51 protein-coding genes, 1 pseudogene and 1 riboswitch (1 of these 53 only partly in view) are annotated in these 57,671 nt (G+C 37.9%); of the genes and pseudogenes, 1 reads left to right on the plus strand and 51 read right to left on the minus strand.

All coding sequences use genetic code 11. The features are described 5' to 3' along the window. From HMPREF0877_RS10315 to HMPREF0877_RS06745, 50 genes and pseudogenes are all read right to left on the minus strand, one after another. Positions 1–271, minus strand: a pseudogene (locus tag HMPREF0877_RS10315) (signal recognition particle-docking protein FtsY); the annotation flags it as partial. 16 nt (positions 272–287) lie between these two features. After that, positions 288–3,842 carry a chromosome segregation protein SMC gene (gene smc, locus HMPREF0877_RS06505; protein WP_002828505.1) on the minus strand — a complete coding sequence of 1,185 codons (3,555 nt, stop codon included), beginning with the start codon at positions 3,840–3,842 and terminating at the stop codon, positions 288–290. Positions 3,843–3,851: 9 nt separating this feature from the next. Continuing rightward, positions 3,852–4,550 carry a ribonuclease III gene (rnc, locus tag HMPREF0877_RS06510; protein WP_002828506.1) on the minus strand — a complete coding sequence of 233 codons (699 nt, stop codon included), beginning with the start codon at positions 4,548–4,550 and terminating at the stop codon, positions 3,852–3,854. Between the two features lie 142 nt (positions 4,551–4,692). Further along, the gene (gene acpP / locus HMPREF0877_RS06515) at positions 4,693–4,935 is read right to left on the minus strand and encodes an acyl carrier protein (protein ID WP_002828508.1); all 243 of its coding nucleotides are present in this window, start codon (positions 4,933–4,935) and stop codon (positions 4,693–4,695) included. A 66-nt stretch (positions 4,936–5,001) separates the two neighbouring features. Further along, the gene (gene plsX, locus HMPREF0877_RS06520) at positions 5,002–6,036 is read right to left on the minus strand and encodes a phosphate acyltransferase PlsX (protein ID WP_040760849.1); all 1,035 of its coding nucleotides are present in this window, start codon (positions 6,034–6,036) and stop codon (positions 5,002–5,004) included. Positions 6,037–6,132: 96 nt separating this feature from the next. Beyond that, complete coding sequence (gene recG, locus HMPREF0877_RS06525; RefSeq protein WP_002828510.1) at positions 6,133–8,169, minus strand: ATP-dependent DNA helicase RecG; 2,037 nt, start codon at positions 8,167–8,169, stop codon at positions 6,133–6,135. A gap of 111 nt (positions 8,170–8,280) precedes the next feature. Further along, positions 8,281–9,966 (minus strand): DAK2 domain-containing protein, encoded by a 1,686-nt coding sequence (locus tag HMPREF0877_RS06530; RefSeq protein WP_002828511.1) that lies wholly within the window; start codon positions 9,964–9,966, stop codon positions 8,281–8,283. Between the two features lie 24 nt (positions 9,967–9,990). Further along, a complete protein-coding gene (locus HMPREF0877_RS06535; RefSeq protein ID WP_040760851.1) occupies positions 9,991–10,353 on the minus strand; it encodes an Asp23/Gls24 family envelope stress response protein in 363 nt (120 codons plus the stop codon). 127 nt (positions 10,354–10,480) lie between these two features. Continuing rightward, positions 10,481–10,681: a 50S ribosomal protein L28 gene (gene rpmB / locus HMPREF0877_RS06540; RefSeq protein ID WP_002828513.1), complete on the minus strand. Its 201-nt coding sequence runs from the start codon at positions 10,679–10,681 to the stop codon at positions 10,481–10,483. A gap of 122 nt (positions 10,682–10,803) precedes the next feature. Continuing rightward, positions 10,804–11,472, minus strand: coding sequence for a thiamine diphosphokinase (locus HMPREF0877_RS06545; RefSeq protein WP_002828514.1), 669 nt, complete (start codon positions 11,470–11,472; stop codon positions 10,804–10,806). Beyond that, the gene (gene rpe / locus HMPREF0877_RS06550; RefSeq protein WP_002828515.1) at positions 11,472–12,131 is read right to left on the minus strand and encodes a ribulose-phosphate 3-epimerase; all 660 of its coding nucleotides are present in this window, start codon (positions 12,129–12,131) and stop codon (positions 11,472–11,474) included. Before rpe ends, HMPREF0877_RS06545 begins: the two co-directional genes overlap by 1 nt. A 26-nt stretch (positions 12,132–12,157) precedes the next feature. Beyond that, entirely contained in the window at positions 12,158–13,072 is a 915-nt protein-coding gene (rsgA, locus tag HMPREF0877_RS06555) for a ribosome small subunit-dependent GTPase A (RefSeq protein WP_002828516.1), read from the minus strand. A gap of 21 nt (positions 13,073–13,093) precedes the next feature. Next, positions 13,094–15,007, minus strand: coding sequence for a Stk1 family PASTA domain-containing Ser/Thr kinase (gene pknB, locus HMPREF0877_RS06560; RefSeq protein ID WP_002828517.1), 1,914 nt, complete (start codon positions 15,005–15,007; stop codon positions 13,094–13,096). Then, entirely contained in the window at positions 15,008–15,748 is a 741-nt protein-coding gene (locus HMPREF0877_RS06565; protein ID WP_002828518.1) for a Stp1/IreP family PP2C-type Ser/Thr phosphatase, read from the minus strand. A 29-nt stretch (positions 15,749–15,777) separates the two neighbouring features. Beyond that, positions 15,778–17,148, minus strand: a complete 1,371-nt coding sequence (gene rsmB, locus HMPREF0877_RS06570; protein ID WP_002828519.1) for a 16S rRNA (cytosine(967)-C(5))-methyltransferase RsmB — start codon at positions 17,146–17,148, stop codon at positions 15,778–15,780. Continuing rightward, entirely contained in the window at positions 17,141–18,091 is a 951-nt protein-coding gene (gene fmt, locus HMPREF0877_RS06575; RefSeq protein ID WP_040760854.1) for a methionyl-tRNA formyltransferase, read from the minus strand. Before fmt ends, rsmB begins: the two co-directional genes overlap by 8 nt. A 65-nt stretch (positions 18,092–18,156) precedes the next feature. Then, positions 18,157–20,577 (minus strand): primosomal protein N', encoded by a 2,421-nt coding sequence (gene priA, locus HMPREF0877_RS06580; protein ID WP_002828522.1) that lies wholly within the window; start codon positions 20,575–20,577, stop codon positions 18,157–18,159. A gap of 153 nt (positions 20,578–20,730) precedes the next feature. Beyond that, complete coding sequence (locus HMPREF0877_RS06585; protein WP_002828523.1) at positions 20,731–21,924, minus strand: acetate/propionate family kinase; 1,194 nt, start codon at positions 21,922–21,924, stop codon at positions 20,731–20,733. 108 nt (positions 21,925–22,032) lie between these two features. Next, the gene (locus HMPREF0877_RS06590; RefSeq protein WP_002828524.1) at positions 22,033–23,037 is read right to left on the minus strand and encodes a class I SAM-dependent methyltransferase; all 1,005 of its coding nucleotides are present in this window, start codon (positions 23,035–23,037) and stop codon (positions 22,033–22,035) included. A 74-nt stretch (positions 23,038–23,111) separates the two neighbouring features. Next, a complete protein-coding gene (locus HMPREF0877_RS06595; protein ID WP_002828525.1) occupies positions 23,112–23,405 on the minus strand; it encodes a hypothetical protein in 294 nt (97 codons plus the stop codon). Continuing rightward, positions 23,389–23,826: a hypothetical protein gene (locus HMPREF0877_RS06600; protein WP_002828526.1), complete on the minus strand. Its 438-nt coding sequence runs from the start codon at positions 23,824–23,826 to the stop codon at positions 23,389–23,391. Before HMPREF0877_RS06600 ends, HMPREF0877_RS06595 begins: the two co-directional genes overlap by 17 nt. After that, positions 23,799–23,960: a hypothetical protein gene (locus tag HMPREF0877_RS10140; RefSeq protein ID WP_155809308.1), complete on the minus strand. Its 162-nt coding sequence runs from the start codon at positions 23,958–23,960 to the stop codon at positions 23,799–23,801. Before HMPREF0877_RS10140 ends, HMPREF0877_RS06600 begins: the two co-directional genes overlap by 28 nt. Positions 23,961–23,982: 22 nt before the next feature. Continuing rightward, on the minus strand, positions 23,983–24,375 hold the full coding sequence (locus HMPREF0877_RS06605; RefSeq protein ID WP_002828528.1) for a type II secretion system protein: 393 nt from the start codon (positions 24,373–24,375) through the stop codon (positions 23,983–23,985). A gap of 1 nt (position 24,376) precedes the next feature. Next, the gene (locus tag HMPREF0877_RS06610; RefSeq protein ID WP_002828529.1) at positions 24,377–24,703 is read right to left on the minus strand and encodes a competence type IV pilus major pilin ComGC; all 327 of its coding nucleotides are present in this window, start codon (positions 24,701–24,703) and stop codon (positions 24,377–24,379) included. Then, complete coding sequence (gene comGA / locus HMPREF0877_RS10000) at positions 24,700–26,592, minus strand: competence type IV pilus ATPase ComGA (RefSeq protein ID WP_002828530.1); 1,893 nt, start codon at positions 26,590–26,592, stop codon at positions 24,700–24,702. Before comGA ends, HMPREF0877_RS06610 begins: the two co-directional genes overlap by 4 nt. A gap of 119 nt (positions 26,593–26,711) precedes the next feature. Next, the gene (locus HMPREF0877_RS06625; RefSeq protein WP_002828531.1) at positions 26,712–28,163 is read right to left on the minus strand and encodes an NCS2 family permease; all 1,452 of its coding nucleotides are present in this window, start codon (positions 28,161–28,163) and stop codon (positions 26,712–26,714) included. Positions 28,164–28,423: 260 nt separating this feature from the next. Continuing rightward, positions 28,424–29,146, minus strand: coding sequence for a YebC/PmpR family DNA-binding transcriptional regulator (locus tag HMPREF0877_RS06630; RefSeq protein WP_002828532.1), 723 nt, complete (start codon positions 29,144–29,146; stop codon positions 28,424–28,426). A 78-nt stretch (positions 29,147–29,224) separates the two neighbouring features. Next, on the minus strand, positions 29,225–31,729 hold the full coding sequence (gene recD2, locus HMPREF0877_RS06635) for an SF1B family DNA helicase RecD2 (RefSeq protein WP_002828533.1): 2,505 nt from the start codon (positions 31,727–31,729) through the stop codon (positions 29,225–29,227). Beyond that, positions 31,710–32,378: a tetratricopeptide repeat protein gene (locus HMPREF0877_RS06640; protein WP_002828534.1), complete on the minus strand. Its 669-nt coding sequence runs from the start codon at positions 32,376–32,378 to the stop codon at positions 31,710–31,712. Before HMPREF0877_RS06640 ends, recD2 begins: the two co-directional genes overlap by 20 nt. A 21-nt stretch (positions 32,379–32,399) precedes the next feature. Beyond that, positions 32,400–33,062 carry a histidine phosphatase family protein gene (locus HMPREF0877_RS06645; RefSeq protein ID WP_002828535.1) on the minus strand — a complete coding sequence of 221 codons (663 nt, stop codon included), beginning with the start codon at positions 33,060–33,062 and terminating at the stop codon, positions 32,400–32,402. A gap of 94 nt (positions 33,063–33,156) precedes the next feature. Continuing rightward, a complete protein-coding gene (gene ileS / locus HMPREF0877_RS06650) occupies positions 33,157–35,949 on the minus strand; it encodes an isoleucine--tRNA ligase (protein ID WP_040760859.1) in 2,793 nt (930 codons plus the stop codon). A gap of 278 nt (positions 35,950–36,227) precedes the next feature. Beyond that, on the minus strand, positions 36,228–36,866 hold the full coding sequence (locus HMPREF0877_RS06655; protein ID WP_002828537.1) for a DivIVA domain-containing protein: 639 nt from the start codon (positions 36,864–36,866) through the stop codon (positions 36,228–36,230). 14 nt (positions 36,867–36,880) lie between these two features. Further along, entirely contained in the window at positions 36,881–37,666 is a 786-nt protein-coding gene (locus tag HMPREF0877_RS06660) for a YlmH family RNA-binding protein (protein WP_002828538.1), read from the minus strand. An 8-nt stretch (positions 37,667–37,674) separates the two neighbouring features. Next, positions 37,675–37,938 carry a YggT family protein gene (locus HMPREF0877_RS06665; RefSeq protein ID WP_002828539.1) on the minus strand — a complete coding sequence of 88 codons (264 nt, stop codon included), beginning with the start codon at positions 37,936–37,938 and terminating at the stop codon, positions 37,675–37,677. 11 nt (positions 37,939–37,949) lie between these two features. Beyond that, the gene (locus HMPREF0877_RS06670; protein WP_002828540.1) at positions 37,950–38,402 is read right to left on the minus strand and encodes a cell division protein SepF; all 453 of its coding nucleotides are present in this window, start codon (positions 38,400–38,402) and stop codon (positions 37,950–37,952) included. An 11-nt stretch (positions 38,403–38,413) separates the two neighbouring features. Further along, positions 38,414–39,667 carry a cell division protein FtsZ gene (gene ftsZ / locus HMPREF0877_RS06675; RefSeq protein ID WP_002828543.1) on the minus strand — a complete coding sequence of 418 codons (1,254 nt, stop codon included), beginning with the start codon at positions 39,665–39,667 and terminating at the stop codon, positions 38,414–38,416. 29 nt (positions 39,668–39,696) lie between these two features. Further along, positions 39,697–41,058, minus strand: a complete 1,362-nt coding sequence (ftsA, locus tag HMPREF0877_RS06680) for a cell division protein FtsA (protein WP_040760862.1) — start codon at positions 41,056–41,058, stop codon at positions 39,697–39,699. Between the two features lie 107 nt (positions 41,059–41,165). Further along, the gene (locus HMPREF0877_RS06685) at positions 41,166–42,131 is read right to left on the minus strand and encodes a cell division protein FtsQ/DivIB (protein WP_002828545.1); all 966 of its coding nucleotides are present in this window, start codon (positions 42,129–42,131) and stop codon (positions 41,166–41,168) included. Positions 42,132–42,169: 38 nt separating this feature from the next. Next, positions 42,170–43,267 carry an undecaprenyldiphospho-muramoylpentapeptide beta-N-acetylglucosaminyltransferase gene (gene murG / locus HMPREF0877_RS06690; RefSeq protein WP_002828546.1) on the minus strand — a complete coding sequence of 366 codons (1,098 nt, stop codon included), beginning with the start codon at positions 43,265–43,267 and terminating at the stop codon, positions 42,170–42,172. Between the two features lie 25 nt (positions 43,268–43,292). Beyond that, the gene (gene murD, locus HMPREF0877_RS06695; protein ID WP_002828547.1) at positions 43,293–44,627 is read right to left on the minus strand and encodes a UDP-N-acetylmuramoyl-L-alanine--D-glutamate ligase; all 1,335 of its coding nucleotides are present in this window, start codon (positions 44,625–44,627) and stop codon (positions 43,293–43,295) included. 58 nt (positions 44,628–44,685) lie between these two features. Next, positions 44,686–45,681 carry a phospho-N-acetylmuramoyl-pentapeptide-transferase gene (mraY, locus tag HMPREF0877_RS06700; protein WP_002828548.1) on the minus strand — a complete coding sequence of 332 codons (996 nt, stop codon included), beginning with the start codon at positions 45,679–45,681 and terminating at the stop codon, positions 44,686–44,688. Positions 45,682–45,710: 29 nt separating this feature from the next. After that, complete coding sequence (locus HMPREF0877_RS06705) at positions 45,711–47,900, minus strand: penicillin-binding protein (RefSeq protein WP_002828549.1); 2,190 nt, start codon at positions 47,898–47,900, stop codon at positions 45,711–45,713. A gap of 1 nt (position 47,901) precedes the next feature. Continuing rightward, positions 47,902–48,279, minus strand: a complete 378-nt coding sequence (gene ftsL, locus HMPREF0877_RS06710) for a cell division protein FtsL (RefSeq protein ID WP_002828550.1) — start codon at positions 48,277–48,279, stop codon at positions 47,902–47,904. Between the two features lie 21 nt (positions 48,280–48,300). Further along, positions 48,301–49,245 carry a 16S rRNA (cytosine(1402)-N(4))-methyltransferase RsmH gene (gene rsmH, locus HMPREF0877_RS06715; protein WP_002828551.1) on the minus strand — a complete coding sequence of 315 codons (945 nt, stop codon included), beginning with the start codon at positions 49,243–49,245 and terminating at the stop codon, positions 48,301–48,303. A 36-nt stretch (positions 49,246–49,281) separates the two neighbouring features. After that, a complete protein-coding gene (gene mraZ, locus HMPREF0877_RS06720; RefSeq protein WP_002828552.1) occupies positions 49,282–49,716 on the minus strand; it encodes a division/cell wall cluster transcriptional repressor MraZ in 435 nt (144 codons plus the stop codon). A gap of 411 nt (positions 49,717–50,127) precedes the next feature. Beyond that, positions 50,128–50,508, minus strand: coding sequence for a hypothetical protein (locus HMPREF0877_RS06725; protein ID WP_002828553.1), 381 nt, complete (start codon positions 50,506–50,508; stop codon positions 50,128–50,130). Between the two features lie 20 nt (positions 50,509–50,528). Then, on the minus strand, positions 50,529–51,269 hold the full coding sequence (locus HMPREF0877_RS06730; RefSeq protein WP_002828555.1) for an RsmE family RNA methyltransferase: 741 nt from the start codon (positions 51,267–51,269) through the stop codon (positions 50,529–50,531). Continuing rightward, positions 51,269–52,222 carry a 50S ribosomal protein L11 methyltransferase gene (gene prmA, locus HMPREF0877_RS06735; protein WP_002828556.1) on the minus strand — a complete coding sequence of 318 codons (954 nt, stop codon included), beginning with the start codon at positions 52,220–52,222 and terminating at the stop codon, positions 51,269–51,271. Before prmA ends, HMPREF0877_RS06730 begins: the two co-directional genes overlap by 1 nt. A 144-nt stretch (positions 52,223–52,366) precedes the next feature. Then, a complete protein-coding gene (gene pyk, locus HMPREF0877_RS06740) occupies positions 52,367–53,791 on the minus strand; it encodes a pyruvate kinase (protein WP_002828557.1) in 1,425 nt (474 codons plus the stop codon). A gap of 340 nt (positions 53,792–54,131) precedes the next feature. Further along, positions 54,132–55,607: an amino acid permease gene (locus tag HMPREF0877_RS06745; RefSeq protein ID WP_040760867.1), complete on the minus strand. Its 1,476-nt coding sequence runs from the start codon at positions 55,605–55,607 to the stop codon at positions 54,132–54,134. A gap of 95 nt (positions 55,608–55,702) precedes the next feature. Further along, positions 55,703–55,880, minus strand: a riboswitch (Lysine riboswitch). 174 nt (positions 55,881–56,054) lie between these two features. On the opposite strand from HMPREF0877_RS06745, the gene HMPREF0877_RS06750 reads away from it, so the two are divergent. Next, positions 56,055–56,702 carry a hypothetical protein gene (locus HMPREF0877_RS06750; RefSeq protein WP_002828560.1) on the plus strand — a complete coding sequence of 216 codons (648 nt, stop codon included), beginning with the start codon at positions 56,055–56,057 and terminating at the stop codon, positions 56,700–56,702. 165 nt (positions 56,703–56,867) lie between these two features. On the opposite strand, the gene HMPREF0877_RS06755 is transcribed toward HMPREF0877_RS06750, so the two are convergent. After that, positions 56,868–57,671, minus strand: the 3' end of a protein-coding gene (locus HMPREF0877_RS06755; protein WP_002828561.1) for a formate--tetrahydrofolate ligase. 864 nt of this gene lie beyond the right edge of the window; 804 of the gene's 1,668 nt are visible here — the last part of the coding sequence; the start codon falls outside the window, past its right edge; the stop codon is at positions 56,868–56,870.

Genomic DNA, 57,671 nt, shown 5'->3' on the forward strand with positions numbered 1-57,671 from the left:
CTGTTTCTGTTTCTGTTTCTGTTTCTGTTTCTGTTTCTGTTTCTGTTTCTGTTTCTGTTTCTGTTTCTGTTTCTGTTTCTGTTTCTGTTTCTGTTTCTAAAGTATCGACTTTAGGTAACGCAATGTCAACTGCTTTACCTGGTGTTGGTTGTAGTATTTCAATGGCCACAACTTTGACTGGTGGCATACCATTCTCCCAACTACTTGGGTATAGAATTTCAACCGCAATTGTTTTTGTCGGCTTCTTTTTAAAAAAATCAAATAATCCCATGATTATTCATATCCCCCTAATTTTTTACCATAGTGTCATCCAAATCAGTCAAACTAACTGAAACCATGGTTGAGACACCTGGCTCTTGCATTGTCACGCCATAAAGTACATCGGTTTCTGTCATTGTGCCTTTACGATGGGTGATAACAATAAATTGTGTGCGATGGTTTACTTCATGCAGATAATGCGCAAATCGATCCACATTGGCCTCGTCTAACGCAGCTTCAGTTTCATCAAGAATAGCAAAAGGTACTGGTCTAACTGCAAGAATTGCAAATAATAAACTAATTGCTGTTAAAGCTTTTTCACCACCTGATAATAAGCTCATTTGTTGGAACTTTTTTCCTGGTGGCTGTGCTTTGATATCTATACCTGTTGTTAATAGATGATCTGGATCTGTCAAAATCAATGAGGCTTGTCCACCACCAAACATCTTGACAAATATTTTAGCGAACTGCTCCGCAATTGCATCAAATGTCGCCCGGAATCTCGTAACGACTTCGGTATCCATTTCAGACATAGTCTCTTGTAAATTATCCTTAGCAGCAATCAAGTCTTGTTGCTGTTGCATTAAGAAGTCATAACGCTCTTTAACTGTTTGATATTCATCAATGGCGTTTAGGTTGACATGCCCAATTTCATCTAATCCCTGCTTTAATAACTTCAATTTTGTTCTAATTGTTGATATATCGAGATTTAACAATTCCGACTTAGCAAATTCAAATGAAGTATCATAAGTCGTTTCTAACGTTTGTTCGTTAGTATTAATCGATGATCGCAACTCACCTAGACGTCCATTATATTGCGAAATACTGGTCATCAGTTCACTAACCATATCTTGAATAAGACCAAGCTCACTATTTGTTGTATCATGCTGTTCTTGGACTTGTTCTAGTTCAAATTTTAAAGTTGCCAAACTTTGCTCAGCTGTTGCCTTTTGTCGTTGCACATCTTCTAGTTGTTGTGTCAAACGCTCTTGAACGTCGTTTTCATCCTGTGCCAAATCATTAATTTGCTGTTCAACCAACCTAATTTGACTTTGCTCAGCATTTTTCTGCTCAAGTAAATCATTTTTCCTAGTAACCAATGAGGATACGACGGCTTCAGCCTTAGCAAAAGCTGATTTAAAATCACTAATTTGCTGATCTGCTTGCACAATTTCTGTCTCAATAGTCGACTGTTGCTGTAGATAATCATCTAAAGCTTTTTGTAAGTTTTGCTGTCGTACAGACAAATCTGTGATAGCCTGTTCATTTTGATCAACTGATGTTTTTTTATCTTGCAAATCAGCAACTAACTGATAGTCATATTGTAACGCAGCTTGCTCTTTTTTTACCTGTTTAAGTGTTGATTCTGCTAATTGTAAGCTAGCCTGGTCAGTCTGAAATTGTTCATTGGCTTTTAAAACCTGTGCCTGTTGTTTATTAAATGCCTCTGTCACTTTTTGTAATTGCTGGTCAATCTGCTTAACCTGCTTTTCTAATGCTAACGTCGCTTGATGTAATTCAGCTTCTTGTAGCGTTAGTTGATCTATCTCTGTCTTTTGCGAAAGTAAACCGTTACCGTGTTGCCGTGTTGCACCACCAGTCATTGAACCACCAGCGTTCATAATCTGACCATCCAAAGTAACCAAGCGCACACGATATTGTAATTCCTTAGCAATTTGAATGGCTGCTGACATATCCGTCACAATCACTGTCGTTCCTAATAAATTTGCAATAATATTTTGGTAAGCAGACGCTGTTGTCACTAAATCCGATGCGATTCCGACAAACCCTGTTGATTGTCGCAAAATTGTCATTTGATAATCCGATAAACGACGGGCTTTAAGGGTAGTTTGTGGCAAAAAAGTAACCCGTCCTAAACGATGTTTGGCCAAATACTGAATGGCCGTCTTTCCAACCTGCTCGTTTTTTACAACAACATGTTGTAATGCCGATCCTAATGCCGTTTCAATCGCAATACGATGTTGATCATCAACAGAAATTAAATTTGCAACCACACCTTGAATACCTTCAAACTGTTGCTGTGCCTTCATTAAATTCTTAACACCTTGATAATAGCCATCATAATTTTCTGACAAATGTTGTAATGATTGCAGTCTCGTACTTAAACGTTGCTCCTGCTCCATCTTCGTAAACCAGGCTTGCCGCTCGGTATCACGTTGTTGCTCCAATGCCTGCCCTTTTTTCTTAAGTGTTTCAAATGAGGCTTGCGCCATATTTAATGTTTTCTCAGCCTGTTGTAAATCATTATTTTTTTTATCAACTAAATTATTGGCATCTGATAATCGTTGCTCAATTTTGGCTTTGCGTTGCTGTAAGCGTAATGATTCAGCATCACTACGCTTATTTTCTTGAACCAAGTAATTCTGTTTGTTTTTAGCGCTCGTTAAGTCCTGCATGGTTGCGACCAAATCATGACGAACCTGTTCAATTTCAGCACTAACTTTTGCTAGTTTAGTTCGGGGATGATTTTCGTTTGCTTGCTCAATTGCTTGTTGATAATGCGTGTATTCAGACTGCTGATCTGCTAATTTTTGTAAACATTGTTGATAATTTGATTCAAGTGATGCCAGACGCTCGGTTGATACTTTTAATCGACTACTTAAATCTGTTGTTGTCTCAGTACGATTCTTGCGCCGTTCGGACTGCAAATTTTGTTCACCAGTTAATTTTTCAACCTGTTTAATACTTTCGACCAAGACTTCTTGTAATTTTTGTTGTTGTTCAGTTAATGATAGTTGTTCTTGTCTAAACTTTTGTAACTCTTTTTTCTTGATATTCACAGCCTCTTGCTGCTTATCATACTCAGTTTGGGCTGTTGTCAGCTTCTTGGTCAGTTCGTCTTTTTCTTGATACCAATCTAATAGCTCAAGCACGATTCTTGATTGATCTAATTGATCATAAGAGGCTTTCGTTGTTAAGTAATCTTGTGCTTTCGCTGATTCTTGTGCGAGAGGTTCAACACGTCCCTGTAATTCATATAAAATATCGGCAATACGGGTTAAATTATCATGGACGTCACCCAGTTCTTTTTCTGCCTTATCTTTGTTTTGCTTATATTTATAAACACCCGCAACGTCTTCAATAATACTGCGTCGCTCAACAGGTTTTGCACTAAAAATACTCTCAACACGTCCCTGAGAAATAATCGAGAAACTTTCACGACCAAGTCCCGAATCCATAAATAATTCATGAATGTCTTTAAGTCGTACATGTACACCATTTATTTGATAATTTGAATCACCATTCCGGTATAACGTTCTAGTGATTGTAATTTCTGAATAATCTGAATTTAAATAATGATCAGTATTGTCAAAAGTAATAGCAACTTCAGCTCGGTTTAAAGGCGCTCTTTCTGAAGTTCCACCAAAAATGACATCTGCCATTTTGTCACCACGTAATCCCTTGGCAGACTGTTCTCCCATTACCCAGCGAATTGCTTCAATAATATTTGATTTTCCTGAGCCGTTGGGGCCGACAACCCCGGTAATACCTGGCATAAATTCAATTTTGGTTCGTTCAGCAAACGACTTAAAACCAGTTATTTCCAAAGTTTTTAATTTCATTTCATAATCCTAGTTGTTCATTAAAGATTGATAAGCTTTTCGTGCAGCCATTTTTTCGGCATCTTTGGTAGACTTACCTTCACCAGTTGCTAATGGTTTCCCATCAACAGATACTTGTATTGTAAAAACTTGTTCATTGTTAGAAATCGCTTGTTCATCAAGTTTCGTATAAGCAATTTTAACCGTACCATGTCGTTGTAAATATTCTTGTAGCTTAGATTTATAATCCACAAATTGATCATAAAAGCCTTCATCTATTTTAACAAACATCATTTCTTCCAAAAAGTTCATGACAACTTCTTGTCCTTGATCTAAAAATAAAGCACCAATGAATGCTTCCCATAGATCTTCCAATAATGAGTCTCGATTTCGTGCACCAGATAGTTCTTCTCCACGACCTAATTGCACATAACGATCTAGATGCAACTCACGTGACAAAGCTGCGAACGCCCTTGTTTGGACCATTGAAATTCTCAACTCTGTCAATCGACCTTCATCCCAGTTTGGAAAACGTTTAAATAAGTAGACCGCTGTCGATTGTTGCATAACAGCATCTCCTAAAAATTCGAGTCGTTGATAATCACCACCCTTATACCCTGGGTGTTCATTGATATAGTTCGCCTGTGTTAGCGCTTCTTCCAATAGCTTTAAATCATTAAAATGAATATGATGATCTGTTGCTAAATCTGCTTGTAATTGTTTAAACATAGTCCTACCTTCTTTTGTATATACACCTTTCTATTATACCAGACCATTAATTATCTATATTATTTTTTAGTAAAAAAGACAAAAAAGCTGAGACAGAATATTTTCTCTCTCAGCTCTACTTTTTGCATTACAAGATGTTCTTTTACTTTGCACGAGATGCAATGTAATCAACTGTATTATTAATTGTAATTAATTTCTCAGCATCTTCGTCTGAAATTTCAGCCCCAAATTCATCTTCCATTTCTAATACTAATTCAACAAAATCAATTGAATCTGCATCAATGTCTTTCATTAGATTAGTCTCACCTGTAAGACTAGCTGGGTCCAATTCAAAATGATCAGCAACTAATGTGATTACCTTATTTAAAATTTCTTGTCGTTCCATGATATTTACTTCCTATTCTAAAATCATCTGTCGTAAGCCTATCTCACTTTAAATATACTGTAACATTTACTTTGCTGATTTTGATAAATCAGTCTTATGTTCTGCCACAAATGCTTCAGTTTTGGCAACAAGGTCAGTTTCCAACATTGTATGTATCTGTACCATTGTATTTGCTACCGCACTTGGTCCAGCTGAACCATGTGTTTTAACAACTGGTGCTTTAACACCAATAACAACAGCACCACCATGTTGTGAATAGTCTAAGCGGGATTGAATGTCCTTCATTGCTGGTTTCAACATTAGCCCAGCTAATTTTGTTTTTACATTACCATCTAAAATTGCATGTTTAATCAAACGTAACATGGCCAGAGCTGTTCCCTCAGTTGCCTTTAGTGCTGCATTACCTGAAAAGCCATCCGCAACAACCACATCAGCTGGTCCCTGCAGAATATCACGAGACTCAACATTGCCCACAAAATTCAAATAAGACTGTACTGCACCATGCTTTAATAACTGGTGTGCCTCTTTATGAATTGGGTCACCTTTATCTTCTTCAGTACCATTATTAAGCAGTCCAACACGTGGGTTGTCAAAGCCAAGCACTTCTTTAGCATAAAATGAACCTAAAATACCATATTGATACAAATGCCTTGGCCGGTTTTCAGCATTTGCACCAACATCCATCATTGCAAATGCTTCATGAGGACCATCAAGAGCAGGCAAAACAGTCAACAGTGCTGGACGATCAATACCTCGAATTCGACCAACAGTGAAGATTCCCACTGCTAACAAGGCACCAGTATTTCCTGCTGAAAAAATAGCATCAGCTTCTCCGTCTTTAACAGCTTGAGCTGCCATGACCAGAGAACTTTGCTTTTTACGACGAATTGCCTTGACTGGTTCTTCACCCATTTCAACTACTTCATCAGATTGTATTAATGTTAGACGTTCTGCATTCTTTACTAAAGGCTTAACTTTATCTAACTGACCAAATAGTAAAAATTCTGTATCTGGCATTTTATCTCGTGCTTGTTCAATACCAGCTACTATCGCTTCAGGTGCATTGTCACCACCCATTGCATCAACAGCAATTTTATACATAATTGACTCCCTCATGGATTTTATTTCTTTTTTTATAATTGCAATACTATAAAATGTAACACATTTTAACGGTTTGGTAAAAACATAAATTACCTTTTAATCGAAATTACGATAACGATTCATTGTTTCTGATAACATTTCAGCTAATCCAACCATCTCTGGTGATTTATCCCAATCAGGTTGTGAAACAATTTCAATTGCTTCCTCCTGTGCCACATTCATCATTGCTAAATCTGCAATTGGATCACCAACTCTAAATTCTGGCACACCTGACTGACGATTACCCAAAACATCTCCCGCACCACGTAACTCCAAATCTTTTTGCGCTAACACAAAACCATCTGTTGTTTCTACCATTGCTTCCATACGATCAATACCATATTGTGTTTTAGGATCACTTACTAAAAACGTATATGCTTGTCGTTCACCACGTCCAACCCGGCCACGTAATTGGTGCAACTGTGACAGTCCAAAACGATCCGCATCTAGTATTAACATAACTGTTGCATTCGGCACATCGACCCCAACTTCTATCACGGTTGTTGCGACAAGTACCTGAAATTCATTTGCCTTAAACGCTGTCATAACAGTGTCTTTTTCGTCATTTGATAGCCGCCCATGTAAGAGGCCAACATTAAATTTTGGTGCAAAGTAAGTCGATAATTCTTCATAAACAGCTTGTGCATTTTGGACATCTAAAGTCTCGGATTCCTCAATTAAAGGGGTAACAACATAAGCCTGTGCTCCACTTGCTAATTGTTCTTTAACAAATTGAATCGCCTTTGCTATTTTATTATGTCTTAGCCAGTACGTTTTTATTTTTTTACGGCCAGCAGGTAATTGATCAATGATCGACACATCCATTTCACCATAAGCTGTAATAGCTAATGTTCGCGGAATGGGTGTGGCTGTCATCGCTAAAATATCTGGATTAACACCTACTTTTCTAAGCGTCGCCCGTTGTTGCACACCAAAACGATGTTGCTCATCAATGACTGCTAATCCAAGATTATGAAATGCGATATCTGGTTGGATTAGCGCGTGCGTACCAATCAAAATATCAATATCACCTTCTGCTAAATCTGCTAATATCTGGCGACGTGCTGCTGCTTTAGTGGTGCCCGTTAATATCTCAACACGCACTTCACTTGGATCAAAATAATTTCCTATTGTTCGTGCATGTTGCTGTGCTAAGATCTCAGTTGGTGCCATCAAGGTAGCTTGCATGCCTGCAGTGATCGCTGCATACATAGCCAATGCTGCGACCACTGTCTTTCCAGATCCGACATCACCTTGTAGCAACCGATTCATATGTACAGGCCTACGCATATCACGCACAATTTCGTTGACAACCTTTTTTTGTGCTGCTGTTAATTCAAATGGCAATACTTTGATAAAACTTTTTAATTGCTGATTATCAAAGTTTACTGATCGTCCTTGATTATGTCGATCCATTTGTTTAATAACCTGGAGACGCATTTGGAAGACAAAAAATTCCATAAATGAAGCTGTCCGTCGTGCTTCACCTGCCAAAAATTCATTCTCTGGTGCGTGCATGCCAAAAACTGTATCATGATAATTCATTAATCGATATCTTCGTCGTATATCTGACGGAATAATCTCTTGCGTTAGTAAATCACCATATTTACCCAATGCTTGAAAAATTAAATCTTTAATTGTACCAGCTTTAATCTCTTTTGACGAAGGATAGATTGCCTCTAATTCATTCTCATTATTTTTAGGCATCATTTTAATGGCTGATAAACTTTGGTGTGCTTTATTATAGGTCCCATAAATTGCAACTTCTTCGCCAACAACAATATTTTTACTCAACCATGGTTGATTGAAGAAAGAAATTTGAATTGTATCATGGGACACAGTTAGTCTGAAATTCAGTCGTGTCTTTTTGAAACCTAGTCGACTGACAACTGGTGGAGATGTAACCAAGCCCTTAAAAGTTACTTTCTCGCCATCAAGTGTCTCAGACGGTAATTTTTGTGCTAAATCATTATAACGTCTTGGATAATAAGTTAACAAATCATCAATCGTAAATACACCTAATTTATTCAGTGCTTGTTCACGTTTAGGACCAACACCTGATAATTCTGAAATACTATCAAGTAAGCTTGGCATATTTTCCTCCTTTCTGACTAACTACTAAAAGGTCCTCAGTAACATATGCACCAAAGACCTTCTAAATAAATTCTAACTTTTTGCGTGCATTTAAGCAGGATTCACCTTGGACTACTCAACAGATAATAGAATTGGATATAATGGTTGACCACCATCATGAATTTCAAACTCTAATTCATCATCTAGTGCTTCACCAGCAGTCTGTAGTGTCTCAGCAGCAGAAAGTGATGAATCTTCACCATAATAAATCGTCACTAATTCTGAATCTTCGTCAATCATTTTCGCTAACAATTCTGAAGCTGCCTGGTCAATATTTGCATCAGGAACGGCGACAACAATTTCACCATTTAGTAAGCCAATGGCATCTCCAGCTTGAATGGCCAATCCATTAATTGTTGTATCACGAACAGAAGTTGTCACAGATCCAGACTTAACTTCAGCAATCATCGCAGACATCGCAGCCTCGTTCTCATCAAGTGACTTCAGTTGATCATATCCTAGAACAAGTGCTGTTAACCCCTGTTGAATTGTTTTTGTCTTCACAACTTTAACAGGTACATCAGCAAGTGAAACAGCTTGTTCAGCAGCCATGAAAATATTGCCATCATTCGGCAAAATAATTGCAGCAGCGGCATGACTATCCTTAATTGCTTGCAATAAATCTTGCGTTGATGGTGCCTGCTTACTATCGATGATTACCGTTGCGCCTGCTGAAGCAAAAATTTCCTGTATGCCTTTACCCGCAGCAGTTGTAATGACCGCCAAATCTGGACCAGCTTCATTTTCTTCATCAACCGCATGAGCCTTTTGTTCAGCTGCAACACTAGCAGCCTCAGCCTGTTGGTCACGCATATTATCTACTTTAACTTTACGCAGTGATCCAAAATGCGTACCCCAATTAATGACGTCACCTGGATCTTCTGTATGCACGTGCACTTTAACAACATCGTCATCGTTAATCACAAGTAATGAATCACCCAAACCAGCTAAGTGATTATAAAAAGTATCATAATCAAACTTTTGATCATAGGTTGTTCCCTTAGCAATATCGACCATGATTTCAGTACAGTAACCATACTCGATATCTTCGGGGTTTAATTCACCCTGGACACCTGCATTGTGCAATGAAAGCACCATTGCATCAAGATTAGCATTATCCAATTCGGTTTTCACTTCTTGGCCAGACAAAACTGCATAGAATGCACTTAAAACGATTACTAATCCTTGACCACCAGAATCAACAACACCTACTTCTTTTAATACCGGCAACAAATCTGGTGTTGATGCAAGTGCCTTTTCAGCTGCATCGAGTGCATCAGCCATCACTTGGGTTGCATCATCAGTTTTCTTTGCTGTACGATTTGCAGCTGCAGCAGACTCACGGATAACCGTCAAAATAGTTCCTTCTGTTGGCTTCATAACTGCCTTATATGCTGTCTCAGCTCCACCCATCAAGGCATCTGCTAAATCACGCGCTGATAATGTTTCTTTGTCGGCAATTTTTGCAGCAAAGCCACGGAATATTTGTGACAAAATAACTCCTGAATTACCGCGAGCTCCCATTAATAAGCCTTTTGCGGTTGCTTGAGCTAACTTACCAAGATGTGTATCATCTTCATTCCGTTCATACTCTGCCCCACTTGCCATTGACAAGGTCATATTTGTTCCAGTATCTCCATCCGGAACAGGAAAGACATTTAATTTATTTATTTTTTCTGCATTGTTTTTTAACGCATCCGCTGCTGCGTTAATCATTTTACCAAACTCAACATTGGTAATTGTCGTTACAACTTCCACAGTATTCAACTCCTTATAACCAGGCTAATCCCCTAGCATACGTACGCCTTGAACCGTTACATTTACCTCGCTAGCAACAATGCCTAACATAACGTTCAAATCATTTTTAACACGTGCTTGTACACTCTTAGAAATTTCGGAAATTTTCATGCCATACCCAACAATAATATGAACATCTACCGTGACACCACCATCTTGTTGGCGAACAACAACACCCTTTGAGAAGTTATCACCGTTCAATATCTGATTCACACCATCACGCAACGGATTTTGGCTTGCCATACCGACAACACCATAGTTATCAGTAGTTGCACCACCTACAATCGTTGCGATGACGTCGTTTTCAATTTCAATTGCACCTTGTGCTGTTTGGATCTTTACTGCCATTAGAATGACCTCCATATAAAGCTAATACTATTTTACCACAAGCAAGGCATTAGTATTGGCTGGTAATTACTGCAATCATTTTTATGTCATATAAAAGAAAAAAGCTACCAAACGGCAGCTTTATATCTTATACACGCTCAATTGAGCCGTTCTTCAAACCAGCCTTCAAAGTACGAGCTGATAGGTACACCTTCTTAGGTGCTGAACCGTTAATCTTAACCGTCACTTTTTGCAAGTTTGGCTTCCAGCTACGACTACTTGAGTTAAGGGCGTGTGAACGTTGTTTACCAAAACGAGTACGCTTTCCATTGACTGCATCAACTGCCATATGTTTACCCTCCAATCTTAAGCTCTTTTAAATTCAGTGCTTTTATTTACTTGAATAATAATACCAAACCCTTACGCAATAAGCAAGGGTTTTCTGTAAAGTATTTTTACTTTACACATTTTTTACTGATCAGCAGTTTGCCCGATTAAATCACGACTTTGGATAACTGCGACAATGCCACTCTTAAATGAGAAATGATTAACTTCACCCAAAAATTCATTTGAAGAAAATGAGAACGGATTTCCAGACCAATCATCTAAACGATATTTTTCATCCAATAACGAAAGGCCGCTTACTGGAATCAGTGGCATGAATCCCAAATACTTCATTGTGGGTTCTTTTATAATGGTATGCTCACCCGGCAAGAAGAAATCAATACGGTTATTGCGATCAATAATCGCTACTTTCTCAACAATTGATGTAAAACGCGGTTGAGTAAAAATCCAAATATTAGATAACAATTGATCAATTCGGCCACCTGTGGCGCCATAGATTTCAATTTTATCCGGATGGTAATTTTTCTCAACTAAACTTAATAACAATTCAGTATCTGTATCATCTTTTTCTGGTTTTACACTAACAATTTTGGGTAATTGACCAACGATTTCTTGTCGTTCTTCAAATGTGACTGAATCAAAATCACCAACTGTCAAAACCGGAACTTGACCTAAATGTAACAAGCGCAGTGAACCTCGGTCTGCGGCTGCCCACGGTCCATCAAGTAACCCATTTTTTAAATCATCTGGCCATTCTGACATTGGCCCACCAACTAACAAACGCATTCGATTCATTAGTCAGCCGTGACTTCCTTCAACTTCGCAATTTTTGCTGCAGGGTCTACCTTATCGAAAACATAAGAACCTGCTACAGCAACAGTTGCACCAGCATCATAGGCCATTTTAGTTGTTTGATCATTCGCACCGCCATCAATTTCTATATCGAAAGTATAGCCTTTTTCCCGCTTCAATTTATCCAAAATGGCAATTTTTTCAATCATTTCAGGTAGGAATTGTTGACCACCAAATCCTGGATTAACCGTCATAACTAGTACTTGGTCAACCATATATAGAACTGGTTCAATAACAGAAACCGCTGTACCAGGATTAATGACCACTTCCGCTTTAATACCGTGTGCCTTAATTTGTTGTAATGCACGATGAATATGATTTGTTGCCTCATAATGTACACCAATAATGTCCGCACCTGCAGCTGCAAATTCATCAATGTAGCGTTCAGGATCCACAGCCATCAAATGAACATCAAGTGTCATCTTACTTACTTTACGCAGTGCCTTTACCCAGTTTGGTCCGTAAGCAATTGCCGGAACAAACGAACCGTCCATCACATCAATGTGTAATAGCTCCGCACCCGCATTCTCAACAACTGACACATCACGTGCCAAATTCAAATAATCTGCAGCTAAAATAGATGGTGCAACCTTAATTGTCATAATTTTTACCCTCTTTAAAAATACTCTTAATGTTTTTTATCATGTTTATTATAAACTGGGCGTCGACCAGCAATCAAATCATAAAATAATTTATAGTTTTCATACCTAGACGTCATAATATTTCCCTCAGCCACGGCCTCTTTAACGGCACAGCCAGGTTCGTTTAAATGAACACATCCCCTAAAACGACACCCATCTGAAAATTGATTAAAATCTCGAAAGTACTGACCTAATTCTCGTGCAGACATATCAAAGACTTCAAACGCTGAAAAACCTGGTGTATCAGCAACGAATCCGCCATATAAATTAATTAAGGCAACTTGCCGAGTTGTATGGCGTCCTCGACTCAATGCTTGAGATACTTCACCTGTTGCTAACTGTAGGTCAGGAGAAATATGGTTCAACAATGTACTTTTACCTGCTCCTGTTTGACCCATTAAGACGGTCAATTTATTTGCTAATAGCAGCTTAACTTGGGTCAGGCTTTCTTCATCAAATGCCTTCTCTGGTAGTACGACTTGATAACCAATCCGGCGATATCCCTCAGCAATTGTTTGAAAATCATGTTTTTCTTCAGCAGTCAATAAATCCGTTTTAGTAAAATAAATAACTGGTTCAATATGCTTTTCTTCCAGTGCAACTAGTTGTCGATCCAGTAAATTACTCGACCAATCCGGCATCTTAACTGCTGTAACAATAATCACTTGATCAACATTCGCAACAGGTGGACGAACAATACTGTTTGTCCGTTCATCAATAGCAAGTATATAGCCTTCTTTAGATGTTTCAGCACTAAAGGTCACCCAGTCACCCACAAGTGGTTTTAGATCTTTTTTGCGAAAATTACCTCGAGCACGTGTGCGAAAAACTTCTCCGTCTGCTGTTAGGACATCATAAAACCCTGCTAATGCTAACTGAATTTGTCCATGATATTCTGTCATCTAAACTCCTATCCAATTTAACTAATCTGACTGTGATGATGAACTAGATGATTGTGTACTTTCTGATGCTGGTTGACTTGTTGAATCCGATTCAGTGTCATCTGATGCACTACTTGATGAACTACTTTGTGAAGAGCTACTTTCACGACTTTCACTAGTACTGCTACTGCTTGATGATCTTGATGTTTTACTTGATGAATGAGCTGCTTCATTTGGCCCATTAGATATAGTGACAAGCAAAACATCATTTTTAGTCAGTTTACTGCCGGGAGTCATTGATTGAGAAACAACATATCCTGCTGGCACGCTATCTGAGTAAACACTATTAAAATTAACAGCCACACCATTGGTTTGCGCCCACGCACTAACAGTACCTTGTGATTTACCTGTAAAATTAGGCACGTTATAGCTCTTCGGACCAGTTGATACCTTAAATTTCACCTTAGTCTTACTTGGAACGACGCTATCCTCTGCATCCACATTCTGCGATACAATATAACCTTTTGGTACCGTATCACTTGCCACATCTTTTTTAGTTACTTCAAAACCCTTATTCTCTAATTTATTACTTACCGTACTATATTTTTCATTAACATAATCACCAAAACGTACTTTGGCTGGCCCTTTAGATACAACTAAATCAATAACTGAATCCGCTGCGACAGTTTTATCAACTTTTGGATTTGTTTGAATAACTTTGCCACGTTCAATATCATTTGAATGTTTCGTTGTAATATTACCAAGCTTTAAGCCATCTTCTTGCAAAGTCTTTTCAGCATTTGCCTGGGTCATGCCACGCACATCGGAAACATGAACATTATCTGGTTGCATCGCACCATAGATACCAAATCCACCAATTATGAAAACTAGAACTAATAATGCTATCCATAGATAACGTCGACGTTTTTTCTTCTTTTTAGATTTAAGTGCTAATTTCTGTGAGTTCCCTGCAGAAGAGTCTGCATGTGTTTCTTTTAAAAGAGGTTCCGACTTCGTGGTCTCTGTTGGCCGTTGACTAGCAACCTCTTTAATCTGTGCCAATGGAATAACTTTCGTCTCAGTATTATCTCCATCAACATCATTTGGATCATGCCATTCCGGCTCATTGATTCGATTCGGTGATAATACTGTTGATAGATCATCTGACATCGCTTGTGCTGACGCATATCTACTCATCGGATTTTTGGCTGTCGCTTTAAAAATAACATTTTCTAAAGGCTGTGGTATACGTGGATCAACATCTCTGACAGATGGCATTGGATTTTGAGCGTGTTTAACCGCTATAGCAACAGCCGTTTCCCCATCAAATGGCACATGACCCGTTATCATTTCATACAACATGATTCCTAATGAATAGATATCACTGCGATTTGATGCAGCTTCACCACGAACTTGTTCAGGAGCCATGTAATGAACAGAACCAATCGCCGTATTTGTCTGCGTCATGCCAAAAGACGTTTGCGCCCTAGCAATACCAAAGTCGGAGATTTTTGCTTCCCCTTCATTACTAATTAAAATATTCTGTGGCTTTAAATCTCGATGAATTATTCCTGCTTGATGGGCCACCGCAATCCCTGCCAGAATGTCTTGCATAATATCAACAATTCGACTAACCGGAATTGGCCAATTTTCGGCAATATACCGTTTTAGATCCATACCGGCAACAAATTCCGTTACCAAATACTGTGAACCACCTTCTTCACCATAGTCATAAACTTGAATGATATTCGGGTGTAAAATTGCTGACGTTGCAGCAATTTCATTATTAAATCGCCGACGAACGTCCTCGTCATCTCGCATATCTAAACGCATTAGTTTTAATGATACGTCTCGATCTAAAATAATATCATGTGCACGATATACATTAGCCATACCACCTTCACCAAGCGGTTCTACAATGCGATATCGTTCACCAATCAATTGATTTATTCGCATTTAGTAGTCCTCGCTTTCCTGGTGACCAATTAGAACTGTCACATTGTCTGATCCGCCCGCATCATTTGTACTTGTAATTAACTGTGTCACAGCGTCCGCAATATCATTAGCTGCCAAAACGGTTTGTAAGATGGTCTTGTCACTAACATGTTTTGGCATACCATCCGTTGTCATCAAGACATAATCATCCGGATATAAATTAATTGCAAATAAATCTGGTTTTGAATCATCTGTAACCCCTAATTGTCGTGTAATTAAATGGCGACCAGGATGAGTTACGGCTTCATCCTCAGTAATGGCTCCTTCTTGTAGAAGTTCATTTGCTAAATTATGATCGGTTGTTAGTTGCCTAATTTGGCGTTGGCGAATAACATACGCCCGTGAATCACCAATATTAGCAATGACTAATTGATGAGCCAAAATGACTGCAATGACCAAAGTAGTTGCCATACCGTTCAGTGTTCGATATCGTTGCGCCGTCTTAACAATGGTGTCATTTTCGTTATTAATTTGATCAATCAACCATTTTTTAGCAGTATCAATTGTCGCAATTGCCGACTTTTCCCACTGATTTCCAATATGGGACACTGCCATTGTGGCTGCAACGTCACCACCATTTTGTCCACCAACCCCGTCAGCGACGATTGCTAGTTGTGCACCAGATTGATTAATAAAAACACTAACATAATCTTGATTTTCGGCACGCATACGACCAGTGTCAGATGCATATGCTATTTTCATATTTCATCATCCCTTCATCACTACAACCCTTACTGCTTAACTAATGTTGCTATAAAGAAACCATCTGACCCAAAATCGTCCGGATAGACATGTAACATGCCTTGCGTATCTAAAACATCTAGGTTATTGACTGTCTTAGTCGGAACTAATTTAAAATCATTGTGGGCTGCTAAAAACTCATTGATAACATCTTCATTTTCAGTTGACAAAATGGTACATGTTCCATATACCAGACGCCCACCCTTTTTCAATTTGTTAGCAACTGCATCTAAGATTGAAAGTTGAATTTTCTGCAATTGGTAACTATCTTTTAATGATTTTTCATATCGAATCTCTGGCTTACGTCGCAAAAGCCCAAATCCAGAACATGGTGCATCTACCAAAATACGATCAAATGTTTCATCCTTAAATTTCTCATCAACTTTTCGAGCATCTAAAACTTGCGTTTCGATACGATCAGCAACTTGTAAACGCGTAGCATTTTCTTTAATCAATTTTGCTTTGTGATCATGAATATCCAAAGCAACGACATGTCCACCCTGTGTCTTTTCAAGATAAGTTGCAATCTGTGTCGTTTTTCCACCTGGCGCAGCCGCTGCGTCTAATACCTTATCTCCTGGATGCACGTCTAAGCTTGGCACCATTAACATTGCTGACTCATCTTGAAGTGTTAATAACCCATCATGAAAAGCTTGCGAACCTGCGACATGACCGCCAGAAACCAATAATGCATCTGGTGTAACTTCAGAAGGCGTAACCTGATAACCATCATTCTCTAACAACTTAATGAGGTCTGTCGGTGAAATTAGTTCGCGGTTTACACGCACCGACTGACTTGGTGCTGCGTTAATCGTTGATGCAATCGAAACTGTTTTTGGCCAACCGAGTTGACCATTTAGCGTTTCAATTAGCCACAACGGTAATGAAGTTTTAATTGATAACCGCTTTGTTTCATCTTTAATATCTTCAAAATCAGGAAGGCCTTGTCTTTGAATTGCATGTAGTACACCCGTGACAAACTTTCGAGTACCATCATGACCACGACGTTTCGCAATATTAATTGCTTCATCAAAAATTGCATGATCTGGAATTTTATCTAAATATTGCATTTGAAATATTGAAATATAAAGTAACTCACGAACCCAAGATTCTAGCTTCTGTGGTTGCTTAATGAATGGTATCAACCAGTATTCTAAGGTTAATCGATGTTGAATCACACCATAGACCATCGTCGTCATCAAATGAACGTTCTTCTCTGATAAATCAGCTTGCTTAATCATACTGTCTAACTGCAAGTTAGAATATGCCCCATTTTGAACTTTTTCTAAAACACGAACAGACAAAGCACGAGGGTTAGTTAATTCCCAATTCGCAATTTTTTGATTATTTTTCTTAGTCATAGGTAATAACTTGATCTCCCTCTGCAAAATTTGCATGACCATTTAGATAGTCAGTAATTGTCATTTTAGGTTTACCAGCAGGTTGCAATTCATCAATGGCAATCACTTGGCCATCACCCGTAGCTAACCACAATTCATGTTTTCCTTTTTTAACAACGGTTCCTGGTAGCGCATCTGTCTTTTCATCAACAAGATGCGTTTTTTGTATTTTTGTTCGTGTACCCTTAATGGTTGTGTGTGCAATTGGAAATGGAAATAACCCTCTGACATGATTATGTACAACCTGTGCAGGTTGCGTAAAATCAAGTACTTCTTCGTTAGGTTGAATATTTGGTGAAAAACTTACTTGATCGATGTTCTGTGGAATTGGTGTAATATCACCAGAGATTAATTTGGGTAACGTTGATAATAATAGGTCACGACCCAATAGACTCAACTTGTCAAATAATGTCCCCGTATTGTCCTCAGATAAAATTGGTAATTCTTTCTGGGCAATTATATCCCCAGCATCCATTTCTTTAACCATGTACATAATTGTGACGCCTGTTTTTTCATCACCGTTTAAAACAGCATAATGAATGGGTGCCCCACCACGATATTTAGGTAATAATGATGCATGGACATTAATCGCACCCATTTTAGCTGCAGCTAATAATTTAGTTGGTAAAAATTGGCCATAAGCGGCTGTAATAATGAAATCTGGTGCCAATGAAATAATTTGCTTCATTTCATCAGATCCTGACAACTTATTTGGTTGTAATACTGGGATATTTGCCTTAACTGCAACTTCTTTAACCGGTGTTGGTTTAAGTGTATGCTTACGTCCAACCGGACGATCTGGCTGTGTCAAAACAGCCACAACATCGTAAGCTGGATTATCAATCAAACTTTGTAAAATTGGGGCTGAAAAATCTGGTGTACCCATGAAAACAATACTTGTCATTGCTTTTTTTACTCCTTTATCATATGTATGATAACATCGCTTCATTAGTGATGTTGTCTGTAAGACTACATGAAATTAATTGGTTCACGATCAATAATTATTGTAATTCCTTGTTTTTGTAATTGCTGACCTTTTTTTATTAAGCTGCCAAGCGCCTGTATTAATTTTTCGTCATGCCGATACTTAATAACTAACCGATAGTAATATTTATTTTTAATACGTGGAATAGTCCCTGTTGCTGGTCCTAACATGATGGTTTCATTATCAATGATATTCTTCAGCCAGTTAGCAATTTCATATGCGGCTTTTGCCGATTCATCAATTTTCTCATGTGCGAATTTAATCTGAATCGTAAAATAATACGGTGTATATTTCCAAGCGTGTCTCAATGCCATTTCTTGGTGATAAAATGCTTCATAATCTTGTTGTCTAGCTAGCTGAATTGCGTAATGATCAGGATTGAAAGTCTGCATAATGACCTTCCCAGGTTTATCACCTCGACCCGCGCGTCCAGAAACTTGCGTTAATAATTGAAAAGTTCGTTCAGATGCTCTGAAGTCTGGTAATGATAATGTTGTATCAGCATTTAATACACCAACCAAAGTAACATTTGCAAAATCCAATCCCTTGGCAATCATTTGTGTTCCTAACAAGATATCAGCTTCATGATTACCAAAAGCCGTTAATAATTGATCAGTTGATCCCTTTCTACGGGTGGTATCAACATCCATACGTATCACCCGTGCCTGGGGAATTTGTTCACTTAGTTGTTCTGCAACTTTTTGCGTACCAGAACCAAATTGTCTAATTCTGGTAGAACCACAATTTTTGCATTTTGTTGGTATAGTCTCGCTATAACCACAATAATGACAAACTAGGCGTGAAATATCTTTATGAACTGTTAGGGCAACATCACAATTAATACAGCGTGGTGTAAAACCACATTCACGACATACCAAAAAATTCGCATATCCACGACGGTTTAACATTAAAACAATTTGTTCTTGCTTAGTAAGACGATTTTGAATAGCTTCAATCAATTGAGGAGAAAAAATATCATCACCACCATGCTTGATGGCTTCTCTCATATCAACAACTTGCGTTTCTGGTAACATACCATTCGTTGCACGATGTTCTAATGTCAATAAATGATAGACATTCTTTTGTGCACGCGCTCGGCTTTCTAATGAAGGCGTTGCCGAACCCAATACAAGGGTAGCATGATGAAAATTGGCACGCCACTGTGCAACATCTCGTGCATGATATCGTGGATTCTCATCCTGTTTATATGAGGATTCATGTTCTTCATCAATTATGATTAGCCCGATGTTTTTCAATGGTGCAAATACAGCCGATCTGGCACCAACAACAACGTGCACCTCTGACCGTTGAATACGTCGCCATTCATCATATCGTTCACCATCTGACAATCCTGAATGCATAACAGCAACATCATCACCAAAACGACTCTTTACACGTCGAACCATTTGTGGTGTCAATGTAATTTCAGGAACTAACATTAAAGCCGTTTGTCCTTCAGAAAGTGCCTTTGCAATGGCTTGTAGGTATATTTCCGTTTTTCCAGATCCTGTTACACCTTCTAATAAAAATGTCTTTGTATCATTTTCTGAAATATTGTTTGCAATTGCTATATAAGCTTCTTGCTGCTCTGCATTCAAAGTTAACGGTTGGCTATTTTTCACAGGTGTACTGAGTTTGGGAATTCGATAAGACTCTAATGGTTTTTGAACAATCCAACCTTTACCCTCTGCTTGCTTTAATACTGCATAATCTAATTGATACGATTTAATAACCTCTTTCACCGGAACAAATGTTTGCGGTGATTGCATCAAATATGAAAGCAATCGCGCTTGCTTTACCGCAGATGGTCGCAGTTGTTGTCTTTGTTCTTGATAAAAATCAACTGATTTAATAGGCTTAAATGCATTAATTTTTTTGACTTTTGCCCGATTATTAACAACATATCCAATTTCAATTATGCGTTTTTTTTGTAATTTTAGAAGTGTGGGGACTAATGTCATATCAACATTATCAACATCAAAGGGCACTTCATCACGATCAGCAAATAGCGCTTGTATTTGTGGCAAATGATTGAGTTCATTTGGTTCAATAAGCCGTAAGACCTTACTGTACCTTGCACGCATGACGTTGGGTAACATTGTTTGAAAAACACTAATTCGAAAAGCAAAATTATAATCCGCTACCCATGTTGCTAGTTGTAAAAGTTCATCATTCAAAACTGGCTCTAATTCAACAATCTGCGAAATATCTTTCAGTTTGTCAGGTTGATCTGTTGTGTCACTAATATCTGTTACAAACCCCTGAACCAATCGGTTACCTTTACCGAAAGGAACCACAACGCGCATACCCCGAATAAGTGCTTCAGAAAAGAGACTAGGAATATGATAGGTATAGGGTTGATTCGTTTGCATTGTCGGTACATCAACGATTACTTGTGCATACATAAACTGTCTCCTTTCTTATTTTTAGTCAAAATAACTCGTTACTTAATTCATTTTACCAGAATTAATGCAATCAACCTAATTATGGTTTTATCATTCAACAAATAAAAAGCCAGAACCACAAAAGTTCTAGCTTTAGAATATTTATTATTGAAATTACTTATTTTGGGCTTGCAATGCTTGTATGTCACGAGCAATCATAAGTTCTTCGTTAGTAGCAACCTTCAAAACTGCTGCAGTTGAATCGTCTGTTGACAAAATAACTTCATCATCACGTAATTCATTCTTTTCTGCGTCAATTTTAATGCCCATGAATGCCAAACGGTTAATGATTTCTTCACGAACATTTGCAGCATTTTCACCAATACCGGCAGTAAATGTTAATGCATCTACTCCACCAAGCTCAACGTAATACTGACCAATGTAACGAACAACACGATCAATAAACATTTCCAATGCAAGTGCTGCATGATCATTAGTATCTGCAACAGACTCCAAGTCACGCATATCAGAAGAAATTGTTGATACTCCTAATAATCCAGACTTCTTATTCAAAACATCTAGCATCTCATCATTTGATAGACCTTCACGATTTTGAATATAGTATACAAGAGAAGGATCAACATCCCCAGTACGAGTAGCCATCATCACACCAGCCAATGGTGAGAATCCCATTGATGTATCGTATGATTTACCATCCTTAATAGCCGTAACCGATGCACCAGCACCTAAGTGTAACGTAATCAACTTCAAATCTTCTAGTTTCTTACCAAGTAAATCTGCTGTACGTTGTGCAACGTACATATGTGAAGTTCCGTGAGCACCATACTTACGTGCCCCATACTTTGTGTAGTATTCATATGGCAAGGCATACAAGTAATTCTTCTTAGGCATTGTTTGGTGGAATGCCGTATCAAATACAGCAACTGACAAGGCGTTTGGCAACAACTTTTGGAACACGCGAATTCCCAATGCTTCAGAAGTATTGTGCAATGGTGCATAGTCTGCTAAACGTTCAATTTTGTTAAGGGCTTCATCATCAACAATAACTGACTTATTGAACCACTCCCCACCAGCAACAATACGGTGACCAACACCAGTAATTTCTGTAAGATCTTTGATAACTTCGTGTGCTTTTAATTGCTCAAGCAACAAATTTATTGCAGCTTCATGATCTGCAATATCTTGCACAAGCTCAGTTTTCTCCCCATTAAATTTCAAAGTAAAAATTGCATCGCTCATACCGATACGTTCTACTTGTCCCTTTGCAATCACTGTTTCTGCTGGCATTTCAAATAATTGAAATTTTAGTGATGATGATCCAGCATTAATCGCCATTGTCTTAGCCATATATACTTATCTCCTCTTTCCATATGGAATTCATTATTAACTCAAAATAGTATATCACAAAAAAATGCAATTCGTGTACATAAAGCCATTAATGTCGTGCTACCATAACTAATTATACAAGTGGTTTGCTGTCATCCAAGCTGTCAATTCTGTCACAAACTTCTTGTTTTCAACTTCATTCGATAATTCAGGAGTTCTTGCCAACATCACTGGTTTTGCTTGTACGGCATCAGCACCAGAACGCTGTAATATAAGGATTACTTTTCTTAATTTAGAATCTTTAAATAAGTTACTAGGTAACTGAATCAATGACTGAAAATAGACCTCATCTGTTTGTAAATAACTTAACAATTTTTTGCTCTGGTCACTTTCAAATAAATTCGATGGAACAGTTAAAATTGCTAATCCACCTGGCTTTAATGCAGCAACACTTTGTTCAATTAGTAGATGATGTACAAAAGTTAACCCTTCTTCAATACGTGTCACGAAAGATTTTGGCACCTCTTTTGGATAATAGCCAATTGGCAAGTCACCAATAATAATATCAGCATCACCAGTCATTGGCGTTGTAACACCATCAGTCAAGGTTAACTGCCATGATTCATTCAATAATGCTGCAACACCACTCGCAACAGTCAACATCGTGTCATCATTCTCAAATCCTTGAATGTGGACTTTTTTCCCTGCAGATTGTAATGCTTGGCTTATTGTTGCTAATAAATTACCTGTTCCAACTGCAATTTCCTTAAGGTGAACGTCAGTTTTCCCCTCTGTAAATTTCTCAGCAATGAACGCAATCCACATGCCAATTGCATCTGGTGTAACTTGATAGTTTGCCTGCAAGCCATCTTGATGAATCGTACTGACTAATAAAAATTGTAAAACTTGACGGCGATCTACTAATTGTAAATCCGAAAATTTTGCTGCCTGGACATCTTTTTTTAAATCTTGTTGTTGTTTATGTGATAATGATTCCCAATCATTATCAGTTTGTCCTAACATAATTTCAAATAAAATTATTAAAGCTTCGATTGATGCAATATCAAGAAAGGCTACTAATTTCTGCTGTGCCGATTGTAGATTCTTAACACTGACTTCAATTTTTTCGTACATGTCATTACCTCATCTTTCATACTAGAGACTAGTGTAGCTAGTTTCTGAGTAGCTGACAAGATATATATCATTTATTATTTTTTTCGTGGTACCCTGACAGATTGCAGTTCGGTGACTTTAACAATATAGTAATCCTTCGTAATAACCACAACACGAGGTAGAACAAAGAGGCGTTTATCTGCTTTAATTTCTTTACAGCTACGTATATATTGCACAGCCTGATAGCGGCCAAGCCAATATTGATATTCTTGCTTTCGTAAATTTTGTTGTTCTACTTGCCTTTGTAACCACATGGTCAATCCTGCCAACAAGCAGAAACTTAAGGTTACTGTTTGAACTAAAATTATTGCTTTACGCTTTTTGACCATTAATATATATTTCTTCCTTAAAAATTGATCCATTGTCAAATTCTAATGTTATAACGTATAAATATGGTGTTAATTCTTTAAAAGCCACTCTCTTCACCCCTAGCATATAGGATAAGAATTTTCCATCATTTCGATACAAACAAAGACATTTCCCCCATAGTCCAAATTGATAAGTTTTGTTAGTTTTCACGTTTTTAATGGTCAGAACACGATCATTTGCGTCAATAATTTTATAATTTAAAGCATCATTCTCTAAACGATCAACTAAACGAGTGACCTGAAACTTTTGTATTTCATAATTGTGGTGCTGTTTAATAATATTTAGTCCCTGTGATGATATAGAAAAGATAAGAAACAGACCACTCAACATCGTAAAAGCGATAATACACTCAATTAATGTAAATCCGTTCCTGTTAACCATTTTCTTCGTTCCTGATAATATTTTTCTTTAATACTATTGATGGCACGGTCGTCAACCTGGTTTTGACGAGTGATTGTCTCGACTGATTGACAAACAATCGATATGGTTCCCAAAACAACTACAAAACTAATCATTGCCTCCAACAGAATAAATCCCCTACGTTGTGAAACGATACGTGCCTCCTCCTAGTTGAAAAATTAATAAAATATGTTTATTAGTATTGCGATTGACAAAAGAAATCGTATCAGCAGTTACCGTAGTTGATCGCCAATTAATGTGTACATAATTACCGGCAAACCACCCTCTTGGTAATTTAATTTTCTCACTACCAATGATAATCGTATTTTTGTAACCGTAAATATTAAAATCCAGTTCTTTCCCTAGTACCACTTTTTGTTGCTCTTTAATATATTTTTGCGCAAATTCTTGTTTCACATTTTGCCAGTCTTGGTTATTGTCATCCTTTGGTAAGATTACCGGTATTGAAAGTACCAGACAAACCGATAAGACAACCATTGTTTCGAACAACGTGACTCCTTTTCGGTTCATCTTACTTTCCTTGAATTACCTTATCACCCTTAATTTCAAAATGCGCCTTACCCATTTGCTGTACCTGAGAAGTGGTCAAATACCCTGCGTTCATTAGATTAGATATTGTAATCGTTTGTGTATCAGGAACGTCTTGTGCAATATGGAACATATTTACCTGACTTTGAAGAGTCTGCATTAACGCTGCACGTTGCCTGTCTTCAGCTGTTTTACGGATATGTGCAACATTAGGATAAATCAATGCAACTAATAATCCAATAATAAACAGGGTCGTTACAACTTCAATTAATGTAAATCCTTTACGACGTGATACCTGACGGTTTTTCATTGCACAATGCCTCCCATATTTTTGTACATTGGTACAAGCGTTAAATAGTATAAGCCAATTACGACAACTCCAATAATGGCAAAACATATTGGTTGAATTAAGGTTAAATATTTTTTTATTCGTTCATCTAGCAACTCAAATTTACGATTCGCCAAAATTTGAAAGTTTTCACCAATTTGTTGTTGCGTGTGACCCAGATTAAACAATAAGGCACACTCTTTAGGCAAAAAAGCTACCGATAAAATGAAATCACGAATATTTTCACCATTACTTAATGCGTGCCAAGCCTTGTCCCCAATGTATGAGATTAGTCCATTTGTTGTTTTTTTACGCACCTTTGCGACAATCGTAGCTAATTCAACACCGCTTGATAGTAACAATCCTAATTGCAAGCAAATATAGTACTCTACGCTAAGGGTTAATAATGTACCAATAATTGGACACTTCATGATGATTTTTATCCGTGTTTCCCAACATAGCTTTGCAAACCACCAGATACTAAGTGAAAGACCCAGCATAGGCACTAAAGTTCCTATAATTAGCCATGAAGGCTTCAAATTTGTTTTCAATATTGCTAAGTCTGCGCCTGATTGCCCAAGCTCTGGCAATAAAACAGTTAAATAGCCAATTATTAACACCACTAAAAGTATCATCAAAATTAACGGATATAACAATATTTGACGTAATTTTCTGAACTGTACTAATTTTCCTCGTTCTCTGGCACCTAATTCTTGTAACAATGGTGTTAATTGTCCATGTATAATTGCAAAATCAAGTTGTTGCACAATCTCGGTTCTGATAAATGGAGACATCACTTCAGCCAAGGTAAGTCCTGCGGTTAGGCCAAAAATGATATTTTCCACGTCCTTTAGAGGTAGTTTAAGTAAAATTTGTAATGTCATTAATGAACTTTCTAAATCAAAACCAACTTTAGATAAATGACATAAATTTTCAAAAAATTCAACTTGTAACTTACGTGGCCACTGTGTTTGTTTCTGCATTTTTAAATCCACCAATAATTTTTTCAAACTTATTCCACTATTTAAATTTAAATGCACATATGAATGATTTTCATGCTGCATCATTTCTTGATAACCCAAACCAACAATCACCTGATTTAATAAATCTACTGGAATGCCAAAAGCCCGTAACCGATACCAAATCCCCGTAATAGACATTGCATGAACTGTACTTAAAATTAAGTGACCACTCAACGCTGCTTGAACAACAACGTGCGCTGTTTCTGCATCACGAATTTCGCCAATAATCATAACATCAGGATGATGCCGTAATGCCAACTTAAGCAGTCGATCATAACTCATTTGAGCAGCATTATTTACCTGTAACTGTAAAAATTGTGGTACGACTAATTCAACAGGATCCTCAATAGTAAGTACCATTTGATCATTTAAATGATTTGCTGCGACATGATAGAGTGTGGTTGTTTTACCAGAACCCATCTGACCAGCAAGCAGAATCAAACCTTGCTTCAATTTTATTAGTTGCGCCAGTTCATTCAATTTATGAACAGGTCGCCAATCTAAATAGTTATCTTGCATATCATAGATAAGGCGGATTACTATTGATTCTCGATTTAAAAAATCTGCTACACTTGAAATTCGTAAATGAAGGGATTGTGAATCTAAAAAATATTGCCACCGTCCAAGCTGTGGGCGACGAGCCTCACTAATGTCCATATGTGCTGAAAATTTTATATGACGGATAAGTGCTTCCCCAATTTCAGCTTCAAAATGCCTTACTTTTTCCAAACCATTAGTCGAATAGTAAATCATTTGAAAGCCATCAGAACATGGCCAAATATACACGTCACTTGCATGCTGTTTTGATGCCAAATCAATGATATCGTAAAACATTTTCTGTATTTTCATGCTATTTCTCACCTCCTAACCTTTACAAAGACGTCACCCATCCTAAAAAGTCTATTTTTTAATCAAAAAAATCCAGTAACGTTTAACACGTTACTGGATGCCAAATATTCTATAAAACACTAACTAACTGCAATAACAATAAAATTCAAAACAAACAACAATGAAACTATCCACAAAATAACACTGATTTCGCTGAACTTACGCTTCACAGTTTTAATTAACACATAGAAGATAAAGCCGGCTGCAATTCCATATGAAATTGAATATGAGAAGGCCATGAACGCGGAAGTAAAGAATGCTGGTACTGCTACTTCCATGTCATCCCAATCAATTGCTTTAAATTCATTCATCATCATGATACCAACAACAACTAGGATAGGAGCTGTTGCAGCACTTGGAATAACATTAACTAGTGGTGCAGCAATAATCGACAACAAGAATCCAATTGCTACAACAACAGCCGTTAATCCGGTACGACCACCTGCTTTAATACCTGTTGAAGCTTCAATAAAAGTTGTCGTATTTGAAGTTCCAAAAATTCCAGCAAACATCGTTGCAAAAGTATCAGCAACCAAGCCACGATCCATTTTTGACTTAAAGCCCTTATTTTCATAGAATTCCTTTTGGTCTGCCTTTGAGAAAATACCACTAGAAATACCTGTTCCAATAAAGGTTCCAATGGCATCAAACAAACCTGAAAGTCCCATTGAGAACACTGTCAAAATGACAATCAAAATATTTTTGGGTGAGTTAAACATTGACCACAAGCCATTAGAACCTAAAGCTTGACCAAAAATAGAACCAAAATCATGGAATGTTGTCGAAAATGATGATAATCCATTAACATGAGTATTTGTCACACCCATTGGAATACCAATAATCGTTGTTACAAAAACAGAAATCAAAAATGCTCCGGGAACATTAGCGACAACCAATAATACCAAGAGTACTAACCCAATCAGCGCTAATAATACTGATGGATCTGTGAATGTTGTTATCTCAGGTGTCGTACCACCATTACCGGTTAACGTTTCAATAGCTTTCGCTCCACCACCATGAAATGGTGAATTATTTAAGGAAATAATATTTTCTGAATTAACTAAATAATTAATAAATCCAGCATTCTTTAAACCAATATAAGCAATAAACAACCCAATACCTGCTGCAATAGCGTGTTTTAGTTGTGCTGGAATTGATTTAACAATCAATGATCGAACTTTTGTTAATGTGATAATGACATCTACCAAACCAACTAAAAATACCATCCCCAGGGCTTGTTGCCAAGTATAACCTAAACCAAAAACAATCGTGTATGTAAACATGGCTTGCATACCAATCGAAGGGGCAAGTGCATATGGCAAATTAGCGAACAAACCTGTAATCAAGGTACCTGTAACAGCTGTTAAAATAGTTGCCAAAAAAACACCTTGACTAGGCATACCTGTCAACGAAAGCACTGCAGGATTTAAAAAGATAATATAAGCCATCGCCACAAAGGTCGTAATACCTGCAATGACCTCAGTCCGTACGGTTGTATGGTTTTCCGATAGCTTAAAGAAACGCTCCAACATAATAAGTTCTTCTCCCTAAAAAAATCATGTTAGCATACTCTGCCAACATGATTAAAGATCAACTAATATATTGCTAGCACCCTTATGGTACAACTAAATAACATAATTAATGTTTAAGTCTGTGGCAGAACACGTTAACGACTTCTATTTAAATAAATAATATTTTAACATTATTCCTAATTCAATTATTAGTCAATAATATTTTCAATAAAAAAAGAACTTGTTCAGTAAACAAGTTCTTTTAAAAAGCAAAATAGTAACTATTCAGCTGTTGTAAATACTGCTTGCACGTCGTCATTTTCTTCCAACTCAGCAACCAAATTATCCAATGATTCTTGCTTATCCTCTGGTACAGCCATTGGATTTTGCGCAACCATTGTCACTTCGTCAATACTAAATTGGTAACCCTTGGCTGCCAAAGCATCACGAACTTCAGGGAAAGACTTAGGATCAGTGTAAATTTCAAATTGATCATCAAAAGTCTTCATATCTTCTGCCCCAGCATCTAACATATCTTCAAATAATTGATCTTCATCAATTTCAGTATCTTCATCACGTTCGATTTCAAGGTAACCCTTACGGTCGAATTGGAATGAAACTGATCCTGAAGTTCCAAGCTCACCACCAAAGTGCTTGAATGATGAACGTACAGAAGAAGCTGTACGGTTTGTGTTGTCAGTCAAGGCTTCAACCAAAACTGCAATACCTGCTGGACCATAACCTTCATAAGTTAACTCTTGATAATTAGCCCCGTTTGCTCCGGAAGCCTTATCAAGTGCTCGTTGGATATTATCCTTAGGCATGTTAGCAGCCTTTGCCTTGTCGATAACGAGACGCAAACTTGAGTTTGAATCTGGATCAACACCACCAGCTTTTGCTGCCGTATACAAATCACGAGCTAACTTTTGGAAAATCTTACCACGCTTCGCATCTTGGGCGTTCTTACGTCCTTGGATGTTATGCCATTTACTATGTCCTGACATTTTCAGAAACCCCTTTTCTTTCGAAAATTTATCGTCTTATTTTACCATATAATTAGCGCTCTGACTAGTTTATGTCGCTTACACTGACATAAAATCTGCCGGTGTCAAACCATCTAGTCCAATATTTGGACTAATTTTATTACTATTTATCAAATCAACAGTCAAAATATAGTTATCTTTTGCAGCAGTTGCTGTTGGTAAATCTGTATCATCATGGGATAATGGTTGACTTGCCAATGAATCTGCTTCATTTTTTGATTCATCAACTAATTGCTGATTCTCTCGCGAACCTACCTGTTGATTAGCATACTGCATAATACGCGCTTGTAGTGTGGTTTGGCGATTGACACCGGTCGTTAGCACTGCTTGTTGGTATGCACTTTCCTGTCCAAGTAAGACCAACGATTCACTAGCTCTTGTTAAGCCTGTGTAAAGAAGATTTCTTTGTAGCATTCTTGAAAAGGCGTTGACCAAAGGCATAATAACTAATTTATATTCAGTTCCTTGCGATTTATGGATGGTGGTAGCATAGGCCAATGTCAACTGTTGCCAATTTTCACGGGTATAAATAACCTCACCTGTGTCAAATGAAACTGTTATAACATCTTTTTTGTCTGTATTCGCTTTATCCTTAGCTAATAGAATTGTGGAAATATACCCAATATCTCCATTAAAAACATTATTTTCTGGATCATTCGTTGTTTGCATTACTTTATCGCCAACACGAAATGTAAAAGTGAAATCACCATTTTTTACTAAAATCGTTTTCTTTTTATTCGTTATTGGATTAAATATGTTTTGAGCAATTTCGTTCAAATGATTAACGCCAGCCTGTGTTCGATACATTGGTGCTAATATTTGCATATCAGCAACCGAATTTCCTTTCTTTTGCCAACTCGTCGCAATTTTTTCGACTAAATTTGGCACCTGTCTTAATTCAGCTGAAAAAAATGAGCGATCAATTTTCTGATCAGTAAAATCATCAGGTAATCGTCCGTTTTTAACATCATTTGCTAAGGAAATGATTGTTGAGCCTTTACCCTGGCGATGAATTGTCTCAAGTTCTCGATAATTCAAAATACCACTTGCTAATAAATCATAAAATACACGTCCTGGTCCAACAGATGGCAATTGATCCTTATCACCAACCAAGATTACTTGCATATCTGCACGAACAGCGGATAATAAGGTCGCAAATAATTGCGTATCAACCATCGACATTTCATCAACAACTAATAGTTGCCCGGTTAATTCTTCAATATCAACATCATCTAGGTTTGCTTCACGCCCTGTTATACCTAATAAATGATGAATTGTACTGGCCGCCATGCCAGTTGACTCTTGTAATCGTTTTGCTGCACGTCCGGTTGGCGCTACTAAATGAACGCCTTGGTCAATCTCATCAGACTTTATGCCATCTTGTCTTAATAACTTTTTCAGAGTTGCAACAACACCACTAATAATAGTTGTTTTTCCAGTTCCTGGACCACCAGTCAAGATAAATAACTGGTTTGTTAAAGCTGCGATAATTGCTTCACGTTGCGTTGCATCATATTTAAAATCATTAGCAGATTCAACTTCATCCAAATACTTAACAACGTCTTTTCTTGAATAGGTTTGTTGTTTTCTCTCAGTTAAATCAATAAGTTCTTTAGCAATTTGATTTTCAGATTCAAAAATCTCTCTTATATATAAATAACTACCATCTGCAACTACAACACCCTCTTGAGTCAGTGTTAGTAGTGCCTGTTTAATTAAACTTTCATCAACTTCTATGCGTTGGGCATGCTCAAGAAGGTGCTTTGTCGTCGCTAATAAATCCGGTAACACCATATATGTATCCCCGGATTCAAATGTCTTCAAATTAATCGCAGCAATAACACCTGCGCTTACACGGCGATCATCCAAAGCATCAATACCTTGTTGTAATGCAAACTGGTCAATTCTTTTAAATGAAACACCATCGATATCAATTACTAATTGGTACGGGTTGTTTTTCAATATTGTTAATGTTTCTTGTTGATATTTTTGATAAATTGTTGTGGCTAAATTAGAGCCAAAGCCAAAATCATTCAATGCAATGATTGCTCGTTCCATACCGTCAGATTTTGCTAGTTGGTCAACAATGACTGTCTGAACTTTCTCTGAAAGACCGATATTAGATAAAACTTTACTATTATCTAAAATTAAATCAATCGCATCTGTTCCCAAAGTGTCCACAATTTTCGTTGCCGTTGCTTTCCCAACACCTGGAAATTTTTCACTTGAAAAATAAGCGACTAATCCTGATACCGAGCTGGTAGCCTGCCGATGATAATTCATGGCTACAAACTGAATGCCATAACGAGCATGTTTTTTCAGTTGTCCTTTAAATTCATAGCTGGCACCTATTTGAATGTCGCCAAAATTACCAGTGACCGTCATTTCGTCATCATCAAAATCAAAATTTTTTTCTAATATCGTAATCCGCAGAACTTTATAAAAAGAATTTTGCGCCGAGAAAACAATGGTCGCAATTTGACCGACAACTGTTGGTTCTGTGTCAGTTCCATCTTCAAAAATATCAGTCTGTGTTTCGCTCATTGTTTGTGCTCCCCAACATGACCTGAATTAAATCATCTAATCGACTAGCATCTGCTTGATATTGTTTTGGATCTATCTTTTTAGCAATTTGCAACCACTGATTGTCCTGTTCATTTAAAGCCATGGCAACAACCCCACGACCCAAATTTGCCGAATAATCATCACTATTTATGATTAGTGCGCTATCAAAAGCATCCCTTGCTGCTTTACTATCGCCCAAACTCAACCAAATATTTCCTAACAAAATCTGTGCATTTAAATCGGCATTATCTTGTTGTACAGCCGTTAACGCAAACGCTAACCCCTGCTTAAATTTATTTTGTGCATAAAAACTTTGCGCCTGCATCATTGTTGCATCATGCTTTAATTTTGCATCTGTAATCTTATTAAAAAAACTTGTTGCGCGCGAATAATCCGCTGCAGTGTAATAGACATTACCCGTTGCATAGAGTAACTCCTGCTGTGCTGCTTCATTATTCTTAAAAATAGATAGACTTTTTAACGCCAAGTCTTCTGCCTCAACCAAACTATTAATGACTGTTAAAACATTTACTAAGTCAACATACGCTTGCCAATGATCCGGATGTTCAGAAATATCTTTAACTAGTTGTTTTATATCTTTTTGAACATCTTCATCTAATTTAGCCATTTATTTTTCCTACCTAATTTTTTAAATTGTATTTGATGCATTAGCGGGTACATTCAAATAGCTTGTATCATTTCGAATTAATTCCTTAAATTTAATGCCATCATTTGTTTCAAGAATCGACGTACTTGTATTACCCAGACCACCACGATCTCTCAAATTAGCTAATGGAATATTTAACAAACCACCCATTCCTGCAGTAAGGGCTGCACCATGACTAAAGAAGATTAAGTTCACATCTTTTCCACCATAAGCATTTACAGCATCAAAGACTGCTCTTCTAAAGCGTTGTTGAACCGCTTCGAATGTTTCTGCACCTGGAACCTGGCTAGCATCAAACCTTTCTGGATGATGTCGTGAAGCATCGTACATCGTAAGCCAGTCTTGCTTGACCTCTTTAAACGTTAATCCTTCCCACACCCCAAATGAAAACTCTTTTAATCCATTCAAAACGGTTAATTCTGGTTGGTTATTTATATAAGCGAGCGTTTGCTCTGCCGTATCCATAGCACGCTTGATTGGACTTGTAAAAGCATGGGCAAATGTCACATCACTTAGGTAGTTACCCAAATCAGCAATCTGATCAATTGATTCAGGTAACAATGGTGAATCGCCGCCGGACCCTTGAAAACGCCCTTCAGCATTCCAAACAGTTTTTCCGTGGCGTATAAAATATAATTTCGTCATGCAGTGATTCTCCAATCCATTTTAAGTAGTTACTATTCATTATAATCAAAAAAACGACTAGAAACAAAGTTCTAGCCGTTCATCTGATTAATTATTATTCTAAACCGTCTGTCAATGCTTCTGGGAAGTTTTCACGGACAATTTCTGCTTCATGTGCTGACAACATTGGGAAATCCTTATCTGATCCCAAATCAGTATGGTACATTCTGTCTCGTGGTGAAACCTCACCAACCGCATGTGCGACTTCAATCTTGTAACCATCATAATTTTCAACATCTGCTGATGCATCTGTCACATCTGCTAAGTGTAACTGAGACACAAGCAATAACACGCGAATATCTTGTCCTAATGCATCAACCATTTGTGCTTGTTCCTTGGTTAAGTACAAAGTTAAGGCAGCTTCAGCTGGCTTACCAATTAGTTTAGCATTACGGGCTTCTTCTAGAGCCTTATTCGCTGCATCACGTAATTTCATAAATGAAGACCAATTTGCAAATAATTCAGTATTATCACCCAAATCTTCGACTTCTGGCATATTTGTTAAGTATGCAAAGTCTTCAGTCTCATAAGGCAAATATTCAAAAATTTCTTCTGCTGTATGTGGCAAAATTGGTAACATCAATTTATCTAATCCAACAACAATCTTATACAAAACCGTTTGTAGAGAGCGACGAAGATGACCATTAGGTGCTTCAACATACAAAATGTCCTTCGCAAAGTCCAAATAAAAGGCTGACAAATCAACATTAATGAAGTTAATGAGTAGTTTATGAACTGATTGGAAGTCATAAGCATCATATGCTGCTTTAAGCTCACTAATCAATTGATTAAATCGTGCATAAAAATACTTATCTACTTCTGTTAAATCTTCATACGCCACAGTATCTTCATTTGGATTAAAGTCTGCTGTATTTGCTAATAAGAAACGCATCGTGTTTCTAATCTTACGATAGATTTCTGAAGTTTGAGATAAGATATCCATCGAAACACGTACATCAGCTGATGTATCCACAGTTGATACCCACAAACGAATGATTTCAGCACCCATTTGCTTGATAACTTCATTCGGTTCAATGGTATTGCCAATTGATTTCGACATCTTCTCACCATTACCATCTAAAGTAAAGCCTTGTGAAACGACTTCCTTGTAAGGTGCCTTACCAGTAACCGCCACTGATGTAATCAATGAAGAATTGAACCAGCCTCGATATTGATCAGAACCTTCCAGAACCAATGTTTCAGGGAATTCTAATTCTGGTCTAGTTGCCATCACACCTTGATGAGAACTACCTGAATCAAACCAAACATCCATGATATCTGTTTCTTTGGTAAATTCGCCATTTGGTGAATGCTCGTTCGTATAGCCTTCCGGCAACAAATCTTTTGCTTCACGTTCAAACCACACAGTTGACCCATGTTCAGCAACCAAATCTGCCACATGGTCAATGATATCTGGATCTATAATCGCAGTACCATCTTCTGCGTAAAAAATTGGTAGTGGTACACCCCAGACACGTTGACGAGAAATAACCCAATCGCCACGATCCCGAATCATGTTGTATAGTCGTTTCTTACCCCATTCTGGCTTGAATGTCACATCATCCAACGCATCCAAAATTTCTTGACGGAAACTATTAATTGATGCAAACCATTGTGGTACAGCACGGAAAATAACTGGTTTCTTTGTACGCCAATCAAATGGGTAACTGTGCGTAATTGGTTCTGATTTAACAAGTGCATCAACGTCTCTTAACTTCTGTAATGACAATTCATTTGCATCTTCATAGAAGACACCATCAAAATCTTCACCAGCTTCAGCAGTTAAATACCCGCGATCATCAACATTCATAATCGGTGTGATACCATAACGCTTACCCGTCATAAAGTCATCTTCACCAAAACCAGGTGCTGTGTGAACAAGACCAGTTCCGGTATCATCAGTCACATAGTCTGCCAAAACAACTAAAATGTCACGATCCATATATGGATGTTCTGTCACCATATATTCAAGATCTTTACCTTCAAAAGTTGCCAAGATGGTTGGCTCTTCCCAACCAAATTTTTCTGACAAAGATGATAGTAATGACTCAGCAACTAGATACTTTTTAGTTGTGTTCTGAGGTTGAACTTGCACATATTTAAAATCAGGGTGAACTGCTAATGCTTGTGAAGCAGGTACAGTCCATGGTGTGGTCGTCCAAGCCACTAAATAAGTGTCTTGATCTAATACCCCTTTACCATCTTTGATTTTTTCAGAGATAAATGCTGACTCCGAAGTAACATCATGGTATTCAATTTCAGCCATTGCTAAAGCAGATTCTGACGACCATGACCAGAAGACTGGCTTCTTACCACGGAAAATCAAATCGCGCTTTGCCATACTACCAAAGACCCGAAGCTGTGCCGCCTCAAATGATGGTTGTAGGGTTAAGTATGGATGATCCCAGTCAGCTGAAACTCCTAAACGCTTAAAATCAGCCATCTGCTTTTTAACTTGCTTATGCGCAAATTCATCAGCCATCTTACGCCAAATAACAGGTCCAACCTTTTTACGATCTTTACCAGCTTTTGTTAACTGTTGTTCAATTGGTAGTCCATGCGTATCCCATCCTGGTACGTATGGTGCATAATAGCCATTCATAGACTTGTAACGAACAATAATATCCTTTGAAATTTTATTCATTGCATGACCAATATGAATATTTCCATTTGCATATGGAGGACCATCATGTAGCATAAACGATGGCTTACCAGCATTTAATTTTTGACGGCGCTCATAGACTTTATTTTCAAACCAAATATTTTCGCGTTGTAACTCTGTTTGTGGTAAGTTACCACGCATTGGAAACTTGGTTTTACCAAGATTTAATGTTTGCTTGATTTTCATAAGCATTTCCTTTCCTCAACCCTTGCTGATTACCAACAATGAGTTGGTAACAAAAAACCCGCATCAGTCATTTCTGACTAACGCGGGACGTTTTAACCGTGGTACCACCCGAATTCACAATTTACACTTGTAAATTGCCTCTTCAACATGTATGTGTACTGATTCTCTGCTGATAGATATAATTCGTCACTATCTTAGGCTTACACCATTTCCTAAGTCGCTGGTTAGAATAAATTATATTTTTTGGTCAGAAACTTTACGATATCTATAATAACTAATTACTTATCCTTATTCAAGAAATTTTCTGAATCTTCACTTGATTCTGGGAAAATAACAACTGTTTCAGCACTATCCTCTGAAACAGCTGCCTCTGAAGCTGGTTCAGAACCAGCTGTTGCTGATGGTTCTTGATATGCAGCTGGTTGTTGGAAAGCTGCCCACTCATCAGTTTGTATCATGTCCAACTGTGCACGAAGCAATCCCTCAATCTTTGATTTGAAGGCGCCCATCTCTTTATCCAAACCTTCTTTTTCGGCAACAAGTGCTTCATTTTTAGTTTGTGAATCAGTTAGTAGTGCATTTGCTTTTGCATTTGCTTCCATCACAATTTTTTGAGCTTCTGTTTGTGCTTGTTGCAAAGTTGCTTCTGCCTCGGCTTCTGTCTGCTTCTTCAAGCGATCTGCAGCCTCTTGTGCAATTAGAATAGATGAATTAACAGATTGTTTCATCTCTTCAACTTGCTTAGCATTTGCATCAGCTTCTGCTAATTGTGTCTTCAATGTTTGATTTTCTTGCATCAAAGCATCATAGTCAGTCACAATTTGATCCAAAAAGTCAGAAACTTCCGACTTATCATACCATTTGCTACGACTTGTTGTGAATTCTTTTGCATGAATTTCTTGTGGGGTCAATGCCATGAGATTTCTCCAATCTATTTTTTAATGACTGCCATTGTTATTCGCCATTTATCTTTTTTAGTTAAGCCATTAAGCTCGTCAATTTTTAGACGACCATACTTTCGTACAGAGACTAAATCATTAACTGCTAGAACATAATCGGGCTTATTAATATCAGTCCAATTAACACGCACTAAGTCATGCTCAATCATCTGCTTCGCATGGTTCCTAGAAATATTATACCCATTTGCGACGATACTATCTAGTCGTAAAGAACTAACTGTCGTATTAATAATTGTCCATTCATCATCAACTACAACGATTTGATTCGCCATCACTTCTTCAAAACGAACCTTTGCTTTACCAATATGATCTAGATGCCTTAAAATAAATGTCCCTATCGCCTTGGTAGCGACAAAATACCACGTTTCAGCCTCACCCTTAATAATATCACCAATACTTTGCCGTGCAATACCATTGTGCATGAAAGTACCCAAAATTGTACTATGATGTAACGTTGCAAATTTTTCAGGATACTTAATTTGAATAACCATTAAATCAAAATCATCTTGTATTGGCTCATAATAATTTGGTGCAATCAATAATCTTTGATTTTCCGCATTTTGATAGCCACCATATTGAAATACTTTTAAATCATCTTGCTGATTAACCAAAGTTTTTAGAATATAAATCTCTCTTGGGTTTAAAAAATTCGTCAAGACTGGACGATATTCATCCAATACCTGACGAACCAAGCCTTCCGCTAAATTAAGAAACGTGGCTTCATTAGGGCGGAAATGTTGTGCTACATTATCAACCATAATCTTCTCTATATCATTGTTCGAGCAATTGCTTGCAATCCCATTTCAGCTGCTTGCAATAGAATCAATCCAACCAATGGTGTTAAATCAATTATGCCAATAACTGGTATAAATCGTCGTAATGGATTCAAAATTAGCCCTGATATTCGACCTAGTAATTGACCCAATGATGATTGTTGTGCCCCAGGTAACCAAGACATCAAAACCCAAATAACGATTATAAATTCTAGTGCTCGAAGTAGCAAATTTAATAATCCAAGGATTGTTAACATATTACCACCTATTAATTAAATTGTTGTCCGAGATTTTGAGAAATTGTTCCCGAAATCTCGAAGTTATGCGGGGTTGCCAAAAAGATTCTTTCACCAACTCGCTCAATTGTACCATCAACTGCAAATGCTGTACCACCCAGGTAATCTAAAATACGCTTACCTGTATTTTCATCGATTGATCCCAAGTTGACAATAACGGCTTCACCACCAAGTAATTGCGTCGCAATTGTCTGGGCATCTGCATATGTACGTGGTTCATACAAGGCGATTTTAGCTGGATCATCTCTTGAACCATCCATTTTAATAACATTTGCACGTCGTTCATTGGTTGGTCGAGTCGCATTGTTATTTGACTCCGCAAAATTAGCTGCCTTTTGGTCTTCTTGACTACTTTCGGAATCTTCATCTTCATAATAATAATTATCATCGACGCCAAAAATATAATCTTTAAACTTAAATGCCATGACCAGTCTCCTTACTTGTCACCACGCTTCATCCAATTGAAGTAAGCTGGGCGCTCAATTTCTTCATCAGATGAGCTTGGTTGTGACGGTGCTGATTGTTGAGCTGGTGCAGCTGACTGTACAGGTGCACTTTGTTGTTGTGGTGCTTGAGATTGTTCAGAAGGTGTTCCCCAATCAGCAAACGGATCATTGTTGACCACTGGCTGTTGTGCTTGTGGTTGTGCTTGTTGCATTGGTTGTTCTGAAACAGCTTGGAATGGACTAGCTTGTTGGTTAGATCCTAAGTTTATTTCTGGTCGCGGTGTCTGTGGACGATCAATACCAGTTGCGATAACTGTGACAACCAAATCACCTTCCATTTCCATATCAATGGTTGTACCAAAGATAATATCAACGTCTGTTCCTGATGCTTGTGCAATTGTTTCAGAAGCTTCTTGAGCCTCGAACAATGACATATCAGCACCACCCTTAACGGAAAGCAACACATTTGTTGCCCCTTCAATTTTTGCTTCTAGCAAAGGTGAAGCAATTGCTTTACGAGTTGCCTCGGCAGCACGATTCTCCCCTGATGCAGAACCAATTCCCATCAAAGCAGTCCCTTGACCGGCCATTGCAGTCTTAACATCCGCAAAGTCAAGATTAATAATACCCGGCTTGGTAATCAAATCTGAAATTCCTGACACACCCTGTAGTAGGACGTCATCGACCATCTTGAAGGCTTCCATGATAGGTGCCTTTTTATCAACAATTTGTAACAAATTATTGTTGGCAATAACAATCAACGTATCGACGTTATCTTTTAGTTTAGCTAATCCCTCGGCTGCAGACTTTCCACGTCTTGGTCCTTCAAAAGAGAATGGACGTGTCACAACACCAATCGTTAGCGCGCCAGAATCCTTAGCAATCTTGGCAATGACAGGAGCAGCACCAGTTCCAGTACCACCACCCATTCCAGCGGTAACAAAGACCATGTCAGCACCTTGTAGTGCTTCAGTTAGTTCTTGTTCGCTTTCCTTAGCTGCTGCTTCACCAACTTCAGGACGTGCACCCGCACCTAATCCACGAGTGGCTTTTGATCCAATTTGGATCTTATTTTCTGCTGAAGAACGATCAAGAGCTTGTGCATCAGTGTTAGCAACGATAAACTCCACACCTTCTACACCATCAGTTACCATTTGGTTTACGGCATTTCCACCACCGCCACCAACTCCGATGACCTTAATCGTTGCACCGTATTCTTGGTTCATGTCCATTTGCAAATCCATATTGAGCTCCTTTTTAGTTAATTTATGAATTAGTCAAAGAACTCCGCAAAGAAATTCTTAATCCTATTTTTCTTCTTAGGTTGTTCTTCATCAGTTACTTCAGTCGACTCGGCCTTTTCAGGTTCATTTTGAGGGGCACGTTGTTGTTCGACCTTTTGCTTTTTCTTTTCATTGCGTCTATCACGAGGCAACTGTGCTCCCATACTAGGCTGTCCGAGAACAATAAGTGGTAGCCCATATAAAGCTTGTTTTACAATTAATTGAATTGGTGTTTGCTGTGCAGCATAGTGTACTAACGCCCATGCGCCAGCATAACCAGGATGGCGTAGTCCAATATCATCAGGTGTAAATAATTTTGTCTGAACGTTATAAGTTTCATGAATGGCTTGTGTCATGCCACGTAGAGCAGCACCACCACCCGTTACGATAACGCCACCTGGCATTTGAAATGCACCAACCAAGTCTAGCTTTTCACCAAGCTTTCCTAAGATTTGCATAACTCTTGCTTCAATAATTTGTGCTAATAACGTTTCTGAAATTTGTTCAGGTTCTTCAGCACTGACCTTCTTGATAACCAGCTGATTTTCCTCTTGAGCTAACTTTGACAAAGCAAATCCCGAATCAAGCTTTAACATATCTGCATCATGTAGTCCCAATTCAAGGACTGCACTAATATCTCGAGAAATGTTGTCGCTTCCTGCAGGGAATGATGACAAAAACTTTAATTGATGCTCATGAACAACAGTTGCTGAAGTTTGTCCAGCACCCATATCTAACAAAATTGTGCCAAATTCTTGTTGGCCATCATCCAGCAATGTCTTACTATATGCCAATGGTGCCAAAACAAAATCACGAAGCTGTAGTCCAGCCTTATTAATGGCAAGGCGCAAGTTCCCCATGACATTTCTTGGCGCCGTGTAGGCAATACCATGCATTGCCAAACGCATGCCCACCATATCATTTGGATCTTGGATGCCATCAAAATCATCGACTACAAACTCAGTCGGAATTAACTCAACTACTTCACGGTCTGAAGGCAATTGTATCTTAATTGCTTCCTGTACAGTATTAGCAACATCTTCATACGAAATATGTTGACTATCTTGTACTGTAACAGTACCTTTTACGTGTTGAATTTGAATGTTGCTTGCAGGTAAACTCGCAACAACTTCAGTTATCGGTTGCTCAGTCTGCTCGTTTATTTGTGCTACTGCTTGACGAATATCGGTCGCTGTTGCATCAATATCAACAACAACGCCCTTCTTTACACCGTGTGCAACAGATCGACCAACCGCTACAATATTAGCCTGTTGATCTCTAACATCTGCTGCTAGCACTTTAATGGTGTTAGTCCCAACATCAAGACCAACAATTAATCCATGGTTGGCCATCTTAATTCCTCCTTTGACTACCATACAAAATGTTTAAATAAATAAACAATTCTTTAAGAATAATACCATACTTTGGGGGCATTCTTCCAGACCTGCACCCAGTTTTATTAATCATATGGTTTAAAATATGCACCAACTTGTAAATCTGCTACCCCGGTTTGTTTTAATTGTGCCACCATACCTGGATAGTACTTCATCTTCTTTGATAATTCATCTGCGCTAATTAGCACTTCATTACCATCATTCATATAAATCAATAAACGTTGATTGTTTTGACTATTTGGTGACCAAACTATTTCCGATACTGCATGTCTTAATGGATCGGAAAGTTTACCAAATTCCGCTAACGTTTTGCGTAACTGTTTATCAGACGTGAAACCATCGTATAATGGCAACCCACCTACCTGTTGGTTACTTAGCCCTTGATTCAACATACTGCCATTCTCTAATATTGGATAATATTTATTACCAGCCTTAACATAGCCGACTTTTACAATTTCGTCGACCTTGACCTGTAAAGTATTATCTGATTTTATTGATAATTTCAGATGATTGATTTGTGGATTTTTACGTTTAGCCTCTTGACTAAAATAATCACTCTGATTTACTGTCGCTAGCAATGATTGGCCTGTTCTCAATCCTGCTGCGTTCAATACCGTTTTATCAGAAAGTTCATGAGTACCGACAACTTCATAACGTTGGACCTGTCCATTTGGTGAAATGAGGTAAATCAAACCTGCAGCCATAATCACTAAAATAACAATGGTTTTAATCGCTGCCCATTCATGAGCAAATAACAATGGTGTTCTTTTCAAGTGTGGGCGCTTTGAAGATTTAATCTTTTCTTCATCAACCGTTGTAATAGCACTTGGTTTATCTTGTTTTTCTTCAGATCTCTTAACGTTATTTACTTGCGTTGGTTCGGATTGAGAATGTGTTTCATCTGTTTTTTTTGACCGCTTTGGCTTTGATGACTCAACCTTCCCTGATAATAAAGCATCTAAATGTGCCTGAATATCAGAGGAATTCGCATTGTCGCTGTCGTTATGCGGATTTTCTTTTTTATCAGTCATCGTAACCTCCTACAATCTCCTCACAGAAATACTTTATTTTACTTAATAACGCTCTTAATTAGTGCGATAAATTGGTCCGCCGCATCAGGAACACCCATTTTCATGGCTGCTTCTGCCATTAATTGCCGCTGTTTTTCATCTGTCATTAGTTGATCAATTGTTCCAAACAATGTTGTACCAGATAACGATTCTTCTGTAATCATTTCTGCTGCACCAGCATTTGCCAAACTACGTGCATTTTTTGTTTGGTGATCATTTGTTACATATGGACTTGGAATAAGAATCATTGGTTTTCCTAAAGCTGTTTGTTCAGCCAAACTTGTGGCACCCGCTCTTCCAACCACTAGAGACACTCTTGGCATTAATTGTGGCATGTTACTAATGTATGGTACAACAGCCACGTTATCCGCTGGCACGATATTTTTAGTTCGCATTTCTTGTTGCACATCATCAAATCTTTTAGATCCAGTTACAAAGATAACTTGATATGGCTTATCAGCAAAGTTTGGCAATGCTTCAACCATTGAAGCATTGATTTTAATTGCTCCTTGTGAGCCACCAAAAACAAGTACTGATGGCTTATCAGGCACTAATCCTAGTTTTTCCCAATCAAAGCTACCCTGCCCATCAACGACTTCTTGTGCTCTTGGATTTCCTACAATTGTTGCCAAGTTGGCTTTAAAAGCTGGTAAAGCTGCCGGAAAGGCAACCCCAACTTTGGTCACCTTTCGTGCCAAAAACTTATTTGTTACACCAACCACAGAATTTTGTTCGTGAATAACAGTAGGGATACCCATTTGTTGGGCCGCATATAATACCGGACCTGAAACATAGCCCCCTGTACCAACAACAACATCTGGTTTAAAAGCGACTAGATATTTTTTGGCTTCACGTGTTGCCTTTAAAAATAGGTAGATCGTTTTAAAATTATCAAGCGAGAGTGATCGATGGAACCCTTGAACCTTCAATGATTTGAACTTGAAACCTGCTTTGGGTACAATGCTACCTTCTAACCCGCGTTCGCTACCAATATACAAAACCTCAGTATCAGGTTCTAATGCTTTTAAGCGCTGAACAGTGGCTAAAGCTGGATAAATGTGACCACCTGTGCCACCACCAGATACAATAATACGCATAGCTAATCCTCCCTAATTCTTATGTTTAAAACTTAAACTTTTTCACGGCGTCGACAAATAAATTCCCTCTGGTTTCAAAATTAGGAAATTGATCCCATGATGCAGCAGCAGGAGACAATAGAATAACTTCACCAGCTTCACTTAACTCAAAAGCTGGTTTTACGGCGCTAGGCGCATCTTTGGCATAAAGCACCGGAATACCTATTTTCTTACCAACCGCTGCCAACTTCTCAGCTGTTTCACCAAAAACAATCAAACCTTTAACATGTTGTTTCATTGCCGATAACAGTCTCATCTGATCATCCCCTCGATCCAATCCACCAGCCAATAATATTACTGGCACATTAAATCCAGATAAAGCCATCTCTGTCGCTTCAATATCAGTTGCTTTGGAATCATTATACACTGGCCGATCGTAGAAGTTGCCGATAAATTGTAGCCGATGTTCAACACCAGAAAAGCTCCTTAATGCACCAGCAATATTGGTAGTCTCAACCCTCATTAATTTACCGACTGCAATTGCAGCAAGTGCGTTTTCAATATTATGTGTACCAGGAACGCCTAATTCATCAGCCGCAATGATAAATTCTTCTTTATAGTACAAACTACCATTTTTCAAATAAGCACCAGCTTCACTGACACCTTTTCTTGAAAACGGAACAATCGTTGCGTTTGTCTGTTCAGCTAAATGACGCCATTCTTCATTATCATAGTTAACAACAAAAAAATCAGCTGCTGTTTGGTGCTTTGTAATATTCATTTTAGCAGCAACGTAATTTTCCCGTGTCCCATGAAAATTCAAATGTGAAGCAAAAATATTTGTCAACACAGCGATATGTGGTTTTGGTGCTGGCATACCTGTTAGTTGGAAAGAAGATAATTCCGTCACTAATACATCATCCTTTAGCATTTTAGGAGCTACTTCACTAACAGGAGTGCCAATATTTCCGGCAACCAATACATGGCCATCGCCTGTTTGCGTTCTTAGAACTGATGCAATCATTTCCGTCGTCGTTGTCTTACCATTTGAACCAGTGACCGCAATCCAATTTTCTTGAATATATTTTTGAGCAAGGGCTACTTCAACCACAATTGGAATATGTCGTTCTTCTGCAGCAGTTAGTATAGGAATTGTGTATGGAATTCCCGGATTTTTTACAATTAAGTCTATATCATTAAGTAATGCCACTGACTGATCAGTCGTAAATTGCACGCCCTTTTCCTTTAATGTCATTACTTTTTTATCCGTGCTATCCAGCTTAGGATCCGAAACAATCACTTGAGCGCCTTCATTTTGTAATAGATTGGCTGCAGCTGCTCCAGAACGAGCAAATCCAATTATTAATACATGTTTATCCATTATTAAGAGCCCCTTTTTTTCTTAAGATATGTATATGGGGAATCACACCCCATTATTTTTATAAGAACCAGATAAGCAGATAAATAACTGCCATAATTAGGCCAATTCCCCAAAAGAAGAAATTAACTTGCCATTCATTCCATGGTTTCTCTGTGTTACCCGTTAAACCACCTTTTTCAAAACTATGATGAATAGGTGTCATCAAAAAAATTCGTTTCTTAAAGAAATGAAAACTTGTTACTTGAATAATGACACTTAGGGTCTCAACCATAAATACAAACCCAATGATTAGTATCGACCATTCGTGATGAAGTACCAGTGAGTTCATTGCTAAACCGGCTCCTAATGCCAATGATCCTGTATCACCCATAAAAATCGTTGCTGGATAATGGTTAAAGAACATGAAGCCAAGCAAGGCACCAATCATTAATCCATCCAATAAGACCATTGTCATATCGCCTTGCACGATAGCAATCACTAAATAGGCGACATAAGCGATAATCGCTGTTCCTGATGCTAAGCCATCTAACCCGTCCGTTAAATTAGTTGCATTAGACCAACCGACAAGCCAGAAAATAGTAAATAATGTGTAAACAATCACACTATGCCATTCTCCTAAACCAAATGGTAGGCTGAGGAAAAAATCAAATTTACCTAAAGCCAACACAACAACCCCTAGAATTGCTGCAGCAATTTCTGCAAAAAGCTTAGGCAAAAAGCGTAATCCTTCATCACGATGATTGAAAACTTTGATGCTATCATCAAAAGCACCCACAATTGCAAAGACCACAATCGCAATCAAAGTTGCCCAGCCTGTTGAAGAAGTATTTTTAGTGATTAACGCTAAAATAATAAAACCAATCACAACAACTGGAATAAATCCCGCACCACCCATTGTTGGTGTCCCAGCCTTCGCAGCATGATCAGGTTCATGTTCACCAGTACGCATAACCATCTGGGCTACTTTAATTTTTTTAAACCAATCTCGTAGACGAGGTACCACAAGTACCGTAACAATTAGACTAAATAAAAGTCCTACTAAAAAAGTCGACATTCGACTACTCCTCTCACTCACCTATATGCTTAGTTTGATGTTTTAGGCTCTTTAAATTCTACCGTAATTTCATGATAACCATCAGACAATTTTGAATTTGCCTTCACTGATTGTGTCGAAACAAAACCAGTACCACTAATGTTCACCTTGATTTTCGCTAGTTCTGCCCATGCTAATACATCACTTTTTGCCCAACCACGCATGTCAGGAACAGCAATATTTTTACCTGTATTCAAAAAAATTTGTTGACCAACAATCGATTTTTTACCACCAGTTATTGATTGTCCTTTAACAGTCTGACCATCACCCATCACAATTGGTGTTAAACGATTAGACTTCATCTCTTTAGTGGATTCTTTTGTTGAGCCACCAACAACTGTTGGCACACTAACTTCTTGATTTGCACTAACAACTACCTTATTATCGCTTTCAGACATATCCAAAGCTTGGGTCATCACTGTCTTGAAAACATTTGCCATATCAGTGGAAATATTATCCGTGTTTTGTTGTGGCTGTTTTGTCACAATATACATCATATATCGTGGATTATTTGAAGGTGCCATCCCCATCCATGAATGAATTTCATTCGTATTATCACCAGGTGTAGAGTAACCCGTTGAAGTGGCAATTTGAGCAGTTCCAGACTTACCAGTTGTACGGACATTCGGAATAGCATACATTTTTCCCAATCCGTATTGTGAATAGATAACATCTTCCAACTGTTTACGAGTATCTTTTGCGCTCGCCTTGCTAATTGGCTTTGCCACAACTTTTGTTTTCGGTTGTGAAACCACTCTATTGGTATTCGGGTCAACAATTTTTTCGATAATTTGTGGTTGTAGTTCTTTACCATTATTTGCAATTGCTGAGTATGCTTGCATCATCTGTAATGGTGTGACAGAAATTGCCTGACCAAACGCCGTATTTGCTTGTTCAATAGGATATTGGAATTGCATACTACCTCGTGCTTCATCACTAAATCCTGTTTTCGTTGGTTTTAAAAACTTGAATCGATTCAAATACTTACGCCAAGTTTGTGCACCCATTTTTTGCTCAGTTAAGGCCATCGCCACATTAGATGACTCAGCAATTCCTCGTCCATACGTAATGCGTCCCCAGCCTTCTCCGTTGTTCCAATCAGTAACTTTCTTATCACCAATCTTTAAAGTACCTGATTCATAGGTGTCGTTCTCATTCCAATTACCAGAATCAATTGCTGAAGCTAGGGTTATTCCCTTCAAAACGGATCCTGGTTCAAAAGCAGTGCCATATAATTGGTTTGTCCAAAGATCTCCAATACCTTCACCTGTCGTCGCATTATAAGATGGCCGTTGTGTTGTTGCCACAATCTTACCAGTTTTTGTATCCATAACCACGGCAACTGCTGCTTTTGGCTTCATATCATCTGCAAGTGTTTGCATACTTTTTTCTAACGTTGACTGTAATTTCGTATTGATTGTTGTGTAAACATCATAACCATTCTTTACAGCCAGATTTTTCTTTGAAACCGATCGATCGGTCGTATCAGAAGAAGTTGTTTTTACACCGTTGTGACCAGTTAACTGTTTATTCCAAGACTGTTCGATACCAGTTATTCCTGAAATCACTTTGCCATCACTACTATTTTCATTTTTTGTTAAACCAATTAAATCTGATGCAAATGTCCCATTTGGATACAAACGTGACTCACTAGACACAAAAGATAACCCCGGAATATTAAGAGCTTTTAACTGTTTATATTTTTTTACATTTAAATTTGAACCCAGTTGTCCAAATTGTACTTGTTGTAATTTGTCCTTACGACCACTTTTAAGTGATTGCACATAAGCTTGTGCCTTCCCACCAAGTACGCTAGCTATTTTCTCGCTTACGACTTTATCTTGGCTTTTCTTCACATACATTGGCTTACCTTTTGCTGATTTTTGGCTTTTGTCTAATACAGCAACTAGCGTATAAGTTGTCGAAGATTCGGCCAGTGGATTCCCAACTGCATCAAATATTTCACCACGTTTAGCTGGAATCTCGTTTTGACTACGATAAATTAGCTGGGCGGCCTTGTCTAACCTATGCCCTCTCACATCCTTTGTGATGGCGACATAAGAAAAACGGACCCCCAACACAACCAGCACCAACATCATTAATATGAGCAAAATTCTTCCCGTATTACGACTGTTTTTATCCGATTGGTCACGTTTTGGCATCCGTTGTTTTTTTACCATGCTACTTTACGTTCCTTATATTTTGATTATTGAGTTTCAACCCATTCTTTTCAGCAATTTTATTCAAACGATCTGGGCTAGATAAATCACTGACTTCCTGCTTTAAATCATTATTCTTATTGCGCACTTTCTCTAACTGTGCTGATGTTGTTGACAACTGTGTGTTAGCTGTTGCACTTTTATTTGCCATAAAAATGACTAAAAAAGCCATGACAATAACTGTTAAGACCGCCGCTCCAACCATCATGAAATCTACTGTATCCCACTTAGGTTTTACCATTTTCACATTTTTAACTGTCTTATGTTTAATCTTTGTCTCTGGGCGACTAATTTGTTTTGTTACAACATTGCTATTGTTGTACTTTGGCAATCCATCCATAGTGGGGCTTCCTCCATCGTTTTACTTAATACGCTCTATGATTCGTAACTTGGCAGAATGTGCACGTCGATTCGTTGCTAACTCTTCATCTGATGGCAAAATAGGCTTTCGGACGACTAACTTAAAATCTGGCTGCATTTCTTCTGGAATAATAGGTAAACCAGCTGGTAAATCTGGAATTGATACTTTTTCTTTAAACATTGTTTTGACTAAACGATCTTCCAATGAGTGGAAAGTAATTACGGCAATTCGACCGTGAACATTTAACATATCTAATGCTTGCGCTAAGGATTCCTCAACCGCTCCCAATTCATCATTGACCGCAATTCTAATTGCCTGAAAAGTACGTTTGGCCGGATGACCGCCCTTTCTTCTCGCTGCTGCTGGAATAGAATCCTTAATAATATTAACTAATTCAAATGTTGTCTCAATTGGCTTTATTTCTCGTTCATGCTCAATTTTTCTCGCAATCTGTTTTGCAAATTTTTCTTCACCATAACGCGAAAAAATTCGTAGCAATTCGTGAAATGACCATTCATTAACAACAGTTCGTGCTGTTAGAGATTGAGATTGATCCATCCGCATATCTAATGGTGCATCGTAATTATATGAAAAGCCCCGTTGCCCATCATCAAATTGTGGTGAAGATACACCTAGGTCATAAACAATTCCATCGATTGTCGAAACATCTTCAGCCATTAATGCATCATGCAAATGACGAAAATTATCTTGGATAAATGCAACCTTACCAGCAGCTATCTCATCAGCCAGGTGTTCTTGGTTATATGTAATTGCCGTTTCATCTTGATCAAATGACCACAATTTACCGGTAGATAAACGACTTGCTAATAATTTAGAATGGCCACCACCACCTAGGGTTGCATCAACATATACGCCGTCAGGCTGGACGTTTAGTCCATCAATTGCCTCTCGCAATAATACTGTTACATGTTTAAACTCTGTCATCGGTCTTTCAGTTCCTTTCAATCTAATACGAAGCTATTAAAACCCTAGCTCTTCTAAACCATCCGCAATGTCATCGAAGTTTTCTGCTGTTTCATCTTCATAAGCTTGCCACTTCTCGGTGCTCCATAGTTCGAAGGTTGTATCTCCAAGACCGAAAACCGTTACATTTTTCTCGATTTTTGCATAATCACGTAGCGTCTGTGAGAGATTAATACGTCCTTGTTTATCAAATTCAACCTCAAGGGCACCACCGAACACAAATCGCTTAAATTGACGTGCCTTCGAATTAGTTTCTGGTAACGCATTAATTTTTTTTGAAAAGTCTTGCCATCCTTCAAGGGTATAAGCTCTTAATGAATGATCCATCCATCTAGTAATCACAAAAGACTCACCTAATTGGTTTCGAAATTTAGCAGGAATGATTAGCCGATTTTTTGTATCTAATGAGTGTTGATAGGTTCCCATAAACATCAGCTAATTCCTCCTTTCTAAACTTCGACATGTAACAAGTACAATTTACCAATCTATTCGACAATTCAATACATTTAATTTACCACAATATCCCACTTTCAACCACCTTTCCCCACCACTTCCCACCTTGTTTTTTCAAACATTTATTGCTAAAAAGACTGACACAACGGCATATAGTGACTTTTTTAACATAAAGTTTACAATTATGCGTAATTTTAACAACAATCTAGAACACTAAAATATCTGACTTTTCAATTAAATAAGATGTGGGAGGAAGTGGGGAGGAAAGCGAGATAAAATGCCTTATTTTAATTAAAAATAGAAACAGCGACAATAAAAAAAGTTGGAACATTTTCTTTTGTCCCAACTTCTATAAATATTTGCACATATTTATTAAAATACGTTGCGTTATTAAACTTCACCAAATCCACCATCAATGGGAATCTGCTTATCAATATCAAGTTCTTCCTCTTGACCACTAGTAAATGCAAAAATTTCTAAAATCAAATATAACAAGGCAAGGTAATAGCCATAAAATGTAGAATTGATTTGTAGCCAAACCGAAATCAAAAATATAATTGGCCAAACAAGTAATAGCACCCAAAAGGCACCTGTATGACGCAAGAATCTGCCAGCTACAATGCTAAACACCATATTAATAATAAAAAGTGATACGATAATTTTGAAATTAGCGGTTAATTTCGTCAAATTAATGATATATGGGAAAAGTATGCCTAAAATCGGCATAAAAATCCAGAAACGCCAATCAAAAGTTTTATTGAACCTTTTCATAAAAAACTCCTATTTTACTACTATATATTTAATTCCAAAACATAACTTAAAACGCTTAAAGCGTATAGAGGCGCTGTTTCTGCCCTCAAAATACGTGGACCTAATCCAGCCGGCACAAAACCTTGCCCTACCAAGACATCAATTTCTTGTGGTGATAAACCACCTTCCGGTCCAAATAAAAAGCATACAGAATCATCTGGTTGTAATCGGTTTAATTGTCGCACCAATTCACCTGTTTCACCTTGCTTTGCACTTTCTTCCCAAGCAACTAATTTTACTGTAGCATCAATCATTAGTCCGTCTAACGATGATTCATAAGTGACATCAGGTATTCGCAAACGATGCGCTTGTTCAGCAGCTGCAGCAGCTATTTTATTCAAGCGTACTAATTTTTTGGTTGCTTTTTGACCCCAGTGAACAACAGACCAAGCTGTCTCAACCACAACAATATGGTGTGCACCAAGTTCTGTCGCTTTTTGCACAACCATTTCAGGTTTGTCACCTTTAGACAAACCAATAACAATAGTCGTATCAACTGGTAATTCAACACTCGTTTCTTGTCGTGAAATAACCGCCATAATTGCCTGTTCTGCTTCAAACCTAACAATCTTAGCAACAATCACCTCGTGTTGATTTGGTAATACAAACTCTGCTTGCGCACCTTCGCGACTTCGCAAAACTGTTATGAAATGATGAGCCACCTCTTCTGGTAATCGAAATTCATTACCTGTTGGCATTTCATTCAAAAAATATCTTTGCATTAATCTTCCTCATCCTCAAGCTTTGCAATGATACCATACCAATCACCCAACTTTGTTGATTGTTCAACAACTAACCCTTGCTCTGTTAGCGCATCAATTATCTTATCACGTTTATCATAATAAATACCAGATAATAATAAATGACCATTTGGTTGCAAAATATCATTAACATTAGGAATCAACATATCTAGGACTTCAGCTAACATGTTGGCAATGACGATATCATATTTCTTCTCCGGAACATCTTTCAACAAATCACTAACAATCAACGTCATGTCAGCAGCTTTTGGATTTAAATCAACATTGCCTTGTGCCGACTTAACCGCAACCTCATCAATGTCCGTTCCTAATATTTCGCCAGCTCCTAATAATCGGGCTGCAATTCCCAAAACACCTGACCCAGTTCCAAGATCAATCACCGATTCACCACCACGCACGATAACTTCTAATGCTTGAATCATTAGTTTTGTCGTTGGGTGCGTTCCCGTACCAAATGCCATCCCTGGGTCTAATACAATAACTTGTTCATCAGTTTGAACTGGTTGATAATCTTCCCACTTGGGTACAATTGTTATATGACGAGTAACTCGAACAGGGTGATAGTACTTTTGCCACTCAGTTGCCCAATCTGCATCTGCTACCGATTGTACTGTAACTGTCCCTGGATGAGCATCCAATCCAAAATCAGATAATTGGTTAACTTCTATTTGAATAGACGCCGTCAACGACTGTAAATCAAGACCATTTGCAAAATAACCAATCACTGCTGCACCATTCAAACGGTGAATAATATCTTCTTTTTTTACCATTACCGTTGCATCAGATGGCTGATAATAATCTAATTCCGCAGAATCATCAATTTCTACACCTTCTGCACCATGTGTCATTAATATATTACTAATTGCTTCAATTGACTCTGTCTGTGTCTCTACAATGATTTTTTGCCAACTCATGATTTTCCCTCGTTTAATATGTTCTTACTAGGTTAAGAATACCATAAATTAACCCAGACGCCCATTATGTGCAAGCAAACAAAAACATACCTAGTAACCAATTAAGTTGATCACTAGGTATGTTAATTTTATTTTGATAATTAATTAGTCAATCGTGACAATAGTCATCAAATTAGTTGTTCCTGAAGTTGTCACAGGAATACCTGCAGTAACGATAATCGTATCACCCTTACTTGCAAGACCAGACTTAACAGCTTCTTTCTTTGCCAAATCAATCATTGCATCAGTATTCTCAACTGGCTCTGCAATCGTTGGTTGCACACCCCAGTAGATGTTCAACATACGTTGCACATTTTCTGTGAAAGTTAATGCCAAAATGTCTGCATTTGGGCGGTACTTTGAAATCATTTTTGCAGTATAACCTGAGTTTGTTGCTGCAACAATAGCCTTGATATTCAAATTACCAGCAGCATTAGCAACTGCTGATGCAACTGATTCAGTAACATCTGTTGGGTCAAAATGATCATCATCATGACGACCGTTCATTGCCAATGATGTTTCAGCTTTTTCATCAATGCGTGCCATAGTTGCAACAGCTTCAACTGGGTAAGCACCATTTGCAGATTCTCCTGACAACATCGTTGCATCAGTACCATCAAATACGGCGTTAGCAACGTCAGATGCTTCCGCACGTGTTGGACGAGGATTCTCTTGCATTGAATCAAGCATATCCGTTGCTGTAATAACTGGCTTTCCAGCAGCATTCAAACGACGAATCAAGTTCTTTTGTACCAAAGGAACATTTTCAGCTGGAATTTCAACACCCATGTCACCACGAGCAATCATTAATCCATCAGAAACTTCCAAAATTTCATCAAAGTTATCAATTCCTTCTTGTGATTCAATCTTTGGGAAGATCATAACTTCTTCATGGTGTGATTCAGTAAGCAACTCACGAATTTCAAGCACATCGGCTGCCTTACGAACAAATGAAGCTGCGATATATTGAATACCATTCTTCAAACCGAAACGAATGTCATCCGCATCTTTTTCAGTAATACCAGGCAAGTTAATTGAAACACCAGGTGCGTTAACACCTTTACGTGAACCCAAAATACCATGGTTTTGAACTTCAGTTACCAATTCCTTGTTTGCATCATCTTTTTCAGTGATAACCATGTCAAGCTTTCCATCATCAAACAAGACATGACCACCAACATGAACATCATCAAACAAGCCTGGGTATGTTACAGCAATTTTCTCTTTCGTACCTTCAATAGAAGCATCCATTGAAATACGAACAACATCACCAATATTAAATTCAATCTTACCAGGCTCTTGTACAGTGGTACGAATTTCAGCACCCTTTGTATCCAACAAGAAACCAACCTTCTTGCCAGCTGCTTTTTCAGCCTCACGAACAGCATTCATTCGTCCTAAATGTTCCTCATGATCACCATGTGAAAAATTAAAACGGACAACATTTGCGCCAGATTCGATTATTTTTGTAATCGTCTCTACATCAGAGCTGGCTGGTCCAAGCGTTGAAACAATCTTGGTCTTCTTCATGATTAAAAACTTCTCCTTAGTAAAAGATATTGCTATTTCTATCTATCTGCAATCATTGTACTATTTATCACTTTCTTTGTATACAAATTCAACTTCTCATTTGTTTCATCAGTAGAACACTTTTCATCCCTTATCAAAAGGAACCTTTTCATATTAACTAATAAAGCGCTAACATGAATTTGAATATATTTTGTGATTTTTTTATATAAAAAAAGAAGTTGGAACAAAAGAATTTGTTCCAACTTCTTTTTGCTAAAAATGTATTAATTATCAGCATGAAAGTTTGATAGCATAAACGTGTTTCAAAAGTTTGAAGCCTCACTCTCCGTGAGATATTCATCTAATCTAATGGTCGTGCGTGCGTTTCTAAATCAACTTCTGTCAACTTACGCAACTTTGTGTGGTGCTTTATTTTGTAACCAAAATACAACACAATGAACAATGGTAATGCTAAGTAAGTTGTAATAATTCCTGGCCAGTTCCAATCAGCAATCGAACCCTTAAATGATGCTGTATCTTGCCCAAGAACAACAACAATCGATAATACCAACGCAACAATTGGTCCAAATGGGAACCATTTTGCTTTATAACGTAATTTATCAACATCTTTCCCTTGCGCAACAAATGCACGACGGAAACGGTAATGAGAGATAGCAACCCCGATCCAAGCAATAAATCCTGTTAACCCAGAAGCAGCAACTAAGTAATAATACAAGCCTTGACCAAAAATTGATGTCACGTACGTAAACAAGCCAACAGCTACGGTTGCCAGTACTGCAGGTACAGGAATTCCCGTACGAACATTCACACGTTTAAAAATCTTTGGCGCCATACCATCAATGGCCATTGAATAAAGCATACGAGTAGATGCATATAGCCCTGAATTAGCTGATGATACCACTGCCGTCAAAATAACTGCATTCATAATTGAAGCGGCTGCTGCCAATCCCGCAGATTTAAAGACCAACGTAAATGGCGATACTGCAATATTTGTTTCACTTGAACGCAATAGATTTGGATCTTTATAGTAAATAACTGCACCAATAACGAAAATCGCCAAGATATAAAATAGTAAGATTCGCCAGAAAATTTGCTTAACTGCAGCAGGCACTGACTTTTCAGGTGTCTCTGACTCGCCAGCTGTAATACCAACCATCTCAGTTCCTTGGAATGAGAATCCAGCAACCATAAATACTGACAAAATACCACCAAAACCACCGATAAATCCATGATGGCCACCAGCAGAAAGATTCCGGGCAATATCTGGCTGCTTAAACATAATTCCTAAGATAGTCATTAATCCAACAATCAAAAATGCCACAACAGCGATAATTTTGACCATTGCCATCCAAAATTCAGTCTCAGCATAAGCTTTTGCGGACAATAAATTAATCACTGTGATCAAAACCAAGACAATTGTTGACCAAATCCAACTTGGTACATCGGGCAACCAGAATCCCATAACAACCCCCACGGTAGCAGCTTCTACAGCTACTGTGATGGCCCAATTAAACCAGTAATTCCATCCCATCGCAAACCCAAATGCTGGATCAACAAAGCGATCTGCATAAACTGAGAACGAACCTGAAACTGGCATATAAGTTGCCATTTCTCCTAGACTGGTCATTAGGAAATAAACCATTACGCCAATCACGGCATAAGCGGTTAAAGCTCCTAACGGTCCAGCCTGAGAAACTGTTGCTCCTGATGCAACAAACAACCCTGTTCCAATCGTCCCACCTAATGCAATCATTGAGAGATGACGCGTTTTCATCGTCCTTTTCAAATGACCCGTCTGTTGTTGATTATCTGCCATAATTCCTCCTAAACAAAGGCCTAACGCATTTAAAAACAAAAAAAATCCTAGTTTACACATCTATCGTATAAACTAGGAACTCATTAGTTTTTAGTATTGTCGATAGCTCTCCGCAGCCGACTATTTTGCCGCGACAGTCCGCACACTATTAATGTACACACCAACAATGAATATTACCACACTCATCATTTCGGCAACCGCCCCTTTCGTCTAAAATCCTAACCTGTCAGCTCCTTTAGACTAATTTTGTTGGTTGCAACCTCTATATCCTATTTAATTTGTACCATAAATATACCTGAATTCATTTTACTTTGTCAAGTTATATTTTAGGTAAAGTAAAAGAGTCATTAAGCATTGCCTGTATCCATGGGTTATTTATTACAAACATGATAAAATTACCATAGTTAAACATCTAAAATTTTTAGATGGTCAAAGGAGTACGGGCTTATGATTATAGCTAAATCACGCACACGTTTTCTGATGCTAATGCTTAGTTTGATATTATTTATCGTAATTTCAATACTAACTTATAGACATCAGAGATTTTTGCACACACTCTCACAAATTGATCATTCAATTGCAAGAGCTGTGGTGCCTACTTGGTTAGAAAACATCATGAAACCAGCCTATATTTTTAGTCATGGGTTACTTGCTGGTTTACTTATATTTGTCATCGCATTCTTTTTATGGGGATTTAAATTTAAAATACCCGCAACTTGGATTTTATTGACCAGTTTAAGTGGTTGGCTATTGATTAACGTTCTTTCATTATTCTTCAATTTAGAGGTTAATGGTACAAAAATAGTTTATCCTGCTCATACAACATTTTTTATGACCTTGTTAATTTCTTATGTACTATTAATTATCATCCCAGAAATTCAACATAACTTTTTACAATTTGTTTGTCAGACTTTGTTACTACTTTGTTGGATAGGCACGTTTATGATGACCCTTTTAGCACCCAACTCTAATGTTGCATCTGCAATTGCCGGCTGGTTCTTAGCTATTGCTTGGCTACAGTTTTCGGAAAATGTTTACCGTATATATGCAGCGGACTTATATCGTCGAAAAGGATTTAGTAATTCATGGTACTGACCTTTATTCAAACAGACTGAAATGAAACATACGTATCTTGTATATTGAAAGGGGACATTGATCTACCACTTCATAAAAGTTGGTAGATCAATGTCCCCTTAACTGTGTTCTAAAATAATAACCCCTTATTGTGAGTACTAATTAGGGCTGCTTTCTATTCTTTATTTAGTTTAATCCAGTTATTTGGCCGTCACTAGCAATATCTATGTCAAGCGCTGCTGGATGTTTAGGCAGTCCTGGCATAGTCAATATTGAACCAGTTAGTGCAACTAAGAAACCTGCGCCTAACTTAGGTATAAATTCACGAATATGGATATCAAAGTTTTTGGGTGCCCCGATTCGTTTTGAATCATCAGTCAATGAATTTTGAGTCTTTGCCATAATAATCGGTAACTTATCCCAACCATATTTTTTGAATGTTGCCAATTGTTTTTCGGCTTTACCAGATAAGACAGCTTTATCACCACCATATATTTCCTGTACAATGTGATTAATTTTTACAATTGCCTCATCCTCTGGTTGATAAAGTGGTTGAAAATTCTGACTTTCAGCCTGCTCAGTTGCTTGCACAACACCAGTAGCTAGGTCTTGTGCACCTAAACCACCTTGTCCCCAAACATCAGCAACATAGGCCTCAACACCCAGACTTTTCGCATAATCATTAACTAGTGCAAGTTCTTCCTTCGTATCATGCGTAAATTGATTTATCGCAACAACTACCGGTACACCATATCGTTTCATGCTTTTTATATGTTGACCCAAATTGACAAGTCCTAGCTTCAAAGCAGATAGATTAGGTGTTTTTAAATTCTGCTTGTCTTCACCGCCATGCATCTTTAATGCACGAACAGTGGCAACAATGACAATCGTATCTGGTACTTTTCCTAGTAAGGGTGCCTTAAAATCAAGGAACTTTTCGCCTCCTAAATCAGCACCAAAACCAGCTTCTGTCACTACATAATCAGATAA

Source organism: Weissella paramesenteroides ATCC 33313, assembly GCF_000160575.1.
Classification (GTDB): Bacteria; Bacillota; Bacilli; order Lactobacillales; family Lactobacillaceae; genus Weissella; species Weissella paramesenteroides.

Coding starts and splice junctions, on each gene's coding strand:
- smc (WP_002828505.1), bottom strand. CDS start 3,842: ATGAAATTAAAAACTTTGGAAATAACTGGTTTTAAGTCGTTTGCTGAA.
- rnc (WP_002828506.1), bottom strand. CDS start 4,550: ATGTTTAAACAATTACAAGCAGATTTAGCAACAGATCATCATATTCAT.
- acpP (WP_002828508.1), bottom strand. CDS start 4,935: ATGGAACGACAAGAAATTTTAAATAAGGTAATCACATTAGTTGCTGAT.
- plsX (WP_040760849.1), bottom strand. CDS start 6,036: ATGTATAAAATTGCTGTTGATGCAATGGGTGGTGACAATGCACCTGAA.
- recG (WP_002828510.1), bottom strand. CDS start 8,169: ATGCCAAGCTTACTTGATAGTATTTCAGAATTATCAGGTGTTGGTCCT.
- HMPREF0877_RS06535 (WP_040760851.1), bottom strand. CDS start 10,353: ATGGCAGTAAAGATCCAAACAGCACAAGGTGCAATTGAAATTGAAAAC.
- rpmB (WP_002828513.1), bottom strand. CDS start 10,681: ATGGCAGTTGATGCAGTCAATGGAAAGCGTACTCGTTTTGGTAAACAA.
- HMPREF0877_RS06545 (WP_002828514.1), bottom strand. CDS start 11,472: ATGAATCGAATGCGTTTGTTAGTTGGTGGGCCAATGTCAGAATGGCCA.
- rpe (WP_002828515.1), bottom strand. CDS start 12,131: ATGACAATTAAGGTTGCACCATCTATTTTAGCTGCAGATTATTTGAAT.
- rsgA (WP_002828516.1), bottom strand. CDS start 13,072: ATGACAGAATATCATGGACAAATTCAGTTAGCATTAGCAGGGTTTTAT.
- pknB (WP_002828517.1), bottom strand. CDS start 15,007: ATGCGAATAAATCAATTGATTGGTGAACGATATCGCATTGTAGAACCG.
- HMPREF0877_RS06565 (WP_002828518.1), bottom strand. CDS start 15,748: ATGAAAATAGCATATGCATCTGACACTGGTCGTATGCGTGCCGAAAAT.
- rsmB (WP_002828519.1), bottom strand. CDS start 17,148: ATGACTAAGAAAAATAATCAAAAAATTGCGAATTGGGAATTAACTAAC.
- fmt (WP_040760854.1), bottom strand. CDS start 18,091: ATGACAAGTATTGTTTTCATGGGTACACCAGATTTTTCAGCCCCAATT.
- priA (WP_002828522.1), bottom strand. CDS start 20,577: ATGTATGCACAAGTAATCGTTGATGTACCGACAATGCAAACGAATCAA.
- HMPREF0877_RS06585 (WP_002828523.1), bottom strand. CDS start 21,924: ATGGCTAAGACAATGGCGATTAATGCTGGATCATCATCACTAAAATTT.
- HMPREF0877_RS06590 (WP_002828524.1), bottom strand. CDS start 23,037: ATGTACGAAAAAATTGAAGTCAGTGTTAAGAATCTACAATCGGCACAG.
- HMPREF0877_RS06595 (WP_002828525.1), bottom strand. CDS start 23,405: ATGGTCAAAAAGCGTAAAGCAATAATTTTAGTTCAAACAGTAACCTTA.
- HMPREF0877_RS06600 (WP_002828526.1), bottom strand. CDS start 23,826: ATGGTTAACAGGAACGGATTTACATTAATTGAGTGTATTATCGCTTTT.
- HMPREF0877_RS10140 (WP_155809308.1), bottom strand. CDS start 23,960: ATGATTAGTTTTGTAGTTGTTTTGGGAACCATATCGATTGTTTGTCAA.
- HMPREF0877_RS06605 (WP_002828528.1), bottom strand. CDS start 24,375: ATGAACCGAAAAGGAGTCACGTTGTTCGAAACAATGGTTGTCTTATCG.
- HMPREF0877_RS06610 (WP_002828529.1), bottom strand. CDS start 24,703: ATGAAAAACCGTCAGGTATCACGTCGTAAAGGATTTACATTAATTGAA.
- comGA (WP_002828530.1), bottom strand. CDS start 26,592: ATGAAAATACAGAAAATGTTTTACGATATCATTGATTTGGCATCAAAA.
- HMPREF0877_RS06625 (WP_002828531.1), bottom strand. CDS start 28,163: ATGTTGGAGCGTTTCTTTAAGCTATCGGAAAACCATACAACCGTACGG.
- HMPREF0877_RS06630 (WP_002828532.1), bottom strand. CDS start 29,146: ATGTCAGGACATAGTAAATGGCATAACATCCAAGGACGTAAGAACGCC.
- recD2 (WP_002828533.1), bottom strand. CDS start 31,729: ATGAGCGAAACACAGACTGATATTTTTGAAGATGGAACTGACACAGAA.
- HMPREF0877_RS06640 (WP_002828534.1), bottom strand. CDS start 32,378: ATGGCTAAATTAGATGAAGATGTTCAAAAAGATATAAAACAACTAGTT.
- HMPREF0877_RS06645 (WP_002828535.1), bottom strand. CDS start 33,062: ATGACGAAATTATATTTTATACGCCACGGAAAAACTGTTTGGAATGCT.
- ileS (WP_040760859.1), bottom strand. CDS start 35,949: ATGAAAATCAAGCAAACATTAAATCTTGGTAAAACCAAGTTTCCAATG.
- HMPREF0877_RS06655 (WP_002828537.1), bottom strand. CDS start 36,866: ATGGCATTGACCCCACAAGAAATTCATGCAAAAGAATTCACAACAAGT.
- HMPREF0877_RS06660 (WP_002828538.1), bottom strand. CDS start 37,666: ATGGTTGATAATGTAGCACAACATTTCCGCCCTAATGAAGCCACGTTT.
- HMPREF0877_RS06665 (WP_002828539.1), bottom strand. CDS start 37,938: ATGTTAACAATCCTTGGATTATTAAATTTGCTACTTCGAGCACTAGAA.
- HMPREF0877_RS06670 (WP_002828540.1), bottom strand. CDS start 38,402: ATGGCATTTAAGTTTAAAGATTATATTTTTGGCGTCGATGATAATTAT.
- ftsZ (WP_002828543.1), bottom strand. CDS start 39,667: ATGGATTTGCAAATGGACATGAACCAAGAATACGGTGCAACGATTAAG.
- ftsA (WP_040760862.1), bottom strand. CDS start 41,058: ATGGCCAACCATGGATTAATTGTTGGTCTTGATGTTGGGACTAACACC.
- HMPREF0877_RS06685 (WP_002828545.1), bottom strand. CDS start 42,131: ATGACTGATAAAAAAGAAAATCCGCATAACGACAGCGACAATGCGAAT.
- murG (WP_002828546.1), bottom strand. CDS start 43,267: ATGCGTATTATTGTATCTGGTGGTGGCACAGGTGGTCACATTTATCCA.
- murD (WP_002828547.1), bottom strand. CDS start 44,627: ATGGATAAACATGTATTAATAATTGGATTTGCTCGTTCTGGAGCAGCT.
- mraY (WP_002828548.1), bottom strand. CDS start 45,681: ATGTCGACTTTTTTAGTAGGACTTTTATTTAGTCTAATTGTTACGGTA.
- HMPREF0877_RS06705 (WP_002828549.1), bottom strand. CDS start 47,900: ATGGTAAAAAAACAACGGATGCCAAAACGTGACCAATCGGATAAAAAC.
- ftsL (WP_002828550.1), bottom strand. CDS start 48,279: ATGGATGGATTGCCAAAGTACAACAATAGCAATGTTGTAACAAAACAA.
- rsmH (WP_002828551.1), bottom strand. CDS start 49,245: ATGACAGAGTTTAAACATGTAACAGTATTATTGCGAGAGGCAATTGAT.
- mraZ (WP_002828552.1), bottom strand. CDS start 49,716: ATGTTTATGGGAACCTATCAACACTCATTAGATACAAAAAATCGGCTA.
- HMPREF0877_RS06725 (WP_002828553.1), bottom strand. CDS start 50,508: ATGAAAAGGTTCAATAAAACTTTTGATTGGCGTTTCTGGATTTTTATG.
- HMPREF0877_RS06730 (WP_002828555.1), bottom strand. CDS start 51,269: ATGCAAAGATATTTTTTGAATGAAATGCCAACAGGTAATGAATTTCGA.
- prmA (WP_002828556.1), bottom strand. CDS start 52,222: ATGAGTTGGCAAAAAATCATTGTAGAGACACAGACAGAGTCAATTGAA.
- pyk (WP_002828557.1), bottom strand. CDS start 53,791: ATGAAGAAGACCAAGATTGTTTCAACGCTTGGACCAGCCAGCTCTGAT.
- HMPREF0877_RS06745 (WP_040760867.1), bottom strand. CDS start 55,607: ATGGCAGATAATCAACAACAGACGGGTCATTTGAAAAGGACGATGAAA.
- HMPREF0877_RS06750 (WP_002828560.1), top strand. CDS start 56,055: ATGATTATAGCTAAATCACGCACACGTTTTCTGATGCTAATGCTTAGT.